Here is a 43,509-nt window from a genome sequence, read left to right as displayed (position 1 = left end):
CCCCCCCCCCCCCCCCCCCCCCCCCCCCCCCCCCCCCCCCCCCCCCCCCCCCCCCCCCCCCCCCCCGTTCGGGCGCGCTTCCACCGGGCTCGCCCCGGGGGGTTGCCATTGGGTGATGCGGTGGGGCCGGGCGGTGACAGCCGGTGTGACGGGCCTCCTCGCCGCGGCAGTGGCCACGGTGCCGCGGCAGTGGCCACGGTGGCATCCGACCGGGACGCCGAGGGCCGCCACCCGGGAGCGAATCTCCGGGTGACGGCCCTCCGCCGTGCTGGTGCCGGCCGGGTCAGCTCACCACGACCACCACGACGGGCACGTTGTTGAAGCCGTTGTTGAAGCCGTTGTTGAAGCCGTTGCGGAAGAAGTCGTTGCGGTTGAAGCAGTTGCTGCCCCACCAGTCGTTGTAGTAGCAGCCTCCGCCGGTGTGCACCTGGGCCGGGGTTGCCGCCGACGCGGCGCCTGCCGTACCGATCGCGGCTCCGCCGGCCATCAGGACGCCGACGGCGGACAGGGCGGCCAGGCGCCTCACGCGGTGTGCATTCATGGATCCACCTTCCTTCCACCCCTCGTGCGGCTTTCCGGGCGGGCACGAGACGGATGGCCGCGACCTCGGAGCGAAGAGTCCGGCGCGGTCGTAGGGGTGCCGCACGGGTGTGTGAGAAGCAGGGCAGACGACTTCGGGCACCCTGCGGTGCGGCTCTCACCTGTAAACGATAACCGTCGGGCCACCCCCCAGCATCTCGGGCAACCGCCGCCGCTTCCCAGACTTCCTACTCTCGGGGGATCATCCTCCTGGCTCCGCCCGACGAGAGAGGTTGAACGGGGATGACTGAACAGGACGACTGGGAGCGCGAGTTCGACCACAGGTGGGCGAACTCCGCGGAGCACAAGGAGCCCTCCGCCCGGGCCCGGATGCTCGCCGCCCGCTGGAAGGACAGCCCGCCGGACCCGGCGCCGTTCCGGGCCGACCCGGACCCGGTGCGGCCGCGGCGGTCGTCGTGGGTGTCCACGGCCGTCGTGCTCGGCTGTGTGGCCGCGGTGATAGTCCTGCTGGGCTACGCCCAGCTGCGCTCGCCCTACTGAGCCGATCCTACTAATCGGCTTAGGAGCCCCCGGGGCCGCCGGACGCGTGGAGGGCCGTGCGGTGGCCCCCGGGGCCGCCCACCGGGAGCTTTTGCCGCCCCTAGGGGGGTTCGGGACCACCTCATGGCATGCGGCAGGTGCACACTGGAGTCGGGACGAGTGCCTGACTGCGGGGTGATGCAAGATGCGGAGCCGCTTCCGGAGCGACCGGCGTCTGACCGTGCGGATGACGGTCACGCTGTTCCTGCTCGGGCTTCTGTACGTGGCCTTCGTCGCCGCGTTGATCGTGCTGCTGAAGTCCTGGCTGCTGGTCGTGGTGCTGGTCGGGGCGATGTTCGTGGCCCAGTTCTGGTACTCCGACCGTATCGCCATGTTCGCCATGCGCGGGCGGGTCGTGGAGCGCGAGGAGTATCCCGAGCTGCACGCGGTGGTCGACCGGCTGTGCGCGATCGCCGACATGCCCAAGCCGGTGGTCGCCGTGTCCGACATGGGCATGCCCAACGCGTTCGCGACCGGGCGCAATCCCGACCACGCCGTGGTCTGCGTGACCACGGGCCTGCTGCGCCGGCTGGAGCCCGCCGAGCTGGAGGGCGTGCTCGCCCACGAGTTGTCGCACGTGGCACACAAGGACGTCGCCGTGATCACCATCGCCTCGTTCCTCGGCGTGATCGCGGGTCTGATCGTACGGTTCGCCTTCTACTCGCAGCTGTTCGGCGGCGGCCGCAGGGACCAGAACACCGCCGTCGTCTTCGTCACCGTCATCGGCGTCTCCGCGGCCGTGTACGCGATCAGCTTCCTGCTGATCCGCGCCCTGTCCCGGTACCGGGAGCTGGCGGCGGACCGGGCGGCCGCGCACCTGACTGGGCGGCCCTCGGCGCTGGCGTCGGCGCTCACCAAGGTCTCCGGGGACATCGCCCGGATCCCGACCGAGGACCTGCGCACCGCCCAGGCGTTCAACGCCTTCTACTTCACCCCGGCGACCGGCAAGGAGCCCGGCATCGAGCGCTTCTTCTCCACCCACCCCACCCTGGAGCAGCGGCTCGACCAGCTCGGGCGGATCTCCGCCGAGCTGGGCGAGGCGGCCGCGCCCGGGAAGGCGGGCTGAGGATGGGGCTGCTGGACATCCTGCTCGGCCGCACCAGACCGGTCGCGCCCGATCTGGACCAGCTGTTCGCCCTGCCCTCGGCGGCGGTGACCCTGGAGGCGGCGGCCGGGTTCACCCCGACCGGGGTGGGCGCGGTGTGCTTCGCCACGGTCGAGGGCGCGGCCTTCGAGCAGACCCACCGGGAGGTGCAGGCCCTGCTCGACGCGGACGCCGACCGCACCGGGCCCCCGGTGGAACTGACCCAGGACGGCTACGGCTACTCCTGGCTGGTCTCCCGGCGCACCCCCGGCCAACTCCCGCAGCTCGTCAACGACCTGCACGCGGTGAACAGCTCGATGGAGATCAACGGCTTCGGGCCGCAGCTCCTGTGCTCCCTCGCCGCCTTCGAGGACGAGCGCGGACGCCGCCTGGGCCTGGTCTACCTGTACAAGCGCGGCACCTTCTACCCGTTCGCGCCCCTGTCCGGCACCGCCGAGCGCCGGGACAGCGCCCTGGAGCTCCAGGTGAAGGCGGCCCTGGCGAGCGACCTCAGGACCGAGCAGGACCTGAGCCGCTGGTTCCCGGTGTGGGGCGCCCCCGGCCTGTGACCCGCGCGGCCCCCGGACCGCCGCCCGGTCCGGCGGCTGTGGGTGAATGGGCGCATGAGCGAACCCCCGTACCCGATGAAGGAATTCACGCACGCCCACGACGGCGAGCGGCTCAGCGCGGTGAGCGCGGGTCCTCCCGGGCGGGCGACCGTCGTCCTGCTGCACGGCGCGGGCAACGGCTGCAAGGAGCGGCTGCTGCCGCTGCTCGCCGACGTCGCGGCGCACGGCGGTCACGGGCTCGCCTTCGACTTCTCGGGGCACGGCGAGAGCACCGGCGCGCTCGCGGAGCTGAGTCTGCGGCGGCGGTTCGAGCAGGCGGTGGCGGTGGTCGACGCGCACGCCCCGGCCACCGGTCCGCTGGTGCTGGTGGGGTTCAGCATGAGCGGGCAGACGGTCGCGGACCTGGTGCGCCACTACGGGCGCCGGGTGGCGGCCGTCGGCCTGTGCGCACCGGCCGTGTACGCGTCCGCCGCCTGGGCGGAGCCCTTCGGCACGGGCGACGGGCGGTTCAGCGAGGTCATCCGCACGCCGGACGGCTGGCGGGACTCGCCCGCGCTGACGGCCCTGCGGTCGTACGAGGGCCGGGCGGTGCTGGCGGTCCCGGGCACGGACGCCGTCATCCCGCCGGAGGTGACGGACGCGGTGCGGGACGCGCTCGCGGCCCGCGCCCGGTTCACGCGCCTGGAGTTCCCGGCCGCCGGGCACCGGCTCGGCCAGTGGTTCCACGACCACCCGCGGGACCGGCGGGAGTTCGTCACCGCGCTGCTCGACGGGGCGGCGGACCCGACCGGGTAGGCGCGCGGTCCGTCCGAGCGGTACGCGGTCACACCCCGGGCTCCGCCGTCACCACGCCGGCCGCGATGGCCGCGCCGAGGCCGGCGTGGTCGTCGGCGGTCAGGTCGGCGTAGGTCAGGGCGAACTCGGCCACGGCGCGGTCGAACCCGCCGGAGCCGCCGAGGTAGGCGGCGATGGCGATGCGGTCGCCGGAGCGGGCGTGGGCCCGGGCCAGGGTGGTGCCGCACAGCCGGGCGTAGCCGAGCAGACCGGCCGGGCCGAGGCCGGTGACCTCGACGGAGTCCTTCGTGTCGCGCAGCCGGCGCCAGTAGAAGGCGCGGCCCTGCGGCCCGCTCATCCAGCCGAGGAACAGATCCGGGGCCGCCTGGAGCAGCCGCTGCCCGGTCACCACCCGGTGCCCGGGATGGACGTACGGCCCGCTCGGCAGGTGCGCCTCCAGGACCGAGGTCCGAGCCTCCTTGATCTGCAGGAAGAGCGGGTCGTCGGCGTCGCGCCCGGCGAGCAGCACGACGAAGCAGCGCATGCCGACGCCGCCGACCCCGACGACCTTGCGGGCGGCGTCCACGAAGCGGTAGCGGTCGAGGAGGTGGCGGCGTTCCTCGGTGAGCGTGGAGCGGTAGTCGCTGAAGGTCTTGCGCAGGGAGGCCATGTCCGCGGGTCCCGCGGGTTCGAGCAGCGGCGGGTCGTGGACGATCCGGCGCCGCCCGTCGATCACCTCCGTCAGCTCGCCCAGCGCCCGGAGGCTGGTCCGGCGGCGGGCGCGGGTGAGGCTGGAGCCGTGGCGGCGCCGGCGGGCGGCGGAGCGGACCAGGGGCAGCAGGCTGTCCGCGTCGACCCGCTCGTGCCAGACGGCCAGTTCCCCGAGGCCGGCCAGCCGGCGCATGGTCGTGCGGTAGCCGGTCACGGCCGCCCGGGCCGCCTCGCGGGCCTTCGCGCGGCTGTGCCCGTTCTCCAGGGCGGCGACGGCGACGCCGGCCGCGAGCCGTTTGACGTCCCATTCGAAGGGGCCGGGGAAGGTCTCGTCGAAGTCCCGGAGGTCGAAGAGGAGGGCACGCTCCGGGGAGGTGTACAGGCCGAAATTGAGCGGGTGGGCGTCGCCGCACAGCTGCACGACGAGCCCGGTGTGCGGCTGGGCGGCCAGATCGGCGGCCATCACCGCGGCTGCCCCGCGCAGGAAGGACAGCGGTGAGGCGGCCATCCGCCCGTACCTGACCGGCCGCAGCTCGGGCAGCCGGTCCCGGTCCTGCCGCTCCAGCGTGGCGACGGGGTCGGGCCGGTCGGCGGAGGGCTGCCAGAGGGCGTGCGCGGAGCGGGGCACGTCCTTGCGGGCCGCCCGGCCGTGCCGGGCGCGGTCCTCGGGCGTGCCGCGCCGGGCGCGGTCCGCGTCGGTGGTCATGGGGCTGCTTCTTTCTGCGGTTCCGCGGTTCGCGGCTCCGCGGCTCCCGCGGCTCTCCGCGTCTGCCGTCACCTCCTGCTGGTCCTGCTGGCAGTGAAGTCCGCCGGGGCGGGCCCCCGCACCCGGAGTACGGCGAACGGGTGACGGGACGGGCTGTCGGTGGTGTCTGCGATGCTGCGCTGCGGGCAGGGTGAGCGACAGGAGGTCGGCATGGCGGACGGACGGCGGCACATCGGTGTGGCGGAGCGGCGGGCCCGGCTGGCCCTGCGCCACCGTCTCGCGCCCCCGGCCCGGGCGGCGGCCCCGGAGGAGGTCGCGGACTCGCTGGTGGCCCTGCACGGCTCGGACCCGGCGACGGTGTACCTGGCGGTGGCCGCCCGGCTGGCCGACCCGGCGAAGGCGGTACCGGAGACGGAGCGGGCCCTGTACGAGGACCGCACACTGGTCCGGATGCACGGCATGCGGCACACGGTGTTCGTGTTCCCCACCGGGCTGACGGCCGTCGTGCACGCCTCGACGGGCCTGGCGGTCGCGGCCCGGGAACGCGCGTCGCTGGTCAAGGACATGGCCGCGGCCGGCGCGCCGGACGCGGCCTGGCTCGCCGAGGTCGAGGCGGCCACGCTGGCCGCGCTGGCCCGGCGCGGCCAGGCGACGGCGGCGGAGCTGACGGCGGACGAGCCGCGGCTGCGCGAGCGGTTCGCGTACGCACCGGGCAAGAGCTACGAGGGCGTCCACACGGTCTCCTCCCGGCTGCTGCGCGTGCTCGGCGTGGAGGGGAAGGTGGTTCGCGGCCGCCCGCTCGGCTCCTGGACGTCGAGCCAGTTCCGCTGGGCGCCCGCCCCCGAGCATCCGGAACTCGACGTGGCCGGGGCGCAGTCGGCCCTGCTGGAGCGGTGGCTGCGGGCCTGCGGGCCCGCGACCGAGGCGGACCTGAAGTGGTGGACCGGCTGGCGGGTGACGGAGGTCCGCCGGGCGCTGTCCGCGATCGGGGCGCGCGAGGTGTCCCTGGACGAGGGCACGGGTCATGTCGCCGCCGGCGACGAGGGTCCGGTCGAGGCGCCCGGGGAACCCTGGGCCGCGCTGCTGCCCGGTCTCGATCCGACGGCGATGGCCTGGCAGGGGCGCGACTGGTACCTGGACCCGGAGCTGCGCCCGCTGCTGTTCGACCGCAGCGGCAACGTGGGTCCGACGGTGTGGTGGGACGGCCGGGTGGTGGGCGGCTGGGCGCAGCGGCCGGACGGTGAGGTCGTCTGGCGGATCCCCGAGGCCGGTGTGCGCCGGGAGGCGGAGGCCGCGGTGGCGGCGCAGGCGGAGCGGCTGCGGGCGTGGCTGGGGACGACGAGGGTGACGCCCCGGTTCCGGACCCCGCTGGAGCGCACTCTGTCGGCATGAGGAACGCCGGCATGAGGAACGTCGGTACGAGAAACGTCGGCGCGAAGAACGTCGCCTGCGGAACCGGGTGCCCCGCACCGGCAGGGGGCACCCGGTTCCACCGGTTCAGCGTGAGTAGCGCATGAACGCCCGCACCATGTGGCACGTCGTGGCCGACGGCGGGTGCACGCCGAGCCGCTCCGCGGTGCTGCGGATCGTCTCGTCGCGGGCCTGGGCCGGCAGGTAGACGCCGGAGTCGAGCAGGGCGATGGCCAGGCGCATGGCCTTCAGGCGCCGGTTGTGCGTCACGTACCACTCGCGCGGCCGGCCGGCCGGCAGCGGGGACTTCTCCGCCGGCGCGTAGGGCGAGTCGAGCCGGACGGGACGCTTGGCGGTGGACTGGGTCGGCAGCGGCTTGGTCGTCAGGGCGGCAGCGGGCACGGGCATCCTCCTGTCGCGGTCAGGGCACCCACCGGACGGCTCCGGCGATGCCCTCGAACACTGCTTCTATTCTACGACCCACCACTGACAAAAGCCCCTGGCCACAAGGGCTTTCGGGGCTGCCGTGACGCACGTGGAGAACGGGTTTCGCGTACCGTGTGCGGCATGGAAATCTGGATCAACCCGGCCTGCTCGAAGTGCCGCAGCGCGCTCACCCTGCTCGACGCCGAGGGGGCGGACTACACCGTGCGCCGCTATCTGGAGGACGTGCCGAGCGAGGACGAGATCAGGGCCGTGCTCGACCGGCTCGGGCTCGAACCGTGGGACATCACCCGGACCCAGGAGGCCGCGGCCAAGGAACTGGCCCTGGGAGACTGGGCGCGCGACGAGAGCGCGCGAAGCCGCTGGATCACGGCGCTCGCCGAGCACCCCAAGCTCATCCAGCGCCCCATCATCACGGCCGACGACGGCACCGCCCTGGTGGCCCGCACCGACGAGGCGGTCCAGGAGGCTCTCACCCGCGGCAAGAGCTGAGCGCCGCTCAACTCGGCTGTGACACAGGTTACTTCGATGAACTCCCGCAACCGCTGAGTAACCCCGTTCGGGATCTCGTACATAGCGGCGTACGCTCCCCTACCTCTTCAGGAGGCGCGCATGTCGCGCAGGAGAACTCTCGGCACGAAGAAGAAGATCGCGCTGCTCGTCAGTGCCGCGGCGGTGGCGGGCGGCGGGGCCTTCGCGCTGGCGTCGACCTCGAACGCCGCACAGCCGCAGAACGCCCGGACCCTGTCCGCCGGGGACTCGACCGTCTGCCAGGGGCTGGCCACGGCCCACGGCAACAACGACCGGTTCATCGCGGACCAGAAGGCGAAGCCGGACGCGCAGTCGGCGGCCCGGATCGCCAACCGCGAGGCGGTCATCAAGCAGATCGAGGTCCAGCAGAAGGCTGCCGGATGCACGGTTGGGGAGTCGGCTCAGGGCTCCCAGGCGGCGCAGAACGGCAACGCGGGCCAGCAGGGCAACGCGAACCAGCAGGGCGGCGCCGGCCAGAACGGCGGCAAGGGCACCGGCAACGGCAACGCCCAGGGCAACGCCAACGGCAACCAGCAGGCGGGCGGCGGGCAGGCCGGTGCCGCGGGGAACGCCGGCGGCGGTGCCGCGGCCTCCGGCCAGCAGGTCTGCAAGGGTTCCACGGTCACGCTCTCCGGCGAGGCCGGCGCCCCGGCCGCCTCCAGCAACCAGTTCCCGGCGGGGACGACGCTGAAGGTCACCAACCTGGACAACAACAAGTCCACGACCGTGAAGGTCACCTCGGTGTCCGGCAGTTGCGTGCTGCTCAACAACGCCGCCTTCGAGCAGGTCCGCGAGCCGGGCAAGTTCCTTATCCGGCGTGCCGTGATCGAGAAGGTGGGGTGAGACCGGGCCGGACCGGCAGGGCACGGTAGCGGGCACGCCGTCTCGGCCCCGGCGCAGAGGTGAGCCGGGGTCAGGAGGAACAGACGGCGTGCCCGGCCGTGGCCGGCGACCGTGCGGGGGTGGCGGTCGCCGGCCCCTGCCTCGCCCGGGTCGGCGCCGGCCCGGTGCGCGCCGGCCCTGTGCCCCGCCGTGTGAGTCGCGGCACAGGAGCGCCAGGTAACACGGGGTTCACATGCGGGCAATGGACGGGAAACGGCCTGTTGACAGGCTGCGCGGCAGATCGAGCGGTGCCCAGGTGCCGCAGCGCCGCAGCACCCGCACCGAGTGCGCCCGACACACCTCCTAAGGATGTGGCCCCGTGACCTTCAAGGCTGAGTACATCTGGATCGACGGCACCGAGCCGACGGCCAAGCTCCGTTCGAAGACGAAGATCATCACGGGTGCCTTCGCCGGTCTCGGCACGCTGCCGATCTGGGGCTTCGACGGCTCCTCCACGAACCAGGCCGAGGGGCACTCCTCGGACCGTGTGCTGCGGCCGGTCTTCTCCTGCCCGGACCCGATCCGCGGCGGCGACGACATCCTCGTCCTGTGCGAGGTCCTCGACATCGACATGACCCCGCACCGGTCCAACACCCGGGCCGCGCTCGCCGAGGTCGCCGAGCGGTTCGCCGCGCAGGAGCCGATCTTCGGCATCGAGCAGGAGTACACCTTCTTCGACGGCTCCCGTCCGCTGGGCTTCCCCGAGAACGGCTTCCCGGCCCCGCAGGGCGGCTACTACTGCGGTGTCGGCGCCGACGAGATCTTCGGCCGCGACGTCGTCGAGGCCCACCTGGACAACTGCCTGAAGGCGGGGCTCGCCATCTCCGGCATCAACGCCGAGGTCATGCCCGGCCAGTGGGAGTTCCAGGTCGGCCCGGTCTCCCCGCTGGAGGTCTCCGACCACCTGTGGGTGGCCCGCTGGCTGCTGTACCGCACCGCCGAGGACTTCGGTGTCTCCGCGACGCTGGACCCCAAGCCGGTGAAGGGCGACTGGAACGGCGCGGGCGCGCACACCAACTTCTCCACCAGGGCGATGCGCGAGGGCTACGACGCGATCATCACCGCGTGCGAGTCGCTCGGCGAGGGCTCCAAGCCGCTCGACCACGTCAAGAACTACGGCGCCGGCATCGACGAGCGCCTGACGGGCCTGCACGAGACCGCCCCGTGGGACAAGTACACCTACGGCGTCTCCGACCGCGGCGCCTCGGTCCGCATCCCGTGGCAGGTCGAGAAGGACGGCAAGGGCTACATCGAGGACCGCCGCCCGAACGCCAACGTCGACCCGTACGTGGTGACCCGCCTGCTGGTGGACACCTGCTGCGCCGCGCTGGAGAAGGCCGGCCAGGGCTGATCCGCACCGCTTCCCCGGAGGGGCGCCCGCCACGACGGCGGGCGCCCCTCCGTCGTACCCGGGTGGCCGGCACCGCGTCGACCGCGTGTCCGGGCAGGCGTCCAAGAGGTGAGACAAGAGGTGCGAGGAGGCTCCTGCCGGGGGTCCGCGTCTGCTTCAATGGCCCCATGGCCAGCTTCGAGAACCGCATCGCGACGGGTCGCCATGACCTGGAGCCGTTCTGGCCGTCCCGTCAGCACCACGACTTCGACCGGGTGTGTTGCCGCGCGCTGTACGCGCGGGCCCTCTGAAGCCGTACCCCCGGCCTCCGGCCAGCGCGGAACGACGTACGTCCCCCGGCGCCCCCGACCACGAATCGCGGCCGCCGCACCTCCCGACGAACTCCTCGCGCGAAAGAGCTGACCTCTCATGGCGACCACCCGTTCCCTCTCCCCCACCGCCCTGCCCGCCACCGCCGCGGCCCCGGCACACCCCGCACGCCACCGGCTGCGGGCCGTCGACCGGGACGAGGTCGTCGACGTGGCCGACCTGCTCCCGCCCGGCGCCACCTGGCTGCCCGCCCCCGAGCACACCCTGCCCGCGCTCCCCGGCCGGCCGCCCATGGTCGGCTACCTGGTGCTGGTCCCGGCCGACCAGCGGCTGCCGTTCCCGCCGGTCGCCGTGCCGGACGCCCCGGTGACGGACGGCCACGCGGGCACCCACGAGGACACCGACCCGCTGGTGCGGATCGACCCCGTGCGGCGCACCGCGAGCGTCGACGGGACCGAACTCGACCTCACCTACCTGGAGTTCGAGCTGCTCGCGCACCTGGTGGCGCACCCGCACCGGGTGCACACCCGGGACCAGCTGGTCACCACGGTGTGGGGCTACGGCCACGTGGGCGACGGCCGCACGGTCGACGTCCACATCGCCCGGCTGCGCCGCAAGCTGGGCGTCCAGCACCGCCAGTCGATCCAGACGGTGCGCCGGGTCGGCTACAAGTACACCCCGCCGACCGGGCGTTGAGCAGCTCCGTCTGCCGTCGGCAGACGGGCCTTCCGTCCCCGGGGCCGCACCCGGCAGGCTTCCCGGCATGAGACTTCTGGTGCTGGGCGGTACGGAGTTCGTGGGGCGGGCCGTCGTGGCGGCGGCGCTCGATCGCGGCTGGGAGGTGACCGTCTTCCACCGGGGCCGGCACCTGCCCCCGGCCGGGGTGCGGTCGCTGCGCGGCGACCGCACCGCTCCCGGCGGGCTCGCCGCGCTCGCCGGGAACGGTGACACCTGGGACGCGGTGGTCGACACCTGGTCGGCGGCGCCGCGCGCGGTGCGGGACGCGGCACGGCTGCTGCGCGGCCGCGCCGGGCGGTACGTGTACGTCTCCAGCCGGTCGGTGTACGCCTGGCCCTGGGCCCGGCGGGCCACCGAGGACGCCCCGCTGGTCGAGGGCGCCGCCGCCGGCGCCGGCCCGACGGACTACGCCCGGGACAAGCGGGGCGGCGAGCTCGCGGCCCTGGAGTCCTTCGGCGAGGACGGCTCCCTGCTGGTCCGGGCCGGACTGATCCTCGGCCCGTACGAGAACGTCGGCCGGCTGCCCTGGTGGCTGACCCGGATCGCCCGCGGCGGCCCGGTCCTGGCGCCCGGACCGCGCGAGCTGCCCGTGCAGTTCATCGACGTGCGCGACCTCGCGGGCTGGCTCCTCGGCGCGGTACGGCGGGAACTGAGCGGGCCGTACGACGTGATCGGACCGCCCGGCCACACCACCATGGGCGAGCTGCTGGAGAGCTGTGTGCGGGTCACCGGAGCGGACGCGGAGCTGCGCTGGACCGACCCGCGGGTGATCCTGGCGGCCGGTGTGGAGCCGTGGACCCACCTTCCGGTGTGGGTGCCGCCGGACGGCGAGATGTACGAGCCCGTCCACCGCACGGACGTGTCACGGGCGCTGGCCACCGGGCTGGTCTGCCGTCCGGCCGGTGAGACCGTCGCGGACACCTGGGAGTGGCTCACCCGGATCGGCGGTGAGGCCCCGCGGCGGCCGGACCGCGCCGGGGTCGGTCTGGACCCCGAGGTGGAGGCGAGGGTGCTCGCGGCGGCCGGGGGTGTACCTGGCACCACCTCGCAGGAGGGGGCTCCGGGCCAGTGAACCCGCTGCCGGGGTCGGCCAGACTGAGCGCATGAACACCGACACGAAGAGCGACGTCGTCCGCGACCGTATACGGGAGGTCGTGCTCGCCGCCGTACGGGGACTCGTGCTCGCACTGGTGATGCTGCCCCTGTCCATCCTCTGCCTCGTCCTCAGCCTGGTGTCCATCGCGTTCGTCCCGCTCGGCCTGGGCATCTTCACGACCCCCGCGATCCTGGGCGGGGTGCGGGAGTTCGCGGACGTCCGGCGGCGGCTCTCGGACGAGTGGTGCGGGATGTCGATCCGGTCGGCGTACCGGCCGGTTCCCGCGGACGCCAACCCCTGGACCCGTACCGTCATGCTGCTGTCCGACCCCGCGACCTGGCGGGACCTTCGCTGGCTGGCCGTCGACATGACGGCCGGGTACGTCACCGCGCTGCTCCCGGCCGTCCTGCTCTTCTACCCCTTCGAGGGCTTCGCGGTGGCCGCCGGCCTGTGGCGGGTGCTCGCGGACGGCGGCACCTACTGGTACGGCTTCGTGCCGGTCACCGACCAGCCGTCCGCGCTCGGCGCGGCCGCGACCGCCGTCGTGCTCCTCTTCGCCGCCTACCACCTCACCCCGCGGCTGCTGACCGCGCACTTCCGGCTCACCCGGGCCCTCCTGGGCGGCGGCCGGGAGGAACTCACCGAGCGGGTGCGGGTGCTGACCGAGACCCGGCGCGACGCGGTGGACACCTCCGCCGCCGAGCTGCGCCGGATCGAACGGGACCTGCACGACGGCGCGCAGGCCCGGCTGGTCGCGATGGGCATGGACCTCGGGACGATCGAGATGCTGCTCGACAAGGACCCGGCGCAGGCGAAGCGGCTGCTCTCGCAGGCCCGCCGGAACTCCGTCGAGGCCCTGGAGGAACTGCGCGACCTGGTCCGCGGCATCCACCCGCCGGTGCTCGCCGAGCGCGGCCTGGGGGACGCGGTGCGGGCGCTGGCGCTGCGGCTTCCGGTGCCGACGGAGGTCACCGTGGAGCTGTCCGGCCGCGCGGACGCCCCCGTGGAGTCGGCCGCCTACTTCGCGGTGAGCGAGGTGCTCACCAACGCCGTCAAGCACTCGGGCGCCGACCGGATCTGGGCCGACCTGCTGCACGCGGAGGGCATGCTGCGGGTCACCGTGACCGACAACGGCAGGGGTGGGGCGGCGGTCGGGGCCGGCACCGGACTCGCCGGGATCGAGCGGCGGCTCGGTACATTCGACGGCGTCCTGGCCGTCAGCAGTCCCGCGGGCGGCCCCACCCTGGTGACCATGGAGATTCCGTGCGCGTTGTCCTAGCCGAGGACCTCTTCCTGCTGCGTGACGGGCTGGTCCGGATGCTGGAGGCCTACGGCTTCGAGATCGCGGCGGCCGTCGAGTCGGGACCCGAACTGGACGCGGCGCTGGCGCGGGTGCGGCCGGACGTCGCCGTGGTCGACGTGCGGCTGCCGCCCACGCACACCGACGAGGGGCTGCAGTGCGCGCTGCGGGCCCGGCGGGAGCGGCCGGGGCTGCCGGTGCTGGTGCTCTCCCAGCACGTGGAGCAGTTGTACGCCCGCGAGCTGCTGGCCGACGGCAGCGGCGGGGTGGGGTACCTGCTGAAGGACCGGGTGTTCGACGCCGACCAGTTCGTGGACGCGGTACGGCGGGTGGCCGCGGGCGGCACGGCGATGGACCCGCAGGTGATCCAGCAGCTGCTGTCGCGCCGGGCCGCCGACGACCGGCCGCTCGGCAACCTCACCCCGCGGGAGCGGGAGGTGCTGGAGCTGATGGCGCAGGGCCGCTCGAACGCGGCGATCGCCGGCCAGCTGGTGGTGACGGAACGGGCCATCGCCAAGCACACCTCCAACATCTTCACCAAACTGGGCCTTGAGGTGTCGGACGATGACAACCGGCGCGTTCTGGCGGTGCTCGCCTATCTGGACCGCGACCGCTGAAGCGGCCGGAGTTTTGGCGAACTTCCGCTGCTCAGGGGCACGTTGAGGCCCCTGTGACGCTGTGGGTCCGTAATGAATTCCTGTGACCGGTGAACACCCTGGAAGCGGCGTCCGTATGGAAGGGCGCCGCTTCACTCCTGTCGGGCGCCTCGATGCTGCCCCGCAAGGAAGTCAGAGGAGTTCCATGGGACGCAACACACGAAAACGCCGTACGCCGCTGGCCACCAAGGCCATAGCCGCATCGGCGGCCCTAGCGCTCGGTGGGGGCGGGCTGATCTGGGCGAACTTCTACGCCTCGGCGCACGAGTCGAACCACCAGTCGTGGGGAGGCAACCAGACCAAGGCAGCGACGGCGCAGGTCGCCACGATCTCCTGCCCGGACGTGGGCCAGAAGCTCACCAACGTGCCGAACCAGGCCCGTACCGAGGTCGCCGGGGAACTGGCCAACCTCGACCGGCAGATCACCGACGCCTACCAGCGTCTGGCGACCACGCGGGACGCCCAGGCCCAGGACGCGAGTTTCGTTCAGAACTCCATCCTGCAGCCGCTGAAGGACCGGCGGGCGGCGATCCTCGACCGGATCAAGCTGGAGATCACCCGCGTCGGCGGCACCGCGCCCGGTGACCTGAGCGTCCTCGCCTCCTGCACGGCGCAGAACGCCAACCAGACCACCGGCGGCCAGCAGCAGAACAACACCGGCGGCCAGCAGCAGAACACGGGCGGTCAGCAGCAGCAGACCGGTGGCCAGCAGCAGAACAACACCGGCGGTCAGCAGCAGGGCAACGCCGGTGGCCAGCAGCAGGGCAACGCGGGGCAGCAGCAGAACATCGGCGGGCAGGCCGGCAACGGCCCGGTGGCGGCGGACTTCGTCGACATCACCAAGGTCCAGCCGAACGTGCCGGCCAAGCCGCGCCGCAACGGCAACGCGTCGACCGGTACGTTCACCACGCGGTGCGGGGTGAACGCCAACAAGAACCACAACACCGACAACGTGATCGTGGCGCCCGGCGTGACCAACGGCGCGCACCACCTGCACGACTACGTCGGCAACCAGAAGGTCAACGCGTTCTCCAGCAACCAGACGTTCCTGCAGGGCGGCACCAGTTGCCAGAACCGCAGCGACCTGTCCTCGTACTACTGGCCCGTGGTCCGCGTCCAGGACGGCTCGCAGGACTTCGACCAGAACAAGGACGGCGGCGGCAAGGAAGGCAACGTCGGCAAGATCCTGACGCCGGTGTCGGCGCAGATCAAGTACGTCGGCAGCCCGACCTCCAAGGTCGTCGCGATGCCGCAGTTCCTGCGCATCATCACCGGTGACGCCAAGACCACCACCAACGGCCTGGCGAACGCCAACGCGCACTGGAGCTGCACCGGCTTCGAGAACAAGGTCCAGCTGACCACGCAGTACCCGATCTGCCCGCAGGGCAGCAAGGTGGTGCGGACGTTCGCCTTCCAGAGCTGCTGGGACGGCCAGAACGTGGACAGCGCCAACCACCGTACGCACGTGGCCTTCGCCGACGCCAACGGCAACTGCCAGAACGGCTTCAAGGCGATCCCGCAGCTGACGATGCGCCTGGTCTACAACATCACCCCGCCGGCCCTGCAGAACGGCCAGGTGAAGAACGCCTACGCGGTGGACGGCTTCCCGGAGCAGCTCCACAAGCCGGCCACGGACCACGACGACTTCATCAGCGTCACGAAGAACGGCCTGGCGAACCGGATCGCGAACTGCGTCAACCGCGGCCAGAACTGCGCCTGACCGGCCGCACGAGCCGGACCGGCCGGACCAGCCGGACGGACGGTCGCGAACGAGGAGGAACGAAGCGGGCGGTGGGAGTTCCCACCGCCCGCTTCCGTGTCCGCCGGCGTCCTCAGCCCTGGTGGGCGTGGTGGTTCGTACCGATCTCCACGTCGCCGCCGAGCGTGCCCCGCAGCGCCTTGACGACCCCGTCGTCGCCGACGGCGACCCACTTGCGGCCGACGAGGTAGTACCCGCCGTAGTCCTTCGCGTCGTTGATCCACTCGCGCTGGCCGCGGTCGGTGGCGAAGGTGGCGAGGATGAACCTGCCGTCGGTGTTCCGGCAGATGGCCTGGCGGATCTCGTCTGCGTCGGTCTGCATGTTCGGCTTGCACTTCACCTCGGCGGCCAGGCTCTCCAGACTGCCCGTGGCGGTGGGCGGCACCGGTTTGGTGTCACCGCCCGCACCACAGCCCGCCAGCGTCAGCGCCGCCGTGGCCCCGATCATCAGTCGCGTCAACCTCATCCGATCCTCCGGTCCCGGTGGGCCAAGCATGCCCCAGTCCCCTCGGATACGGCTCCCGCGCACGGTGTGCTCAAATCCGGTGACCCCGTGCGTACGGATGTGCGAGGGTGGCCCGGTGAACCAGGACTGGGAAGACCGCGTGACCGCCGCTTGGGCGACTTTCGACGACTATCCGGAGGAGCGCGCCCACGAGTTCCGCGCGTTGATCGACGAACTGGCCGCCGAACTGCCGGACGGCAGCCCGCTCGGCCCCTTCGAGCGGGCCTGCGCCTGGGATTCGACCGGCCACTCGGACCGGGCGGTGCCGCTGTACCGCGAGGCGCTGGCGGGCGGTCTGAGCGAGGTCAGCGGCTACAAGGGGCGGCGGGCCAAGATCCAGCTCTCCAGCTCGCTGCGGAACATCGGCGAGGCGGAGCAGGGCGTCAAGCTGCTCACCCCCGAACTCGACGGGCCGTCGGACGAGTTGGACGACGCCGTACGGGCCTGCCTGGCCCTGTGCCTGTCCAGTCTCGACCGCGACCGCGAGGGACTGTCCCTGGTGCTCGGCGCCCTCGCCCCGCACCTGCCGCGCTACCAGCGGTCGATGGCGAACTACGCGCGCGCCCTGGTGGAGCCGGTGGACTGAGCCGCCCCGGTCACCCGCCCAGCGGTGACCAACCTACGCCTCGCTCGTTCAACCGGATGTGCAGTCACAGGATGTAGCCCAGCGTCACGCACCCGCCTCCTCCGGCGCCACCGGCCCGGTCGTCGACGTCGAGCAGGCCGAGGCCGCGCTCGTCGAGCACTACCCACGGCTGGTCCGGCTCGCCTACCTGGTGCTTCCGCCCGGCCTCGGCCGCGGCCGCCGGGTGCTGACGGCACACGCCCTCGCCCAGCGCGCGCTGCCCAGGGGCCGCAAGCAGACGGCCGTGATCCCGGCCCAGTCCACGGGCCGGGAGGGCGACCCCGGATACGCGTTCGTCCGCCTCCGGGTGCTGCGCACCGCGCTCGGCGCGTCCGGCACCCGCAAGGGCCGGCCCAGGTTCGCGCACCGGCCGCCGCTGCTGCCCCAGGTGTGGGGCCTGCGGCTGTTCCCGCGCTCCGGCGGGGCCGATGAGCTCGCCCTCGACCAGCGGCTGTCCGCCCTGTCCGGGCCGGCCCGGGCCGCCTATGTGCTGCGCGGTCTCGAGAAGCTGCCCGACACCGACGTCCGCCGGGTCCTGAAGGCCGCCGGGGTGCAGCACCCCGAGTCGGCGCTGGCGGAGGCCAACGGGGTGCCGGCGCAGGACGCGCTGCTCTCCTCCCCCGAGTTCGACCCCTGCTCGCTGCAGGCCCGCCCCACCGACCTGATGCGGCGCCGCCAGCACACCAAGGCCGTGCTCGCCGCGGCGGCCGCGCTCGCGGTGTGCGGGGCGCTGGTGGCCATGCCGGGCGGCGGCTGGGGCCCCGACGGTGCCGCCGCGCCCGTGTACGCGGAGAACCCGGCGGCCGAGGCGGCCCTCGACCCGGGCAAGCTGCTCCGGGCCGCCCCGGCCGCCTGGCAGTCCTCCGCCCGCACCGACTTCTCGGTGTGGCCCGCGCGCGGCCCGCTCACCGGGGACAAGGCGCTGCTGCGCCGCGCCCTCGCCGTCTGGGCCCGCCCCGGGGAGACGGTCCGTGTCTCGGCGACCCCCGGCACCCAGACCGGTGGCCCGGCCGGCCCGCCGCAACTGCTGTACGCGGGCGTGGTGGATACCGCGCGCGTGGTGATGCTCTACGACGGCCTGCGCATCGCGCGCTACGCCGAGCCCACGGAGGGCGCGACGGGCGCGGCCCTCGACTTCGCCCGGGTCGACGGCGCGACCGGCGCTGAGGCGAGCGCGCTGGTGCTGGGCCGCGCGGACGGCAACGTCCGGTATCTGACCGCGCCCTGGGTGACGAAGGCCGCCGAGCGGAACCTGATGAAGCCGGAGGCGGCCGCGACCCCGCTGACCCTCACCGACGGCGTGACGACACCGCTGGCCAGCCCCGCCCTGCAGCCGGGCGGCTGCACCTCGTGGAACGTGCTCCAGGTGACCGACGCCTCCGGCACCCGGCTCGCCACGGACCTGGGTGAGCTGGTCCCGGCCCATCTCACCGCCGGGCGTCCGGGCGCCGCCACGGAGGCGAGCGGCGTGGACGGGCTGCGCGCCTGGGCGCCGTTCGCCTGCTCGCTGTCGACGGAGCGCTCCGCGGGGGTGCGCAGCGTCAACGCCTGGGGGTTCGCTAACCAGACGCTGCCCGACGCGGGCGGCGCGGGTCAGTGGGTGTGCACCAGGGCCGAGACCTGGCGCGGTGACGGCGCGATCGCGCTGGCCCAGTTCCGGACGCCGGGCGGGCCGGTCGGGGCGGTCGTGGCCAAGGGCACGGACGTGGCGGACTGCGGTCCGCGCGGCCCGCACGTGCTGGCCGGCGTGCTGTGGAAGTCCCGGACCGGCGCGTGGTACCTGCTGGCGGCGGGCGGTCCGGACACCGCGTCGGTCCGCGCGGCCGGCGGGGTCACGGCGTCCGGGCGCGGCGCGCTGCTGGCCGTGCGGGCGACCCAGGGGGCGCGGGCCGATCTGAAGGGCACGCTGGCGGACGGCCGGCGGATCACCGGACTGCACTAGGGCCTGTGGTGAAAGTGGCCTCGTCGCCCGAAGGGCGGCCGCCGAGGACCACTTTCGCCACTTTCACAACAGCCCCTAGCTGACACTGGCGTCAACAAGGGCCCGTCGAGGGGTTCTCAGGCGGTCTACCCGTCAGTACATTGACGCCATGTCTCATAAGCAGGCCCGGCCGGTGGAGTCCGAGCGCATCCCGCTCAAGGCCCGCAACGTGTCCTTCTCCTGGCAGGACACCCCGCTGCACTGGGTGCCCGGCGACCCGTTCACCACGCACACCATCAACGTGCTGCACCTGCTGCTGCCCGCCGGCGAGCGGTGGTTCGTGCACGTGTACAAGCAGGTGCTGCCGCTCATCCGGGACGACCGCCTCCGCGCGGACGTCCTCGGATTCATCGGGCAGGAGGCCATGCACTCCCAGGCGCACGACGAGGTCCTGCCGCACCTGAGGGAGCAGGGGCTCGACCCGACTCCGTACACCGCGCAGGTCGACTGGTTCTTCGAGAAGCTGCTCGGCGACCGCACCCTGCCGCCGGGCCGGGCCCGCCGCTGGTGGCTGCTGGAGCGGGTGGCGCTCATCGCGGCCATCGAGCACTACACCGCCTTCCTGGGCGACTGGGTGCTCAACGCGGCGGAGCTGGACCGGCGCGGAGCCGACGCGACCATGCTGGACCTGCTGCGCTGGCACGGCGCCGAGGAGGTCGAGCACCGCTCGGTCGCCTTCGACCTGTTCCTGCACGTCGACGGCGACTACGGGCGCCGGGTGCGCACCTGGGCGGCGGCCTTCTCGGCGCTGGTGTTCCTGTGGCAGCGCGGGGTCCGCTTCTTCATGGCGAACGACCCGATCCTGACCGGCGCGAAGCCGTCCCTCGCGGGCTTCCACCGGCGCGGCCGGCAGGGCACCCTGCCCGCCACCGGGGACATGCTGAGGTCCATCCCGCGCTATCTCAGCCGCGGTTACCACCCCTCCCACGAGTGCTCCACCGCCCAGGCCGTCGCCTATCTGGCCGCCTCGCCGGCCGCGCTGGCCGCGCAGCAGGCGGAGCGGCCCGGCGAGGGGGACGCGTGATGCCGAAGCCGCGCACCCTCGTCCTGCTCGCCGGCGCCGCCCTGCTGGCCCGGCGGGCCCTGCGCCGCCGGGTCGGCGACTCCCCGCTGTGGCCGCTGCCCGCCCTCGACCCGCCGGTCTCCGGCCGGCCGCGCGCGCGGACGCGACTGCTGCTCACCTCCCACGAGACGATCGCCGACGGGGTCGTGCGGCTCCGTCTCGAGGGCGCCGGTCTGCCGGGCTGGGAGCCCGGTGCGCACCTCGATCTGGTGCTGCCCTCGGGTCTGGTGCGGCAGTACTCGCTGTGCGGTGACCCCGAGGACACCTCGTCCTACACGGTCGCCGCGCGGCTGGTCGAGGACGGCCGGGGCGGCTCCCGCGAGGTGCACGAGCAGCTCACGGAGGGCATGGAGCTCGAGGTGCGCGGGCCGCGCAACCGCTTCCCGCTCGTCGCGGCGCCGTCGTACGTCTTCGTCGCCGGCGGGATCGGGATCACGCCCGTCCTGCCCATGCTGCGGGCGCTGCCGGACGACGCCGAGTGGCGGCTGCTGTACGGCGGGCGCAACCGGGCCTCGATGCCGTTCCTCGCGGAGGTGCGCGAGCTCGCCGGGGACCGGCTGACGGTGGTGGCCGAGGACGAGGACGGACGCCCGGACCTGGCCACCCTGTTCGCGGACGCGGCCGAGGGGACGGCCGTGTACTGCTGTGGTCCACCGGGCCTGACGACCGCGGTCGAGGAGGCGCTGCCCCGGGGCGCCACCCTGCACGTGGAGCGGTTCGCGCCACGGGCCGGGGCCGGCGGCGAGACGGAATTCGAGCTGGAACTGCGCCGCAGCGGGCGCACCTTGACGGTCCCCGCGGACTCCACGGTGCTGGCCGCGGTGCGCCGCGCGCTGCCGGACACCGCCTACTCCTGCGAGCAGGGTTTCTGCGGCACCTGCCAACAGCGCGTGCTGGAAGGGGAGATCGACCACCGGGACGAGCTGCTGACGGACGCGGAGCGGAGCGATTCGATGCTGATCTGCGTCTCCCGCTCCCGGAGCGATCGGCTGGTGCTCGACATGTGATCACGAACGGCCGGATTCGATCGGTAAGGTGTTCGCATGAGTACCGGGGTTCGCCGCAGGATGGGCGTCGAGGAGCGGCGGCAGCAGCTGATCGGCGTCGCGCTCGACCTGTTCAGCCGACGCTCGCCCGACGAGGTCTCCATCGACGAGATAGCCTCGGCCGCGGGGATCTCGCGGCCGCTGGTGTACCACTACTTCCCCGGCAAACTCAGCCTGTACGAAGCCGCGCTGAAGCGCGCCTCGGAGGACCTCGCCAGCCGGTTCGAGGAGCCCCACGAGGGTCCGCTGGGGGCCCGGCTGCTGCGCGTGATGCGCCGCTACTTCGACTTCGTCGACGACCACGGGCCCGGCTTCGCGGCGCTCATGCGCGGCGGCCCGGCCGTGCCCGCGGACGGGGTCGGCTCGAAGGAGCACACCTCGGCGACCAACGCCCTCATCGACTCGGTGCGCCAGGCCGCCTACGACCAGATCCTCTCGCACCTCGACGTCACCGACGCGTCCCCGCGCCTCGAACTCGTGATCCGCTCCTGGATCTCGCTGGCGGAGTCGACGGCGCTGATCTGGCTGGACGGCCGGCGCATCGCGCGGGCCGAGCTGGAGCGGCAACTGGTGCACGACTTCGCCGCGCTGGCCGCGGTCAGCGCCGCCTACGACCCGGACATGGCCGCGCTGGTGCGGGCCATGGTCAGGGACGAGCCGGCCGACGGCCCCTTCGCGGAGCTCGCCGGCCGGCTGATCACTCTGGCGTCCTGACCCGGCGGTCGGCCCGCCGGTCCTGCTGTCGGTCGTCCTACCGGTCGAACTTCCGGTAGGACGGGTCCAGGTCGCGGACCTCGGCGGAGGCGTGCAGGGTGATGCCGTCCTGCGGCGCCACATGGGTGCGCAGCAGTTCCAGCACGGCTTCCGTCAGCGCCGCCTTGGTCTCCTCGCCACGGCCGGCGAGGAGACCGATGGTCACGTGCACGATCGCGTGCCGCTGATCCATCTCTTCGTACCCATAGGCGGCATAAGCCTCCCGGAACAGCGTCTTGCACGCCTCCGGCCTGGCCGCAGCGATCTCGACGACCGCCTCGTGCAGCGCCCGCGCGAAGCCCTCCGCGTCGAAGCTGTCCGAATCGTCCAGCACGGCGGTGTAGTCGACGGTGATCTGCGGCATGGGTACTCCTGTTCCGGGGCGTCGAGCCGACCCTACTTCGCTGCCCGGGTGAACACCGCCACGGTCCGCGCCGGGACGGTGAACGTGCCCGAGTCGGCCGCGTAGGCGGAGGTCTTCACCGCCGGGTCCGCACCGGCGGCCTGCACGGGGTGCAGCCGGTAGTGCGATCCGGCCAGAGCGGCGATCTTCTGCTCCTGCCGTTCCGGGGTGGCGTTGAAGACCACGACCAGGTCACCGAGGCGCATGGTGATCACGCCGGGCGTCTCGTCCTTGCCGGACAGCGGGAAGGACAGCCGGTCCTGCACCTGCGTGGCCGTGCCGAGGGAGAAGGCGTTCTCACTCGTGCGGATGCGCAGCAGGTCCTGGTAGGCGGCCGAGGTCCCGGTGATCTGGGGGCAGCCCACCTTGACCGCGCCGAGCAGCGGCCTGGCGTAGTCCCACTTGGACTGGTTGTCGGCCGCCATGGGCAGCCCGCGTCCGAAGCCGTTGCCGTCGGCGCAGTTCCAGTGGATGGCGTTGAACCAGTCGCCGCTGTCGAAGGAGTTGCGGTCCAGTGACTTGGAGCGCAGCAGGTCGGTGCCCGCCTGGGAGAGGGCCGGACCCTGCGAGAGGGCGGCCGTGGCCATGGCCAGGACCTGCATGCGGGCCCGGTCGGACGCGGCGGTGTCCTTCGGGAGCTTGTAGGTCAGGGCGTCGAACAGCGACTCGTTGTCGTGCGCGTCCACGTAGGCGAGGGCGTCGCCGGGTGCGGCCGCGTAACCCGCGGGGGCGCCGTTGTAGTCGACCTCGGCGCCGGTGACCTCCTTGCCGTCCGTGTCGGTGAAGTGGTACTTGGCGAGGTTTCCGGTCAGCCCGATCTTGATCAGGTCCTGGTAGTGCAGCAGCCGGGCCTTCTGCTCCTCCTTGGTGCCGTTGGCGGTGGAGGAGTTGGGGTCGGTGTACAGACCGGAGGCGAAGCCCTGGACGCCGGGGTCGGAGTCGAAGGGGCTGCCGCCGCGCACGGCGTCACGGGCCCGGTCGGAGAAGGTGGCGATGCCGGTGCCGGCCATGTTCGCCTGCGTGGCCTGCACGAACCGGGCGTCGTTGGCGACCTCGCCGAAGTTCCAGCCCTCGCCGTAGAGGATGATCTTCTTGCCGTCGACGCCGTCCTTCTTCAGCGTCAGCGCGTCCAGGGCCTTGCGGACGGCCAGGATGTTGGCCTTCGGGTGGTGGCCCATGAGGTCGAAGCGGAAGCCGTCGACCTTGTACTCCTTGGCCCAGGTGACGATCGAGTCCACGACCAGCTTGCCCATCATCGCGTTCTCGGGCGCGGTGTTGGAGCAGCAGGTGCTGTTGGCCACCGAGCCGTCGGCGAGCAGTCGCTGGTAGTAGCCGGGCACGATCCGGTCGAGCACCGAGGTGTCCGCCTGGCCGCTGGCCGCCGTGTGGTTGTAGACGACGTCCATGACGACCCTGAGGCCGTCGCCGTTCAGTGCCTGCACCATCCTGCGGAACTGGACCGTGCGGGCGGTGCCGTCCGGGTCACTGGCGTACGAGCCCTCCGGGACCGTGTAGTGGTACGGGTCGTAGCCCCAGTTGTAGGCGTCCTTCGCGGCGGTCTTCGCCACGCACTCCTGCTGCTTGTCGGAGTCGGCCGGGTAGGAGGCCAGGTCGCAGTCGGTGGTGGCCTGGTCGGCCTTCTTCTCGGGGATGGTGGCGATGTCGAAGGCGGGCAGGAGGTGCACGTAGGAGGTGCCGGCCTTGGCCAGCGCCCGCAGGTGCTTCGAGCCGTCGCTGTTCTTGTCGGTGAAGGCCAGGTAGGTGCCCTGGTCCTTGGCCGGGACGGTCTTGTCGGCGACCGAGAAGTCCCGGATGTGCAGCTCCTGGATCTGCGCGTCCTTCAGCGGCACGGCCTTGGGCTTGCTCAGGGCCGCCCAGCCGCTCGGGGAGAGCGACTTGTCGTTCAGGTCGACGACGAGGCTGCGCTCCGAGTTCGCGGTCAGGGCGACCGAGTAGGGGTCGGTGACCTTGTTGGTGACCACCTTGCGGACGCTGGGCGCCCAGACCTTCACGACGTACCGGTAGGACCTGCCCTTCCAGGAGGCCGGGCCGGTGACGGACCAGACGCCGGTGCCGGCGTTCCGGTGCATCGTCACGGACTTGCCGTCGAGGTCGAGGTGGACGCTCTGCGCGGTCGGCGCCCAGACGGCGAGGGTCGGCCTGCCGTCGTGGAAGGTCGGCCCGAGGGCGGCCTTCGTCGCGCCGGGGTACAGGTCGTCCAGCACCCCGGCGATCTGCACGCCGGTCGCGGCCAGGACGGCGCCGTTCGCGGCCCGCTGGGTGGCGACGAGCTGCCCGCCGAGCGCGCCGCGCACCCGGTCCCGGTCGCGGGGGTCGACGGACCAGGCGGTGTAGTCCTTCAGGTGCGGGAACTTCGCCTTCTGGGCGTCGGTCAGGGTGGTCTTGGCCAGCCGCAGCCAGCGCTCGTCGTCGCTGGTCAGCGAGCCGTCCTTGACGGCGATGGAGCCGTCGTGGGAGGAGAGCAGCTGGGTGGAGGCGGCGCCGTCGACGCCGTTCCAGGCGACGGTGTCCCGGTCGATCCAGATCGCCTTGGAGGTGGTGAGGTCGAGCGCGGCCGCGCTGCCCGCGGGCTGCGGCAGCAGGTACTTCTCCTGGCCGTTCAACAGCCACACCTCGTGGCCGTCGGACTTGAGGTCGAGGGACTGGTCGGTGGGCAGGTCCTTGTCGTCGCCCTTGTGGATGATGTAGCTGAGACTGGTGGCACCCGCGCTGAGCGGAACCTCGAAGACCGCGCCATAGGCATCAGTCTTCACCGGCTTCAGCGGGTTCGACCAGTCGGTGGGGTTCGCCGCGCCGGTCCAGACGTGCAGGCCCCAGCCGTCGTAGTTCCCGTCGGCGCGGTGGTAGTGGACGACCGCCTTGGTCTCGTCCTGCGCGGGGTAGTCGGGCTTCGTGGTCAGGACGTCGGCCTTGCCCTGTTCCAGCCACACCTCGCCGGTCTTGGTGACGTCGATGCTCCGGTCGGAGGAGACGTCCTTGTTGCCGTCCTTGTCGATGACCAGGAAGCCGACGTTCGAGGCGCCGGACTTGAGCTTGACGTAGGCGAAGGCGCCGTAGGCGTCCCGGCCCACGAAGGGGTGGCTGGCGGGCCAGTTCGTGGACTCGCCGTCGGCGATGTCGCCCCAGGCGTACAGGCCCCAGTTGTCGTAGTCGCCGTCGGTGCGCTTGTAGTGGACGACCGCGTAGTCGCGAGAGGAGGCGGTGGGGACCTCGGGGGCGGGCGCGGTGCCGGTGGTGCTGGTCGCCGTGGCGCTCGCGGTGCGTCCCGCGGAGTCGACGACGACCGCCTTGTAGCGCAGGGCGGTGCCGGCCTTCACGTCCTTGCCGATGGCCTGGGTCACCTTGTACGGGGCGTGGTCCGCGGAGCCGAGGGTGCGCCAGGCGCCGTTGCCGACCTGGGCGGCGAAGACGACCCGGTCGAGCCGGCCGCCGTCGACGTCGGCGGTGAGCTCGACGGTGCCGGTGGCGCCGGCGTCCGGGGCCTTCAGGGTGAGGGACGGCTTGGCGGTGGGCTCGGCGAGGGGGCCGGCGGCCTTGAGGACGACGGCGGAGCCGGCCGGGACGGTGACCGTGACCTTGCGGTCGGCGTCGGAGTCGGCCGTGGCGCGCGTGCCGTAGATCCCGCGGTACGTCATGCCCGCGGAGCCGGTCGCGAAGGTGGCGGTCTTCGCCTCGTCGGCGTTGTTGAGGGCGACGACGTACTCGGTGCCGGAGCGGGCGTCCGTACGGGTGAAGGCGTAGACGCCGGCGCCGTCGGCCGCGTACCGCTCGGTCTGGACGCCGTCGGTGAGCGCCGGGTTGTTCCTGCGGAGCTTGGCGAGGGCGGCGATGTCCTTGTAGAGCGGGGCGCTCCGGTCGTAGGCGTCGCTCGCGTGGGTGCGGCCGGTGCCGATCTCGTCGTCGTCGAGGTAGTCGGCGACCTTGGAGGCGAACATGGTCTGGCGGGCGTCCTTGTCGCCGCCGGAGCCGGTGAAGCCCTGCTCGTCGCCGTAGTAGACGACCGGGTTGCCGCGGCTGAGGAACATCAGCTCGTTGGCGAGCTTGTCCTTGCGCAGGATGTCGGCGTCGGTGGCCTTCGGGTTGTCCTGCTTCAGGAAGTACCCGATGCGGCCCATGTCGTGGTTGCCGAGGAAGGTGACCTGCTCGTACGCGTTGGCCTTGTCGGTCGTGTACTTGTAGTCGTCACCGAAGACGCTCGCGAGCTTCTGCGCGCTGCCGCCCTGGGAGGCGTAGGAGCGGGCCGCGTCCTGGAAGGGGAAGTCGAGGGTGGCGTCGAGGCGGCCCTGGGTGACGTACGGGGAGGTGATGGAGGTGTCGGCGGAGTAGACCTCGCCGAACATGAAGAAGTTCTTCCGCCCGTGCGCCGCCGCGTAGCTGTCGAGCGCGGTGGCCCACTGGGTCCAGAACTCCATGTCCACGTGCTTGACGGTGTCGATGCGGAACCCGTCGACGCCGAAGTCCTTCACCCAGCGCTGGTAGATCTTCTCCATGCCGCTGACGACCTCGGGACGCTCGGTCCACAGGTCGTCGAGGCCGGAGAAGTCGCCGTAGGTGGTGGATTCGCCCGCGTAGGTGGAGTCGCCCCGGTTGTGGTACATCGTCGGGTCGTTGAGCCAGGACGGGACCTTGGATCTGCTCGTGACCTGCGGGGTGCGCGGGAAGGAGTCGGCGTCGACGGCCGGGAACTTGCGGCGCCCGTCGGCGTAGTCGGCGTCGTCGAAGGGCCGGCCGTCCTTGGTCAGGTACGGGAAGGCGCCCTTGGAGAGGTAGTCGTAGGACTTCTCCTTGTAGTCCACGACGTCGGCGGTGTGGTTGGTGATGACGTCGAAGAAGACCTTCATGCCCTTGGCGTGTGCCTTGGAGATGAGGGTCTGGAGGTCCTCGTTGGTCCCGAAGTGCGGGTCGACCTGGGTGAAGTCGGTGATCCAGTAGCCGTGGTAGCCGGCGGAGGCGTTGGCGCCCGTGCCCTGCACCGGTCGGTTCTTGAAGATCGGCGCCATCCAGATGGCGGTGGTGCCGAGGTCCTTGATGTAGTCGAGGCGCTCGGTCAGGCCCTTGAGGTCGCCGCCCTGGTAGAAGCCCTTGTCGGTGGGGTCGTACCCGGTGCTCAGGCGGGAGCCGGTGAGTCCGCCGCGGTCGTTGGACCGGTCGCCGTTGGCGAAACGGTCCGGCATGACGAAGTAGAACTGCTCACGGGTGTCGTCGTGCCGCGCGGGCTGGGCCGCGAGGGCCGCGTCGGACGGCGGTGCGGGAGGGGTGGCGGCATGAGCCGTCAGTGGCTGGATCAGGGCGGCTGCGAGGGCGGCGGCGGTGACGGCCGCGGCCCTTCTCGCTCGGGGCGTACGGCGCCCCCGGGGCGCCGGCCATCTGGGTATCACAGGCGGTAACTCCTTGCGATTACGGCTCTCTTGGGTCCGACCCCAACGCCGCGGCACGGCTTCGGTGCCGGGCGCCCGCGCGACCGTACCGCTGCCGAAAGGTTTACAGCAAGAGGCTTGAAAGCAACGGAAAGATCTTTCATCCGACTTGCTGGATGCGCCGAGCGGGTGAAGAGTGGCTTGTGTGGCGATTGTCGGCCCGTAACGAACGAAGGGTCGCCCCCGGCGACTTCGGTCCGCACCTGGATACACCATGGCCAGACTCCCCCGGCGGCACATCCTGCACCTGTTCGGCGCGTCCGCGGTGGCGGCAGCCCTCGCGCTCCCCATGGCCGCCGCGGCTTCCACGCCTCCCCCTCCCTCACCCGGGCTGTCGACCCCGCCCTCTCCCGGCGCGTCGACGCAGGGCACCTCACCGGGCGAGTCCAGCCCGTCCTCGCCGGTACCGGACTCCTCGGCCACCGACACCAGCGGGACGTCGAGCCGGACCGGCACGACCGGGACGACGAACCCGACCGATACATCGAGTTCGGGCGGTACGTCGGACGAGTCGACCAGCCCCACCGGGGGCGACACGTCGGCTTCCCAGGCGCCGAAGCAACAGAAGAAGGCGCTTGAAGAGGCAACGACAGGCCTGGATCAGGCGAAGAACGAGGCTCCGAAGGAGCTGGCCCCCAGTGTCGCGCAACTGACCGACACCCTCCACGCGGTGGACGACCCGGGGACCTCGCCCCAGGACCGTGACGCAGCCATCGGGACCGCCCATGCGGTGAGTTCCGCCCTGAAGGTCATCGGCGATCCCGGAACGCCGCCTGCGGTGCGGGCGCAGTTGACAGGGCTCGTGAGGCAGGTGGCGTCCGCCCTCGACGCGGCGCGCAGCCCTGGGCTCACGCCTGAGGAACGTCGCCTGACCTTCGATGTGGGGGCCAAGTCAGCGACCGCTCTGGCGGTGATCAGCGACCCCGGGACGCCGCCTGAGGAGCGGGACGACACGGCCGGTGCCGGCGACCACGTGGCCCAGGCCGCATCCCAATCCGCCCAGGCGGCCAGCTCTTCCCGCCAGAACTCGAGCGCACCGGCCTCCAGCCCTCCCCACGAGGAGACCATGCAGAGGTTGCGTTTCCTGGCCATGGTTGTGGCCGCCCTCAGCGACCGGAACACGCACGGCGGGGGCCGGCGGTCCTTGGCGAGAGCGGCGAACGAGGCCAGTTCGTCGCTGGACGGCTCCACCGACAGCCGGGCGTCGGACGAGGAGAGGGAGAAGGCACACCGGAAACTGCAGGAGCAGCTTGCCCAAGTGGAGAAGGAGCTGACGGAGTACCTCTCCGCGCAGCCCCTGCCGACCGAACCACTCGGCAAGGCGGCTGAAATCTGTACCAACTCCGTCTTCGAGAGGAGTGTTTCGAAGGAAACACTCGCGGGAGACCTGGAGAGCGTACTCCCCGGCCCGTGGAACAAGGAGGGCGTCAAAGAATTCTGGAAGTCCGAAGAAGCGGGGAACGAAACCCTGAAGATTTTCGCCGAACTGCGGAACAAGAGAATCATCGACGCCCCGTTGGCCGTCAGGCTGCTCGTCCCCAAGCTCGCCGACTCGATACCGGCGAAAGAACTCTTCACCGCACTGGGGAGTCCGGCACTGCATTGCCTGGGGGCCGCTCGTCAACTCGACCAGGACGGAGTCGAATCGGGCACCTGGGTCAAGATGGCCGAGGAACATCGATAGACTTCGTCAGTTCCGCCATCGACACCTCGGCATTGGTGTCGACCGCCGAGACGCCGAACCTGTCGAGTTCTCTCTTTCCCTCTTCCCGAGGAGGCGGTCCCGGACCCTCGAAGTGGTACGTGGAAATGGAGTAGAAAGGATATTTGGCATCGATTCCCCAGGTAGCCAACATGTAACGAGGGCCGTGTGTCACGTTGACCAGGTTGTTGTTGTGACGCACTCTGCCTAGATACAGGAGCCGGTCCCGGCACCAGTCCACCGTGCAAAAGAATCGTTCCGGCGTCACATTCCACGACGGGTGCTGATCCCCGAAGGCGTCCACATCGATCCGCCCTCGGTCCTTCCTCATGAAGGCGAGCTGCAGGTCGACGTGGAGAAGGTCGTACTTGGCGTTCCGGGGAACCTGCAGAACGTGCTCGCGCGTGTCCTCCTGGCCGCTTTCCAGCACTGTCCCGGGCTCATAGAAACGGCCCCTGCTGAGGGCGGTGTAGTACAGTTGGTCGACATTCGTCTCCGAGTCCTCCCTGGTCTTGTCGAGATCAATACTCCTCTCCCACTCGTCTACCGACGAGTCCCCCTTTTCCGAGTATCTCGCGGTCCTCCCGTACACCGAGAAGTCATCGATGATGATGTACACCGAGAACGCCCCCGTGTTCTTCACGGACAGCTTCAATGGAACTTGAAGGAAAGGATGCAGACCGTCGGCCCGCGCCGTACCGAATCCCGCTTTCAGAGTGAGATGCAAGGGCGCTACCGTGGGTTCGTACATGGTCGAGTACGCCAGACTCAGAGCGGTGAACATGGCTGACACCACCACTCCGGCCGCGACTTTCCTGGGCTGTGGAACTCCTTTCCAGGCCCTTTCCCGGAGTAACAAGCACAGCGCCCACACCGCCCAGCACCACAGCGGCACGAACGCCAGCCTGTAGGGCGTGTCTTCTCTCTCGTCAAGCCACATGAGAACAAGAAGGGTGTCGGTGGCCAGTGCGATGAGGACGCCGAGCACGGTGACCGCACCGGAAACCCTCGACTGCCGTTTGCCCCAGTAGTCGAGTGCCGCTGCCGCTGCCGCGACCAGCACCAGACCGGACAGGACGAAGACAGCCCCGGTCAGCCGCTGGGCGAAGGTCAGGGCGCCGAAGACGTCCGGCCGTCCGATCATCACGTTGAGCACCGCGGAAGCGAGCAGGCCCGCCACCATCAGCGCGCTGACGGTCCGCCGTCTCCATGCCCGGTCGGGCCACGCTTCACTGCCGCCGCCGCGCCAGAACACGTATGCCGGGTCGTCCACGTCCACGTCGGGGTGCCCGCGGCGGGCCAGCAGTTTCCGCAGTTCTCGCAGCGACCAGACACCGCCGGCAGCGTCGCTGCCGACGGTGACCCGGCGCAGGCCCCGGCCGTCCGGTGCCTCGACGACGACCCAGGGACGGATGCTCATGGGGCAAGCCTCGGACCGGAGCGGGTGCCGCGCACGCGCGGTTGCTCCGGTCGGGCGGATTCAGCAGCTCGACTTGCCGCCGTAGATCGCGAGCGCCGTGTCGGCGCCCAGGGTGGCGGTGAACTGCCCGTTCGAGTTCACCGCCACCGTCGTGTTGTTCTGCACGTTGCAGTACGTGCCCGCCGCCAGCGAGGTCTGGTAGGTGCGGGTCAGCGACGAGGACTCGTGGTTGATGGCCACGTAGCCCTTGCTGCCCCGGCCGAAGCCGATGGCGTTGTTGCCGTCGTCCCACCAGTTGGTCACGGACTGGCCGCGGGTGGCGTTGCGGAAGGCGACCATGGACTTGATCTCGGGCCAGGCGTGCTGGCACTTCCAGCCGTCCTGCCAGCACGCGTTGACCTTGCCGCCGTTGGGCGGGCCGGCGTCCACGTCCGACCACTCGTAGCCCGAGTTGATGTCCGGCGCGCCGTACGGCCAGGCCAGCATGAAGACGTTGGCCAGGGTGTACTTGGCGCCGTCCTTGTAGTTCAGGGTGGAGCCGTTGCGTTCGGTGTCGTGGTTGTCGACGAAGACGCCTGCCACCGAGCTGCCCAGGTAGCCCCAGCCCTCGCCGTAGTTGTTCAGGTAGGCGAGCTTCTCGCTGTTGAAGACGCGCTTGAGGTCGTAGGCGTAGCGGAACTCCTGGACGTCGCCGTTGCCGGTGTACTCGGTCGGCTGGACCGCCTCGTTCGCGCCGTAGATGACCTCCTGCTTCCAGTAGGCGGAGGGGTTGGTCAGGCGGCTCTTGATGTTGGCCAGGTCGTCGGCCGGGATGTGCTTGGCGGCGTCGATGCGGAAGCCGTCGACGCCCAGGGTGAGGAGGTCGTTCATGTAGCCCGCGATGGTCCTGCGGACGTAGTCCTCGCCGGTGTCGAGGTCGGCCAGGCCCACGAGTTCGCAGTGCTGGACGTTCCAGCGGTCCTGGTAGTTGGTGACCTGGGAGGTGCAGTCGTCGAAGTCGGGGCTCGAGTAGAGGCCGGGGTAGCTGTACTTCGTGTACGACGAGCCGCCGGTGCCGGTGCCGCTTCCCGCCGCCATGTGGTTGACGACGGTGTCGACGACGACCTTCACACCGGCCGAGTGGCAGGTGTTCACCATGTTCTGGAAGGCCGTGCGGTCGCCGAGGCGGCCGGCTATCCGGTACGACACCGGCTGGTAGGACGTCCACCACTGCGGGCCCTGGATGTGCTCGGCGGGCGGGGAGACCTGCACGTAGCCGTAGCCGGCCGGTCCGAGGGTGCCGGTGCACTCTTTCGCGACCGAGGCGTAGTTCCACTCGAAGAGGACGGCGGTGACGTCCTTGGTGCCGGGCGGCGAGGCCGCCGCGGTAGTCGGGTACATGCCAACCGTGAAGGCGGCCGCGACGGCCAGTGCCGCGGGGAGGGTTCTGCGTGCCACGTGGGGGCTCCTTCGTCGTTGAAGGCGCTTGCTGAAACTTTTCAGCAAACTTGCGGTGACGCAGATGTTAAAGGCCCGCTGCCGGAAAGGCAGCGGGCCGTGGTCAAGTTGATGCAAGAACTTTCAGCGAGGGCGCCGGAGGGGGCGTCAGACCGCCGCGGTCCACCAGACGGTGGTGTCCGCGGGCACCTTGGCCTCGCCGTCGGCCTCGGTCACCTCACCGCTGGCGAGCAGCACGCGACCGTACGCCGGGAGCGTCACCGACTCCCCCGTGGTGTTCGCGACGCACACGAACTCCCCGCGGCGGAAGGCGAGGACGCCCTCCGGGGCGCGCAGCCACTCGACCGCGTCGCCGGCGCCCAGGTCGGGCCGCGCACGGCGCTCGCGCAGCGCGGCGCGGTACAGCTCCAGCGTCGAGCCGGCCACGCCCGTCTGCGCCTCCACGCTCAGTTCGGCCCACTCCGCCGGCTGGGGCAGCCAGCTGCCGCCGCCGCCGAAGCCGTACGACGAGCCCTCGCGGGTCCACGGGATCGGCACCCGGCAGCCGTCGCGGAAGCCGTCCTGGCCGGCGCCCCGGAAGTAGGCCGGGTCCTGGCGCACCTCGTCGGGCAGGTCCACCACGTCGGGCAGGCCCAGTTCCTCGCCCTGGTAGACGTAGGCCGAGCCGGGCAGGGCCAGCATCAGCAGGGTCGCGGCACGGGCCCGGCGCAGACCGAGCGCGCGGTCGCCCGCCGTGCGGATCTGGGTGCCGAGGCCGGGCGGGTTGGCGAACCGGGTCGCGTGCCGGGTGACGTCGTGGTTGGACAGCACCCAGGTCGCGGGGGCGCCCACCGGGCGCATCGCCTCCAGCGTGCGGTCGATGACCGTCCGCAGCTCCTCGGCGTCCCACGCCGTGCCCAGGTACTGGAAGTTGAACGCCTGGTGCAGCTCGTCCGGGCGGACGTAGTTGGCGGTGCGCTCGACGGTCGGGGTCCAGGCCTCGGCCACGAAGATCCGCTCGCCCGCGTACTCGTCCAGGATCGTGCGCCACTGGCGGTAGATCGCGTGCACGCCGTCCTGGTCGAAGAACGGCATGACATCGTTGCCCAGCAGCTTCAGCTGGTCGTGGGAGCCGAGGTCGGGCAGGCCGTCGGCCTTCACCAGGCCGTGGGCGACGTCGATGCGGAAGCCGTCGACGCCCATGTCCAGCCAGAAGCGCAGGATGGAGCGGAACTCGTCGCCGACCGCCGGGTGCTCCCAGTTGAAGTCGGGCTGCTCGGGCGCGAAGAGGTGCAGGTACCACTCACCGGGGGTGCCGTCCGGCTCGGTGACCCGGGTCCAGGCCGGCCCGCCGAAGATGGACTCCCAGTCGTTGGGCGGCAGTTCGCCGTTCTTCCCCTTGCCGGGGCGGAAGTGGTAGCGGTCCCGCAGCGGGGAGCCGGGGCCCTCGGCGAGAGCGCGCTTGAACCACTCGTGCTGGTCGGAGGAGTGGTTGGGGACCAGGTCGACGATGATGCGCAGACCCAGCCCGCGGGCGTCGCGGATCAGCGCGTCGGCGTCGAGCAGGTTGCCGAACATGGGGTCGACCGCGCGGTAGTCGGCCACGTCGTAGCCGGCGTCGGCCTGCGGGGAGGCGTAGAAGGGGCTGAGCCACACGGCGTCCACGCCGAGGTCGCGCAGGTACGGGAGGCGGGAGCGTACGCCCTCCAGGTCGCCCATGCCGTCGCCGTTGCTGTCGGCGAAGCTGCGCGGGTAGACCTGGTAGATCACCGCGTCCCGCCACCAGTCGCGGCGCTTGGCGACGGTGGCGACGGCGGAGTCGGCGGCCGGGGCTGCGGGGGTCTGCTGGCTCATGGCTTCCTTGCTGCGTAAAAGAGGTCTGGTCAGGGGCGACGTGGTGGGCGGCTGGAGTGCGAGGCGGCCGCGGTGTCAGCGGGGTCGGATGGAACACCGCGGCCGCCTACCCGCGCGACAGGCGCGCGGGAGCCTTTCACCGGGGGCGTCAGCCCTTGGTGCCGCCCGCGGTGAGGCCGGTGACGAGGTTCTTCTGCACGAGGTAGAAGAACACCGACACGGGTATCGCGATCAGCACCGCGGTGGCGGCCATGTAGTTCCACTCGGCGTCGTGCTGGCTGACGAAGGTCTGCAGACCGACGGCGAAGGTGTACTTCGAGTCGTCGAGCATGAAGGTCGTCGCGAACGCGACCTCGCCGACGGCGGTGATGAAGTTGTAGAAGGCGGCGACGGCCAGGCCCGGGCGGGCCAGCGGCAGGATCAGCCGGAAGAAGGTGCCGAAGGGGCTCAGTCCGTCCACCCGGCCGGCCTCGTCGATCTCGAACGGGATCGTGTCGAAGTAGCCCTTGAGCAGCCAGGCGCTGTACGGCACGGCCGTGGTGCAGTTGATGACGATCAGCGACCAGTAGGTGTCGATGAGGCCGAGCTCGCTGAAGATCTCGTACATCGGCACGATCAGGATGGCGATCGGGAACGCCTGGGTGAGCAGCAGCACCCACATCAGCGACTTGTAGCCGGGAAAGCGCATGCGCGAGACGGCGTAGCCGGTGGTCGCGGCGACGAAGACACCGATCACGGTGGTGCCGAGGGCCACGATCATCGTCGACTTGAACCAGTCGAAGAAGGCGGTGTGCTGCAGCACGAAGCTGTAGTTGGAGAAGCTCAGCTTGCCCATGATCTTGCCCGGGTGCAGGTAGTCGTCCTTGTCCGGGCCGAGGGACAGGAAGAACAGCCAGGCCACCGGGGCCAGTGCGATCAGGCTCGCGACGATGAGGCCACCGTGCATCAGGGCGGCGCCCAGCGGGCCGCGCTCACCGCGCCGGCGCCCCGGACGGGTGCGTGAGGCGGCGAGGACCTGCGGGGTGACCGGGCTTCCCGGCTTGGTCTCGGGAGATGTCGTGGTGCTCATGGCGGCGGCTCCTGCGGCGTCAGAAGGCGAGCTGGTCATTGCGCTTCAGCCAGCGGAAGTAGAAGGACGTGAAGACGGCCAGGATCGACAGCAGCAGCACGCCGTAGGCGGCGGACTGGGCGAAGTCCCGGGGCTGCTGGCCGAAGCCCAGGAAGTAGGCCCAGGTCACGAGGATCTGGGCGTCGGGCGCGCCGGTCGGCCCGAAGAGCAGGAAGATGATCGCGAACTGGTTGAACGTCCAGATGATGCCGAGCAGCACCACGGTGGAGCTGACCGAGCGCAGGCCGGGCAGCGTGACGTGCCGGAACTGCTGCCAGGCGCTCGCGCCGTCCATCTCCGCGGCCTCGTACAGCGAGGAGTCGATCGACTGCAGGCCGCCGAGCAGCGAGAGCATCATGAACGGCACACCGCACCAGGTGTTCACCATGATCGCGGCGAACCGCTGCCAGAAGGTGTCCTCCAGCCACTGCGGCTGGGGCAGGTGGAGCGAGTGCAGGATCTGGTTGAGCACGCCGGAGTCGGCGAGCATGATGCGCCAGGAGAAGACGGTGACGAAGGTCGGCACGGCCCAGGGCAGGACCAGCAGCAGCCGGTAGACGGTGCGGCCGCGCAGCTTCTGGTTCAGCATGAGCGCGAGGCCCAGGCCGATGGAGTAGTGCAGGGCCACACAGGCGGCGGTCCAGAAGATGGTCCACAGGAAGTGCGACCAGAACCGGTCGTACGAGGTCGGGCCGAACAGGATGTCCTTGTAGTTGTCGAACCCGATGTACTTGTACGTGGCGGCGATGTGGTTGACGCCGATGGTGCGCGCCGAGTTGAGGCTGTTGGCGTCGGTGAGCGTCAGGTAGAGGCCCCGCACGAGCGGGTAGCCCACGATGACGCCGAGCACGACGACCACCGGGGCGATCATCGCGTAGGCGTACCAGTGTTTCTGGTAGCTGCTCCTGATGCGCTGACCCAGCCCGGGCCGCGGCGCGCGGTCACCGCGGCGCTTGCCGGTCGCGCGGTCGATGGCGACTGTCATGGTTCGACACCTTTTGATCGATCAGGGGGTGGGCTGGGTACAGGGCGGTGGCCGCCGGGTCCTTCCCCCCTCGGGAAGGACCCGGCGGCCACACGGGCTCACTTGCTGAAGTCGGGCACCAGCTTGGCGATGGCCAGCTCGGCGTTGCTCAGACCCTTGTCCAGCGACTCCTTGCCACCGGCGATCTTCGGCAGCTCGGTGTCCAGCGGGCCCCACAGGGAGCTGTACTCGGGCAGCGCCGGGCGGGGCTGCGCGGCGGACAGGACGCCCTGGTAGCCGGCGATGCCGGGGTCGGCCTTGACCTTGTCGGTGTAGGCGTCGCCGCGGGTGGGCAGGGTGGAGTTCTTCAGGGCGATGGTCTCCTGGGACTTCGCCGAGGTCATGAAGTTGACGAACTTCAGCGCGGCGGCCTGGTGGGCCTTGTCGGAGCCGGCGTAGACCGAGAGGTTGTGGCCGCCGGTCGGGGCGCCCGCCTTGCCGGCCGAGCCGGCCGGGACGGTGGCGATGCCGAGGTTGGACTTGTCGCTGAAGGCCGAGCCCTTGTAGAAGTTCGTGATCTCCCAGGGACCCTGGATGATCGCGGCGACCTTGCCGTTGACGAACGCGTCCTGGATGTGGGCGTAGGCGTCGGCGGTGGTGTCGGCCTTGTGCAGGCCCTTGCCCGAGAAGGTGCTCAGCCAGGTGCCGTAGGCCTTCTTGGCGGCGGCCGAGTCCACGGTGATCTTCTTGCCGGCGGCGTCGACGGTGTCGGTGCCCTCGCCGTAGAGGAAGGACTGGGCGTAGTAGGCCTGGGTGGAGCCCCAGTAGCCGTCGACCTTGGTCTTGGCCTTGACCTTGGCGGCGTCGGACTTCAGCTCGTCCCAGGTCTTGGGGGCCTCGGTGATGCCGGCCTTCTTGAACAGGGCCTTGTTGTAGACCAGCGCCAGGGTGTCGGTGACCAGCGGCGCGCCGTAGGTCTTGCCCTCGAACTGGGCCTGCTTGATCAGGTTCGGCTGGAACTTGGCCTGGTCGGCCAGGGCCTCGGTGCCGTCCAGCGGAAGGAAGTAGCCCTTCTTGGCGAAGGCCGGGGTCCAGCCGACCTCGGAGCGCAGCACGTCCGGGGCGCCCTTGGAGCCCGCGGCGGTGTCGAACTTGTTCTGCGCCTGGTCGAAGGGGACGTCGACGTACTTGACCTTGATGTCCTTGTGGGCAGCCTCGAACTGCTGGACCAGGGCCTTGTACGTCGGTGCCTCGTTCGTGGCGTTGGAGGTGTCCCACCAGGTGATGGTCACCGGGCCGTCCGACTTGCTGTCGCTGTCGCTCCCGCCGCACGCCGTCGCCGCCAGGGCGAAGGACGCCACCAGCGCGGAGGCCGCTATGCCACGCCGCATGAGTTCTCCTTGAGGGTTTCAAGCCCGAGTGGTGCAGAAGGCGGTCCCGTCTGACGCCTCTGCGACTTGCCGACTGCGCCATTGCGGCGGCCGGGCGACTGGGAACGTAACAGCGTTGTAAGCGCTGCGAAAGACCTTGCAGCAAAAAAGTGCAAGAGAACACGGCGGTTACCTCGCCGTGACCTGCGGCTGACCCCACCGAAACCTTGATCCGCCGCCGGTCGGCGGGTTGACGGACACTTGTGCAAGACTCTGCAAGGCCTTGCCATCCGTATCCACTGCCGGAATCATCCCCTTGCGGAACGGACGCCGGTTCCGGACGAACCGAGCAGGAACACCCCCCACGAGGTCGGCCACCCGCCGACCGGACACCGAGAAGGACGAGGATCGCGATGACGCAGCAGTCCACGGCGGGACGTTCGGCCGCCCGCGCACGGCGTCCCGTCGGTGTGCAAGGCGTCAAGCGGCCGGTACAGTCCAGTGCCGTGACCACACGGCTTGCTGACATCGCTGCGCAGGCGGGGGTGAGCGAAGCGACCGTCAGCCGGGTCCTCAACGGGAAGCCGGGCGTCGCCGCCACCACCCGCCAGTCCGTGCTCGCCGCCCTGGACGTCCTCGGCTACGAGCGTCCGGTCCGGCTGCGCCAGCGCAGCGAGGGCCTGGTGGGGCTGATCACCCCGGAGCTGGAGAACCCGATATTCCCGGCCCTCGCCCAGGTCATCGGCCAGGCGCTGACCCGGCAGGGCTACACCCCGGTGCTCGCCACCCAGACCCCGGGCGGGTCCACGGAGGACGAGCTGACCGAGATGCTGGTGGACCGCGGGGTGGCGGGCATCATCTACGTCTCCGGACTGCACGCGGACACCACCGCCGACATGCAGCGCTACGAGCGGCTGCGGGCGCAGGGCGTGCCGTTCGTGCTGGTGGACGGCTTCTCGCCACAGGTGCAGGCACCCTTCATCTCCCCGGACGACCGGGCGGCCACCTCGCTCGCGGTGACCCACCTGGTGTCGCTGGGCCACACCCGGATCGGGCTCGCGCTCGGCCCGAAGCGGTTCGTGCCCGTGCAGCGCAAGATCGAGGGTTTCGTCCGCGCCATGCGGGACCAGCTGGGGCTGGACGCGCGGACGGTCGAGACCGAGCTGGTCCAGCACTCGCTGTACACCCTGGAGGGCGGCCAGGCGGCCGCGACCGCGCTGATCGAGCGCAAGTGCACCGCCGTGGTCTGCGCGAGCGACATGATGGCGCTCGGCGCCATACGGGCGGCCCGGCAGCTGGGCCTCGAAGTGCCGACGGACGTGTCGGTGGTGGGCTTCGACGACTCCCCGCTGATCGCGTTCACCGACCCGCCGCTGACCACGGTCCGCAAGCCGGTCCCGGCGATGGGGCAGGCGGCCGTGCGCACGCTGCTGGAGGAGATCGGCGGGACGCCCGCACCGCACAGCGAGTTCGTGTTCATGCCGGAACTGGTGGTGCGCGGTTCGACCGCCTCCGCGCCGGGCGACCGCAAGTGAGCCCACAGGTGTCGTAGGACGTGCGCGGGGGACCCGGCCTTGGGATGATCTGGCGGGGAACCCTTTTCTGGCAGACTCTGTTGCTATGAGTGACTCGGCCGTGACAGATCCGGAAGGTCGCGAGAAGCCGACCGTTCCGCGGGCCGTCACGGGCGGGGGCGGAAGGCGTCTCCTGCGCCGGCTGCACCGGGTCCGCCGGCCGCACCGGCCCCGGCTCTGGTTCGAGATCCTGCTGATCGCGGTGAGTTACTGGACGTACTCGCTGATCCGCAACGCGGTCCCGGAACAGCGGGCCGAGGCGCTGCGCAACGCCGACTGGGTCTGGAGCCTGGAACACCACCTGGGCGTCGCCGTCGAGCGGTCGGTCAACCACGCCGTCAACACGGTGAACTGGCTGATCATCGGCATGAACTACTACTACGCCACCCTGCACTTCGTGATCACGCTCAGTGTGCTGGTATGGCTCTATCGCTGGCATCCCGGCCGGTACGCGGCGGCCCGCCTGGTCCTGTTCGCCACCACGGGTGTGGCCCTGGTCGGTTACTACCTGTTCCCGCTGGCCCCGCCCCGGCTGATGAACGGCGGGCGCTTCGTGGACACGGTCATGGTCCACCACACCTGGGGCTCGATGGCCTCCGGCGACCTGAAGCACATGTCGAACCAGTACGCGGCCATGCCGTCGATGCACATCGGCTGGTCGCTGTGGTGCGGACTGACCGTCTGCGCGCTGGCCTCCGTGCCCTGGGCGCGGCTGCTGGGGCTGCTCTACCCGGTGGCGACCCTGATCGTCATCGTCGCCACCGCCAACCACTTCTGGCTGGACGCGGTGGGCGGCGGCCTCTGCCTGGCCTTCGGTTTCAGCGTGGCCAGACTCTGGTACGGCAGCCTGCCGCACTCCCTGCCCCGGCTGGTGCCGGCCCCGGCGGGCGGGGGCGGTCGGTTCCCAACCGCGTAGACCGGTCGTCTCCCGTCCGCGTAGACCGGGTCAGTTGCCGTCCGCGTAGAACAGCTCGTCGACGACCGCGCGGGCCCGCCGGGCGGTCCGGCGGTAGGCGTCCAGCATGTCCCCGGCGTGCCCGGCGCCGTAGCCCAGGTAGCGGCCGACCGCGGCCAGCTCGCGGGGCTCGGTGGGGAAGGTGTCCCCGGCGCGCCCGCGCACCAGCATGACCGCGTTGCGCACCCGGGTGGCCAGCACCCACGCCTCGTCCAGGATCTCCGTCTCCTCCGGGGACAGCAGTCCGGCGGCACGCACCGCGGACAGGGCCTCGCGGGTACGGGTGGTGCGCAGCCCGGGCACCTGGTGGCCGTGCCTGAGCTGGAACAGCTGCACGGTCCACTCGACGTCGGACAGGCCGCCCGGGCCGAGTTTGGTGTGCAGCTTGGGGTCGGCGCCGCGCGGCAGCCGCTCGGACTCCATGCGGGCCTTCAGCCGGCGGATCTCCCGCACGGCGTCGTCGGCGAGCCCCCGCGGCGGGTAGCGCAGCGGGTCGATCAGCTCGATGAAGCGGCGGCCCAGGTCCTCGTCACCGGCGACCGGCTCGGCCCGCAGCAGCGCCTGCGACTCCCAGACCAGGGACCAGCGGCGGTAGTACGCCTCGTACGACTTCAGGGTGCGCACCAGCGGACCCGACTTGCCTTCCGGACGCAGGTCGGCGTCGATGAGGAGCGGCGGGTCGGCGCTCGGCAGCTGCAACAGGCGGCGCATCTCGGCGACCACCTTGTTCGCGGCGGCCGCGGCCTCCTGCTCCGCCACGCCCTCCCGCGGCTCGTGCACGAACAACACGTCGGCGTCGGAGCCGTAGCCCAGTTCGTGGCCGCCGAAACGGCCCATCCCGATGATCGCGAACCGGGTGGGCAGGGTGTCGCCCCAGCCGGCCCGTACGACCGCCCGCAGGGTGCCGGCCAGGGTGGCCGCGGTCAGGTCGGACACCGCGGCGCCGACCCGGTCGACCAGGGCGCCCTGGTCGGCCTCGACGGGGCTGGTCTCGGTGCCGTAGGAGCCGATGATGTCGGCGGCGGCCGTGCGGAACAGCTCGCGGCGGCGCACGCCACGGGCCGCGGTGACGCCCTGCTCGGCGTTCTCGGCGCGCCCCGCCGCGGCCAGGATCTCCTGCTCCAGCGGTCCGCGCCCGCGCGGCGCGAGGCCGCCGCCGTCACCGTCGCCCAGCAGCGCCACCGCCTCGGGGGCGCGCATGAGGAGGTCGGGGGCGAGGCGGCCCGCCGACAGCACCCGGGCCAGGTTCTCGGCGGCCGCGCCCTCGTCCCTGAGCAACCTGAGGTACCACGGCGTCTTGCCGAGGGCGTCGGAGACCTTCCGGAAGTTGAGCAGGCCCGCGTCCGGGTCGGCCGAGTCGGCGAACCAGCCGAGCATGACCGGCAGCAGGGTGCGCTGGATGGCCGCCTTGCGGGTGACGCCGGAGGCGAGCGCCTCCAGGTGGCGCAGGGCGGCCGCCGGGTCGGCGTAGCCGAGGGCCACCATCCGCTCGCGGGCCGCCACCGGGCTCAGCCGGGCCTCCCCCGGGGCGAGCTGGGCGACCGCGTCGAGCAGCGGGCGGTAGAACAGCTTCTCGTGCAGCCGGCGCACCACGCCGGTGTGCCGCTTCCACTCGCGGTTCAGCCCGGCCGCCGGGTCCGTGCGCAGACCGAGCGAACGGCCCAGGCGGCGCCGGTCGGCCTCGGCCTCCGGGACGAGGTGGGTGCGGCGCAGCCGGTACAGCTGGATGCGGTGCTCCATCGACCGCAGGAAGCGGTACGCCTCGTCCAGGCGGGCGCCGTCCTCGCGGCCCACGTAGCCGCCGGCGGCGAGTGCCTGGAGGGCGTCGAGGGTGCTGCCGCTGCGCAGCGACGGGTCGGTGCGGCCGTGCACGAGCTGGAGCAGCTGCACCGCGAACTCGACGTCGCGCAGGCCGCCGGGGCCGAGCTTCAGCTCGCGCTCCACCTCGGCCGCGGGGATGTTCTCCACCACGCGGCGGCGCATCTTCTGCACGTCGGTGACGAAGTTCTCGCGTTCGGCGGCCTGCCACACGAGGGGGGCGAGCGCGTCGACGTACGCCTGGCCGAGGTCGGCGTCGCCGGCCACCGGGCGAGCCTTGAGCAGGGCCTGGAACTCCCAGGTCTTCGCCCACCGCTGGTAGTAGGCGAGGTGGCTGCTCAGGGTGCGGACCAGGGGGCCGTTGCGGCCCTCGGGGCGGAGGTTGGCGTCCACCGGCCAGATCGAGCCCTCGACCGTGGTCTCGGAGCAGATCCGCATCATGTGCGAGGCCAGGGCGGTGGCGGACCGGAGCGCCTTGGCCTCGTCGGTACCCTCGGCCGCCTCCGCGACGAAGATCACGTCCACGTCGGAGACGTAGTTCAGTTCGTGGCCGCCGCACTTGCCCATCGCGATCACCGCGAGGCGGCAGGCGGCGGCGTCGTCCGGGGCGGCGGCCGCGGCCAGCGCCAGGGCGGCGCGGAGCGTGGCGGTGGCGAGGTCGGCCAGCTCGGCGGCGGTCTCGGCGACGTCGATGGTGCCGCACACGTCGCGGGCGGCGATGGACAGCAGGCAGCGGCGGTAGGCGACGCGGAGGGACACGGGGTCGGTGGCCTCGGCCAGGCCCCGTTCGAACTCCGCCACTCCGCGGTGCAGGTCGCGCGGCTCGTAGGTGACCAGAGCCTGCCAGTCGCTCGGGTGGCGGGCGAGGTGGTCCGCCAGGGCGGCGGAGGCGCCGAGCACTCCGAGCAGGCGGTCGCGCAGCGGCTTGGCCGCTATCAGGGTGTCCAGCAGTTCGCGGTGGGCGGTGGGGCCAGGCTGGGCCTCCAGCAGCCGTACCAGGCCGTGCAGGGCGAGGTCCGGGTCGGCGGTGGCGCCCAGGGCCTCCAGGAGGACCGGGTCGTCGCGTACGGCGGACAGCTCGGCGCTGTCGAGGAGGCGCTCGGCGGCCGAGGGGTCGGTGAAGCCGTGCCGCAGCAGTCGCGTGAAGGTGCTGCTTCTGCGCCCCGGCGTCATCCGCGGTCTCCCTGGATCTAGGTCGTCCTGGGCTGAGCCTAGCTGTCTGGGGCTTGGTGTGCCGGGGGTGGGGTTCGCCTGCGGGCCGCCTGCGGCGGGCGTTGGGCCGGGGTCGCCTGCGGGTCGCCTGCGGCGGGCTTTGGGCCGGGGTCGCCTGCGGCGGGCTTGGGCTCGCCGGGTGCGGGTCGGTGGGTCGCCTGCGGCGGTGCGTCGACTGCGGGTCGGTCGGCAAAGCGCCTGCGGCGGGCTGCGACGGTGCCTCGGGAGCGGGTCGGTCGGCGGGTCGCCTGCGGCGGGCTGCGGCGGTGCGTCGCGTGCGGGTCGGTCGGCGGGTCGCCTGCGGCGGGCTGCGGCGGTGCCTCAGGTGCGGGTCGGTCGGCGGGTCGCCTGCGGCGGGTCGGTCGGCGGTGCCTCAGGTGCGGGTCGGTCGGGAAAACGCCTGCGGCGGCCTGCGGCGGTGTGTAGGGGCTTGCGTTCGCCTGCGGTGTGGTGTGGGTCGGGGCCGCGCCGGGTGGTGTCCGTCCTCGGTCCGGCGGGCTGTGGGGTCCTGGTGGGGCGGGGTTCTCGCCGGCCGCTGCGGGCGGACACCACCCGGCACGTCCCCTGCCCGCCGTGCGCGGCCGCGGCGAGAGCCCGGTCAGCTCGCTGTGCTGCGGGCCGGAGCCAGCAAGTCGGCCATCGTCCGGGCCGCTTGGGCCGCCGCGTCGGCGCAGCAGTTGTTGAAGAGGAGGTGGACCTCTTCGGTGTGGGCGGCCAGGGTCTGGATCCGGGGTAGCCATTCGGACAGCTCCGCCGGGGTGTACGTGTGGCGGAAGCGGTCCTCCTTGCTGCCTGTTCCCCAGTGCGGGCTGCGGCCGTGGAAGCGGACGACGGCGAGGTGGGGGGTGGTCACGGGGGTGTCG

At 71.6% G+C, this 43,509-nt stretch carries 36 protein-coding genes; 22 read left to right on the top strand and 14 right to left on the bottom strand.

Annotated elements, in window-relative coordinates; all coding sequences use genetic code 11:
* Positions 1–283: 283 nt before the first annotated feature.
* A complete protein-coding gene (locus tag V7E45_RS12285) occupies positions 284–541 on the bottom strand; it encodes a hypothetical protein (protein ID WP_333774158.1) in 258 nt (85 codons plus the stop codon).
* Between the two features lie 281 nt (positions 542–822).
* On the opposite strand from V7E45_RS12285, the gene V7E45_RS12280 reads away from it, so the two are divergent.
* The 4 genes from V7E45_RS12280 (at position 823) to V7E45_RS12265 (ending at position 3,567) form a co-directional block, all read left to right on the top strand.
* The gene (locus V7E45_RS12280) at positions 823–1,080 is read left to right on the top strand and encodes an SCO2583/SCO2584 N-terminal domain-containing protein (protein WP_333774157.1); all 258 of its coding nucleotides are present in this window, start codon (positions 823–825) and stop codon (positions 1,078–1,080) included.
* A 184-nt stretch (positions 1,081–1,264) separates the two neighbouring features.
* Positions 1,265–2,185 (top strand): zinc metalloprotease HtpX, encoded by a 921-nt coding sequence (gene htpX, locus V7E45_RS12275; RefSeq protein ID WP_020939607.1) that lies wholly within the window; start codon positions 1,265–1,267, stop codon positions 2,183–2,185.
* Positions 2,186–2,187: 2 nt separating this feature from the next.
* Positions 2,188–2,772, top strand: coding sequence for a PspA-associated protein PspAB (pspAB, locus tag V7E45_RS12270; RefSeq protein WP_333774156.1), 585 nt, complete (start codon positions 2,188–2,190; stop codon positions 2,770–2,772).
* A gap of 54 nt (positions 2,773–2,826) precedes the next feature.
* Entirely contained in the window at positions 2,827–3,567 is a 741-nt protein-coding gene (locus V7E45_RS12265; protein WP_333774155.1) for an alpha/beta hydrolase, read from the top strand.
* Positions 3,568–3,595: 28 nt separating this feature from the next.
* Here V7E45_RS12265 and V7E45_RS12260 read toward each other — a convergent pair whose 3' ends face one another.
* On the bottom strand, positions 3,596–4,963 hold the full coding sequence (locus V7E45_RS12260) for a DUF2252 domain-containing protein (RefSeq protein WP_333774154.1): 1,368 nt from the start codon (positions 4,961–4,963) through the stop codon (positions 3,596–3,598).
* Between the two features lie 210 nt (positions 4,964–5,173).
* On the opposite strand from V7E45_RS12260, the gene V7E45_RS12255 reads away from it, so the two are divergent.
* On the top strand, positions 5,174–6,355 hold the full coding sequence (locus V7E45_RS12255; protein ID WP_333774153.1) for a winged helix DNA-binding domain-containing protein: 1,182 nt from the start codon (positions 5,174–5,176) through the stop codon (positions 6,353–6,355).
* A gap of 105 nt (positions 6,356–6,460) precedes the next feature.
* On the opposite strand, the gene V7E45_RS12250 is transcribed toward V7E45_RS12255, so the two are convergent.
* On the bottom strand, positions 6,461–6,775 hold the full coding sequence (locus V7E45_RS12250) for a hypothetical protein (protein ID WP_333774152.1): 315 nt from the start codon (positions 6,773–6,775) through the stop codon (positions 6,461–6,463).
* Positions 6,776–6,940: 165 nt separating this feature from the next.
* Between V7E45_RS12250 and V7E45_RS12245 the strand changes: the two genes are divergently transcribed.
* From V7E45_RS12245 to V7E45_RS12205, 9 genes are all read left to right on the top strand, one after another.
* On the top strand, positions 6,941–7,309 hold the full coding sequence (locus V7E45_RS12245) for an arsenate reductase family protein (RefSeq protein ID WP_333774151.1): 369 nt from the start codon (positions 6,941–6,943) through the stop codon (positions 7,307–7,309).
* Positions 7,310–7,429: 120 nt separating this feature from the next.
* Positions 7,430–8,191 carry a hypothetical protein gene (locus V7E45_RS12240; RefSeq protein ID WP_333774150.1) on the top strand — a complete coding sequence of 254 codons (762 nt, stop codon included), beginning with the start codon at positions 7,430–7,432 and terminating at the stop codon, positions 8,189–8,191.
* A gap of 358 nt (positions 8,192–8,549) precedes the next feature.
* Entirely contained in the window at positions 8,550–9,581 is a 1,032-nt protein-coding gene (gene glnII, locus V7E45_RS12235) for a glutamine synthetase (RefSeq protein ID WP_333774149.1), read from the top strand.
* Between the two features lie 167 nt (positions 9,582–9,748).
* On the top strand, positions 9,749–9,871 hold the full coding sequence (locus V7E45_RS12230; protein WP_333774148.1) for a hypothetical protein: 123 nt from the start codon (positions 9,749–9,751) through the stop codon (positions 9,869–9,871).
* Positions 9,872–9,989: 118 nt separating this feature from the next.
* Positions 9,990–10,586, top strand: a complete 597-nt coding sequence (locus tag V7E45_RS12225; RefSeq protein ID WP_333774147.1) for a winged helix-turn-helix domain-containing protein — start codon at positions 9,990–9,992, stop codon at positions 10,584–10,586.
* Positions 10,587–10,653: 67 nt separating this feature from the next.
* Entirely contained in the window at positions 10,654–11,700 is a 1,047-nt protein-coding gene (locus V7E45_RS12220; RefSeq protein ID WP_333774146.1) for an SDR family oxidoreductase, read from the top strand.
* 31 nt (positions 11,701–11,731) lie between these two features.
* Positions 11,732–13,003 (top strand): sensor histidine kinase, encoded by a 1,272-nt coding sequence (locus V7E45_RS12215; RefSeq protein WP_333774145.1) that lies wholly within the window; start codon positions 11,732–11,734, stop codon positions 13,001–13,003.
* A complete protein-coding gene (locus V7E45_RS12210; RefSeq protein ID WP_333774144.1) occupies positions 12,988–13,641 on the top strand; it encodes a response regulator transcription factor in 654 nt (217 codons plus the stop codon). The genes V7E45_RS12215 and V7E45_RS12210 overlap by 16 nt, the downstream gene beginning before the upstream one ends.
* Positions 13,642–13,825: 184 nt before the next feature.
* The gene (locus V7E45_RS12205; protein WP_333774143.1) at positions 13,826–15,400 is read left to right on the top strand and encodes a DUF1996 domain-containing protein; all 1,575 of its coding nucleotides are present in this window, start codon (positions 13,826–13,828) and stop codon (positions 15,398–15,400) included.
* Positions 15,401–15,512: 112 nt separating this feature from the next.
* On the opposite strand, the gene V7E45_RS12200 is transcribed toward V7E45_RS12205, so the two are convergent.
* Complete coding sequence (locus tag V7E45_RS12200) at positions 15,513–15,905, bottom strand: hypothetical protein (RefSeq protein WP_333774142.1); 393 nt, start codon at positions 15,903–15,905, stop codon at positions 15,513–15,515.
* Positions 15,906–16,002: 97 nt separating this feature from the next.
* Here V7E45_RS12200 and V7E45_RS12195 point away from each other — a divergent pair, with 97 nt between their 5' ends.
* From V7E45_RS12195 to V7E45_RS12175, 5 genes are all read left to right on the top strand, one after another.
* A complete protein-coding gene (locus V7E45_RS12195) occupies positions 16,003–16,530 on the top strand; it encodes a tetratricopeptide repeat protein (RefSeq protein ID WP_333774159.1) in 528 nt (175 codons plus the stop codon).
* A 58-nt stretch (positions 16,531–16,588) separates the two neighbouring features.
* Complete coding sequence (locus V7E45_RS12190) at positions 16,589–18,511, top strand: hypothetical protein (protein WP_333774141.1); 1,923 nt, start codon at positions 16,589–16,591, stop codon at positions 18,509–18,511.
* A 148-nt stretch (positions 18,512–18,659) separates the two neighbouring features.
* The gene (locus V7E45_RS12185; RefSeq protein WP_333774140.1) at positions 18,660–19,574 is read left to right on the top strand and encodes a metal-dependent hydrolase; all 915 of its coding nucleotides are present in this window, start codon (positions 18,660–18,662) and stop codon (positions 19,572–19,574) included.
* The gene (locus V7E45_RS12180) at positions 19,574–20,620 is read left to right on the top strand and encodes a PDR/VanB family oxidoreductase (RefSeq protein WP_333774139.1); all 1,047 of its coding nucleotides are present in this window, start codon (positions 19,574–19,576) and stop codon (positions 20,618–20,620) included. Before V7E45_RS12185 ends, V7E45_RS12180 begins: the two co-directional genes overlap by 1 nt.
* 36 nt (positions 20,621–20,656) lie before the next feature.
* Complete coding sequence (locus tag V7E45_RS12175; protein ID WP_333774138.1) at positions 20,657–21,373, top strand: TetR/AcrR family transcriptional regulator; 717 nt, start codon at positions 20,657–20,659, stop codon at positions 21,371–21,373.
* Between the two features lie 37 nt (positions 21,374–21,410).
* On the opposite strand, the gene V7E45_RS12170 is transcribed toward V7E45_RS12175, so the two are convergent.
* Complete coding sequence (locus V7E45_RS12170; RefSeq protein WP_333774137.1) at positions 21,411–21,776, bottom strand: 5-carboxymethyl-2-hydroxymuconate Delta-isomerase; 366 nt, start codon at positions 21,774–21,776, stop codon at positions 21,411–21,413.
* A gap of 32 nt (positions 21,777–21,808) precedes the next feature.
* Positions 21,809–27,214, bottom strand: coding sequence for a pullulanase-type alpha-1,6-glucosidase (gene pulA / locus V7E45_RS12165; protein ID WP_333774136.1), 5,406 nt, complete (start codon positions 27,212–27,214; stop codon positions 21,809–21,811).
* A gap of 253 nt (positions 27,215–27,467) precedes the next feature.
* Here pulA and V7E45_RS12160 point away from each other — a divergent pair, with 253 nt between their 5' ends.
* Positions 27,468–28,937 (top strand): hypothetical protein, encoded by a 1,470-nt coding sequence (locus V7E45_RS12160; protein ID WP_333774135.1) that lies wholly within the window; start codon positions 27,468–27,470, stop codon positions 28,935–28,937.
* On the opposite strand, the gene V7E45_RS12155 is transcribed toward V7E45_RS12160, so the two are convergent.
* From V7E45_RS12155 to V7E45_RS12130, 6 genes are all read right to left on the bottom strand, one after another.
* Entirely contained in the window at positions 28,912–30,375 is a 1,464-nt protein-coding gene (locus V7E45_RS12155; protein ID WP_333774134.1) for a hypothetical protein, read from the bottom strand. The two genes, V7E45_RS12160 and V7E45_RS12155, sit on opposite strands and share 26 nt — an antisense overlap.
* A 60-nt stretch (positions 30,376–30,435) precedes the next feature.
* The gene (locus V7E45_RS12150) at positions 30,436–31,812 is read right to left on the bottom strand and encodes an alpha-amylase (RefSeq protein WP_333774133.1); all 1,377 of its coding nucleotides are present in this window, start codon (positions 31,810–31,812) and stop codon (positions 30,436–30,438) included.
* Between the two features lie 147 nt (positions 31,813–31,959).
* A complete protein-coding gene (locus V7E45_RS12145; RefSeq protein ID WP_333774132.1) occupies positions 31,960–33,645 on the bottom strand; it encodes a glycoside hydrolase family 13 protein in 1,686 nt (561 codons plus the stop codon).
* 148 nt (positions 33,646–33,793) lie between these two features.
* Positions 33,794–34,714, bottom strand: a complete 921-nt coding sequence (locus tag V7E45_RS12140; protein WP_333774131.1) for a sugar ABC transporter permease — start codon at positions 34,712–34,714, stop codon at positions 33,794–33,796.
* A gap of 19 nt (positions 34,715–34,733) precedes the next feature.
* Entirely contained in the window at positions 34,734–35,738 is a 1,005-nt protein-coding gene (locus tag V7E45_RS12135) for a carbohydrate ABC transporter permease (protein ID WP_333774130.1), read from the bottom strand.
* Between the two features lie 98 nt (positions 35,739–35,836).
* Positions 35,837–37,108 carry an extracellular solute-binding protein gene (locus tag V7E45_RS12130; protein WP_333774129.1) on the bottom strand — a complete coding sequence of 424 codons (1,272 nt, stop codon included), beginning with the start codon at positions 37,106–37,108 and terminating at the stop codon, positions 35,837–35,839.
* A gap of 485 nt (positions 37,109–37,593) precedes the next feature.
* On the opposite strand from V7E45_RS12130, the gene V7E45_RS12125 reads away from it, so the two are divergent.
* Both V7E45_RS12125 and V7E45_RS12120 read left to right on the top strand, forming a co-directional pair.
* Positions 37,594–38,622 carry a LacI family DNA-binding transcriptional regulator gene (locus V7E45_RS12125; RefSeq protein ID WP_333774128.1) on the top strand — a complete coding sequence of 343 codons (1,029 nt, stop codon included), beginning with the start codon at positions 37,594–37,596 and terminating at the stop codon, positions 38,620–38,622.
* Between the two features lie 85 nt (positions 38,623–38,707).
* Complete coding sequence (locus V7E45_RS12120; RefSeq protein ID WP_333774127.1) at positions 38,708–39,577, top strand: phosphatase PAP2 family protein; 870 nt, start codon at positions 38,708–38,710, stop codon at positions 39,575–39,577.
* Positions 39,578–39,607: 30 nt separating this feature from the next.
* Here V7E45_RS12120 and V7E45_RS12115 read toward each other — a convergent pair whose 3' ends face one another.
* On the bottom strand, positions 39,608–42,607 hold the full coding sequence (locus V7E45_RS12115; RefSeq protein ID WP_333774126.1) for a bifunctional [glutamine synthetase] adenylyltransferase/[glutamine synthetase]-adenylyl-L-tyrosine phosphorylase: 3,000 nt from the start codon (positions 42,605–42,607) through the stop codon (positions 39,608–39,610).
* 637 nt (positions 42,608–43,244) lie between these two features.
* On the bottom strand, positions 43,245–43,509 hold a 265-nt coding region (locus tag V7E45_RS12110), incomplete at its 5' end, for a DUF72 domain-containing protein (protein ID WP_333774125.1).

The sequence above is a fragment of the Streptomyces sp. IBSBF 3136 genome (assembly GCF_036815105.1).
Classification (GTDB): domain Bacteria; phylum Actinomycetota; class Actinomycetes; order Streptomycetales; family Streptomycetaceae; genus Streptomyces.
Note: the sequence above shows the minus strand (reverse complement) of the source record. Positions and strands in the feature narration are given on the sequence as shown.

Excerpts from the sequence above, each read along its gene's own strand:
- V7E45_RS12145 (WP_333774132.1), bottom strand. The coding sequence starts at position 33,645 with ATGAGCCAGCAGACCCCCGCAGCCCCGGCCGCCGACTCCGCCGTCGCC.
- V7E45_RS12130 (WP_333774129.1), bottom strand. The coding sequence starts at position 37,108 with ATGCGGCGTGGCATAGCGGCCTCCGCGCTGGTGGCGTCCTTCGCCCTG.
- V7E45_RS12175 (WP_333774138.1), top strand. The coding sequence starts at position 20,657 with ATGAGTACCGGGGTTCGCCGCAGGATGGGCGTCGAGGAGCGGCGGCAG.
- V7E45_RS12220 (WP_333774146.1), top strand. The coding sequence starts at position 10,654 with ATGAGACTTCTGGTGCTGGGCGGTACGGAGTTCGTGGGGCGGGCCGTC.
- V7E45_RS12280 (WP_333774157.1), top strand. The coding sequence starts at position 823 with ATGACTGAACAGGACGACTGGGAGCGCGAGTTCGACCACAGGTGGGCG.
- V7E45_RS12265 (WP_333774155.1), top strand. The coding sequence starts at position 2,827 with ATGAGCGAACCCCCGTACCCGATGAAGGAATTCACGCACGCCCACGAC.
- V7E45_RS12140 (WP_333774131.1), bottom strand. The coding sequence starts at position 34,714 with ATGAGCACCACGACATCTCCCGAGACCAAGCCGGGAAGCCCGGTCACC.
- V7E45_RS12160 (WP_333774135.1), top strand. The coding sequence starts at position 27,468 with ATGGCCAGACTCCCCCGGCGGCACATCCTGCACCTGTTCGGCGCGTCC.
- V7E45_RS12245 (WP_333774151.1), top strand. The coding sequence starts at position 6,941 with ATGGAAATCTGGATCAACCCGGCCTGCTCGAAGTGCCGCAGCGCGCTC.
- V7E45_RS12225 (WP_333774147.1), top strand. The coding sequence starts at position 9,990 with ATGGCGACCACCCGTTCCCTCTCCCCCACCGCCCTGCCCGCCACCGCC.
- V7E45_RS12200 (WP_333774142.1), bottom strand. The coding sequence starts at position 15,905 with ATGAGGTTGACGCGACTGATGATCGGGGCCACGGCGGCGCTGACGCTG.
- V7E45_RS12115 (WP_333774126.1), bottom strand. The coding sequence starts at position 42,607 with ATGACGCCGGGGCGCAGAAGCAGCACCTTCACGCGACTGCTGCGGCAC.
- htpX (WP_020939607.1), top strand. The coding sequence starts at position 1,265 with ATGCGGAGCCGCTTCCGGAGCGACCGGCGTCTGACCGTGCGGATGACG.
- pspAB (WP_333774156.1), top strand. The coding sequence starts at position 2,188 with ATGGGGCTGCTGGACATCCTGCTCGGCCGCACCAGACCGGTCGCGCCC.
- V7E45_RS12260 (WP_333774154.1), bottom strand. The coding sequence starts at position 4,963 with ATGACCACCGACGCGGACCGCGCCCGGCGCGGCACGCCCGAGGACCGC.
- V7E45_RS12255 (WP_333774153.1), top strand. The coding sequence starts at position 5,174 with ATGGCGGACGGACGGCGGCACATCGGTGTGGCGGAGCGGCGGGCCCGG.
- V7E45_RS12195 (WP_333774159.1), top strand. The coding sequence starts at position 16,003 with ATGTGCGAGGGTGGCCCGGTGAACCAGGACTGGGAAGACCGCGTGACC.
- V7E45_RS12285 (WP_333774158.1), bottom strand. The coding sequence starts at position 541 with ATGAATGCACACCGCGTGAGGCGCCTGGCCGCCCTGTCCGCCGTCGGC.
- V7E45_RS12120 (WP_333774127.1), top strand. The coding sequence starts at position 38,708 with ATGAGTGACTCGGCCGTGACAGATCCGGAAGGTCGCGAGAAGCCGACC.
- V7E45_RS12155 (WP_333774134.1), bottom strand. The coding sequence starts at position 30,375 with ATGAGCATCCGTCCCTGGGTCGTCGTCGAGGCACCGGACGGCCGGGGC.
- V7E45_RS12230 (WP_333774148.1), top strand. The coding sequence starts at position 9,749 with ATGGCCAGCTTCGAGAACCGCATCGCGACGGGTCGCCATGACCTGGAG.
- V7E45_RS12215 (WP_333774145.1), top strand. The coding sequence starts at position 11,732 with ATGAACACCGACACGAAGAGCGACGTCGTCCGCGACCGTATACGGGAG.
- V7E45_RS12205 (WP_333774143.1), top strand. The coding sequence starts at position 13,826 with ATGGGACGCAACACACGAAAACGCCGTACGCCGCTGGCCACCAAGGCC.
- V7E45_RS12185 (WP_333774140.1), top strand. The coding sequence starts at position 18,660 with ATGTCTCATAAGCAGGCCCGGCCGGTGGAGTCCGAGCGCATCCCGCTC.
- V7E45_RS12170 (WP_333774137.1), bottom strand. The coding sequence starts at position 21,776 with ATGCCGCAGATCACCGTCGACTACACCGCCGTGCTGGACGATTCGGAC.
- V7E45_RS12240 (WP_333774150.1), top strand. The coding sequence starts at position 7,430 with ATGTCGCGCAGGAGAACTCTCGGCACGAAGAAGAAGATCGCGCTGCTC.
- V7E45_RS12135 (WP_333774130.1), bottom strand. The coding sequence starts at position 35,738 with ATGACAGTCGCCATCGACCGCGCGACCGGCAAGCGCCGCGGTGACCGC.
- V7E45_RS12180 (WP_333774139.1), top strand. The coding sequence starts at position 19,574 with ATGCCGAAGCCGCGCACCCTCGTCCTGCTCGCCGGCGCCGCCCTGCTG.